This window comes from Rhizobium sp. SVR5-2C, from assembly GCF_056755115.1.
Genome location: NZ_JBNDHT010000004.1, coordinates 1 through 57671, shown reverse-complemented (window position 1 = coordinate 57671; position 57671 = coordinate 1). Strand labels below are relative to the sequence as shown.

48 protein-coding genes, 1 other RNA gene and 1 pseudogene (1 of these 50 running past the window's edge) are annotated in these 57671 nt (G+C 61.0%); 17 read left to right on the top strand and 33 right to left on the bottom strand.

Annotated features, from left to right (window positions below):
- Positions 1 to 204: the 5' end (the start) of a 3'-5' exonuclease gene (locus ACPYOI_RS02130; RefSeq protein WP_481414765.1), read on the bottom strand. It extends 387 nt beyond the left edge of the window; 204 of the gene's 591 nt are visible here — the first part of the coding sequence; its start codon is at positions 202 to 204; its stop codon lies off the left edge, out of view.
- Between the two features lie 94 nt (positions 205 to 298).
- On the opposite strand from ACPYOI_RS02130, the pseudogene ACPYOI_RS02125 reads away from it, so the two are divergent.
- Together ACPYOI_RS02125 and ACPYOI_RS02120 are read left to right on the top strand one after the other, a co-directional pair.
- Positions 299 to 457 (top strand): annotated as a pseudogene (locus ACPYOI_RS02125) (GNAT family N-acetyltransferase); the annotation flags it as partial.
- A 318-nt stretch (positions 458 to 775) separates the two neighbouring features.
- Entirely contained in the window at positions 776 to 2692 is a 1917-nt protein-coding gene (locus ACPYOI_RS02120) for a methyl-accepting chemotaxis protein (protein ID WP_481414766.1), read from the top strand.
- 127 nt (positions 2693 to 2819) lie between these two features.
- Here ACPYOI_RS02120 and ligA read toward each other — a convergent pair whose 3' ends face one another.
- Entirely contained in the window at positions 2820 to 4985 is a 2166-nt protein-coding gene (gene ligA / locus ACPYOI_RS02115; protein WP_481414767.1) for an NAD-dependent DNA ligase LigA, read from the bottom strand.
- A gap of 169 nt (positions 4986 to 5154) precedes the next feature.
- On the opposite strand from ligA, the gene ACPYOI_RS02110 reads away from it, so the two are divergent.
- Positions 5155 to 6042 (top strand): MBL fold metallo-hydrolase, encoded by an 888-nt coding sequence (locus tag ACPYOI_RS02110; protein WP_481414768.1) that lies wholly within the window; start codon positions 5155 to 5157, stop codon positions 6040 to 6042.
- Positions 6043 to 6045: 3 nt separating this feature from the next.
- On the opposite strand, the gene recN is transcribed toward ACPYOI_RS02110, so the two are convergent.
- The 7 genes from recN to ACPYOI_RS02075 all read right to left on the bottom strand — a co-directional run bounded on the left by recN (position 6046) and on the right by ACPYOI_RS02075 (position 15042).
- Positions 6046 to 7719, bottom strand: coding sequence for a DNA repair protein RecN (recN, locus tag ACPYOI_RS02105; RefSeq protein ID WP_481414769.1), 1674 nt, complete (start codon positions 7717 to 7719; stop codon positions 6046 to 6048).
- A gap of 13 nt (positions 7720 to 7732) precedes the next feature.
- Positions 7733 to 8602, bottom strand: coding sequence for an outer membrane protein assembly factor BamD (locus tag ACPYOI_RS02100; RefSeq protein ID WP_205927172.1), 870 nt, complete (start codon positions 8600 to 8602; stop codon positions 7733 to 7735).
- Between the two features lie 261 nt (positions 8603 to 8863).
- Positions 8864 to 9820, bottom strand: a complete 957-nt coding sequence (gene lpxC, locus ACPYOI_RS02095; RefSeq protein WP_481414770.1) for a UDP-3-O-acyl-N-acetylglucosamine deacetylase — start codon at positions 9818 to 9820, stop codon at positions 8864 to 8866.
- Positions 9821 to 10107: 287 nt separating this feature from the next.
- Entirely contained in the window at positions 10108 to 11811 is a 1704-nt protein-coding gene (gene ftsZ / locus ACPYOI_RS02090; RefSeq protein ID WP_481414771.1) for a cell division protein FtsZ, read from the bottom strand.
- 56 nt (positions 11812 to 11867) lie between these two features.
- Complete coding sequence (ftsA, locus tag ACPYOI_RS02085) at positions 11868 to 13199, bottom strand: cell division protein FtsA (protein WP_168830691.1); 1332 nt, start codon at positions 13197 to 13199, stop codon at positions 11868 to 11870.
- A complete protein-coding gene (locus ACPYOI_RS02080) occupies positions 13196 to 14128 on the bottom strand; it encodes a cell division protein FtsQ/DivIB (protein ID WP_481414772.1) in 933 nt (310 codons plus the stop codon). The genes ftsA and ACPYOI_RS02080 overlap by 4 nt, the downstream gene beginning before the upstream one ends.
- A complete protein-coding gene (locus tag ACPYOI_RS02075) occupies positions 14116 to 15042 on the bottom strand; it encodes a D-alanine--D-alanine ligase (RefSeq protein ID WP_481414773.1) in 927 nt (308 codons plus the stop codon). Before ACPYOI_RS02075 ends, ACPYOI_RS02080 begins: the two co-directional genes overlap by 13 nt.
- Positions 15043 to 15538: 496 nt before the next feature.
- Between ACPYOI_RS02075 and ACPYOI_RS02070 the strand changes: the two genes are divergently transcribed.
- Together ACPYOI_RS02070 and ACPYOI_RS02065 are read left to right on the top strand one after the other, a co-directional pair.
- Positions 15539 to 16843, top strand: a complete 1305-nt coding sequence (locus ACPYOI_RS02070) for an MFS transporter (protein ID WP_481414774.1) — start codon at positions 15539 to 15541, stop codon at positions 16841 to 16843.
- A 111-nt stretch (positions 16844 to 16954) separates the two neighbouring features.
- Positions 16955 to 18052, top strand: coding sequence for a metallophosphoesterase (locus ACPYOI_RS02065; protein ID WP_481414775.1), 1098 nt, complete (start codon positions 16955 to 16957; stop codon positions 18050 to 18052).
- A 7-nt stretch (positions 18053 to 18059) separates the two neighbouring features.
- Here the strand turns inward: ACPYOI_RS02065 and murB are convergent, their stop codons facing one another.
- From murB to ACPYOI_RS01975, 18 genes are all read right to left on the bottom strand, one after another.
- The gene (gene murB, locus ACPYOI_RS02060; protein ID WP_481414776.1) at positions 18060 to 19034 is read right to left on the bottom strand and encodes a UDP-N-acetylmuramate dehydrogenase; all 975 of its coding nucleotides are present in this window, start codon (positions 19032 to 19034) and stop codon (positions 18060 to 18062) included.
- Positions 19031 to 20446, bottom strand: a complete 1416-nt coding sequence (gene murC / locus ACPYOI_RS02055) for a UDP-N-acetylmuramate--L-alanine ligase (protein WP_481414777.1) — start codon at positions 20444 to 20446, stop codon at positions 19031 to 19033. The genes murB and murC overlap by 4 nt, the downstream gene beginning before the upstream one ends.
- Entirely contained in the window at positions 20443 to 21567 is a 1125-nt protein-coding gene (gene murG / locus ACPYOI_RS02050; protein WP_481414778.1) for an undecaprenyldiphospho-muramoylpentapeptide beta-N-acetylglucosaminyltransferase, read from the bottom strand. The genes murC and murG overlap by 4 nt, the downstream gene beginning before the upstream one ends.
- A gap of 153 nt (positions 21568 to 21720) precedes the next feature.
- Positions 21721 to 22875 (bottom strand): putative lipid II flippase FtsW, encoded by a 1155-nt coding sequence (gene ftsW / locus ACPYOI_RS02045; protein WP_168830683.1) that lies wholly within the window; start codon positions 22873 to 22875, stop codon positions 21721 to 21723.
- Between the two features lies 1 nt (position 22876).
- Positions 22877 to 24289 carry a UDP-N-acetylmuramoyl-L-alanine--D-glutamate ligase gene (gene murD / locus ACPYOI_RS02040; RefSeq protein ID WP_481414779.1) on the bottom strand — a complete coding sequence of 471 codons (1413 nt, stop codon included), beginning with the start codon at positions 24287 to 24289 and terminating at the stop codon, positions 22877 to 22879.
- 7 nt (positions 24290 to 24296) lie between these two features.
- The gene (gene mraY / locus ACPYOI_RS02035) at positions 24297 to 25397 is read right to left on the bottom strand and encodes a phospho-N-acetylmuramoyl-pentapeptide-transferase (protein WP_481414780.1); all 1101 of its coding nucleotides are present in this window, start codon (positions 25395 to 25397) and stop codon (positions 24297 to 24299) included.
- Between the two features lie 22 nt (positions 25398 to 25419).
- Entirely contained in the window at positions 25420 to 26853 is a 1434-nt protein-coding gene (locus tag ACPYOI_RS02030) for a UDP-N-acetylmuramoylalanyl-D-glutamyl-2,6-diaminopimelate--D-alanyl-D-alanine ligase (protein WP_481414781.1), read from the bottom strand.
- Positions 26850 to 28310 (bottom strand): UDP-N-acetylmuramoyl-L-alanyl-D-glutamate--2,6-diaminopimelate ligase, encoded by a 1461-nt coding sequence (locus ACPYOI_RS02025; protein WP_481414782.1) that lies wholly within the window; start codon positions 28308 to 28310, stop codon positions 26850 to 26852. The genes ACPYOI_RS02030 and ACPYOI_RS02025 overlap by 4 nt, the downstream gene beginning before the upstream one ends.
- A gap of 64 nt (positions 28311 to 28374) precedes the next feature.
- Entirely contained in the window at positions 28375 to 30126 is a 1752-nt protein-coding gene (locus tag ACPYOI_RS02020; protein WP_481414783.1) for a peptidoglycan D,D-transpeptidase FtsI family protein, read from the bottom strand.
- 2 nt (positions 30127 to 30128) lie between these two features.
- Complete coding sequence (ftsL, locus tag ACPYOI_RS02015; protein WP_481414784.1) at positions 30129 to 30563, bottom strand: cell division protein FtsL; 435 nt, start codon at positions 30561 to 30563, stop codon at positions 30129 to 30131.
- A 1-nt stretch (position 30564) separates the two neighbouring features.
- The gene (gene rsmH, locus ACPYOI_RS02010) at positions 30565 to 31590 is read right to left on the bottom strand and encodes a 16S rRNA (cytosine(1402)-N(4))-methyltransferase RsmH (RefSeq protein ID WP_481414785.1); all 1026 of its coding nucleotides are present in this window, start codon (positions 31588 to 31590) and stop codon (positions 30565 to 30567) included.
- Between the two features lie 14 nt (positions 31591 to 31604).
- Positions 31605 to 32045 (bottom strand): division/cell wall cluster transcriptional repressor MraZ, encoded by a 441-nt coding sequence (gene mraZ / locus ACPYOI_RS02005; protein WP_168830675.1) that lies wholly within the window; start codon positions 32043 to 32045, stop codon positions 31605 to 31607.
- Positions 32046 to 32441: 396 nt separating this feature from the next.
- An RNA gene (gene rnpB, locus ACPYOI_RS02000) (RNase P RNA component class A) lies at positions 32442 to 32837 on the bottom strand.
- Positions 32838 to 32890: 53 nt separating this feature from the next.
- Positions 32891 to 34066 (bottom strand): NAD(P)/FAD-dependent oxidoreductase, encoded by a 1176-nt coding sequence (locus ACPYOI_RS01995; protein WP_481414786.1) that lies wholly within the window; start codon positions 34064 to 34066, stop codon positions 32891 to 32893.
- Positions 34067 to 34081: 15 nt separating this feature from the next.
- Positions 34082 to 35269, bottom strand: a complete 1188-nt coding sequence (locus tag ACPYOI_RS01990; protein WP_481414787.1) for an NAD(P)/FAD-dependent oxidoreductase — start codon at positions 35267 to 35269, stop codon at positions 34082 to 34084.
- A gap of 54 nt (positions 35270 to 35323) precedes the next feature.
- The gene (locus ACPYOI_RS01985) at positions 35324 to 35902 is read right to left on the bottom strand and encodes a lytic transglycosylase domain-containing protein (RefSeq protein ID WP_481414788.1); all 579 of its coding nucleotides are present in this window, start codon (positions 35900 to 35902) and stop codon (positions 35324 to 35326) included.
- Between the two features lie 262 nt (positions 35903 to 36164).
- On the bottom strand, positions 36165 to 36926 hold the full coding sequence (locus ACPYOI_RS01980) for an N-acetylmuramoyl-L-alanine amidase (protein WP_481422501.1): 762 nt from the start codon (positions 36924 to 36926) through the stop codon (positions 36165 to 36167).
- Positions 36923 to 37630 (bottom strand): TerB family tellurite resistance protein, encoded by a 708-nt coding sequence (locus tag ACPYOI_RS01975; RefSeq protein ID WP_481414790.1) that lies wholly within the window; start codon positions 37628 to 37630, stop codon positions 36923 to 36925. The genes ACPYOI_RS01980 and ACPYOI_RS01975 overlap by 4 nt, the downstream gene beginning before the upstream one ends.
- A gap of 203 nt (positions 37631 to 37833) precedes the next feature.
- Between ACPYOI_RS01975 and ACPYOI_RS01970 the strand changes: the two genes are divergently transcribed.
- The 4 genes from ACPYOI_RS01970 (at position 37834) to ACPYOI_RS01955 (ending at position 41524) form a co-directional block, all read left to right on the top strand.
- Positions 37834 to 38271 (top strand): VOC family protein, encoded by a 438-nt coding sequence (locus ACPYOI_RS01970; protein WP_481414791.1) that lies wholly within the window; start codon positions 37834 to 37836, stop codon positions 38269 to 38271.
- A 299-nt stretch (positions 38272 to 38570) separates the two neighbouring features.
- Positions 38571 to 39782 carry a pyrophosphate--fructose-6-phosphate 1-phosphotransferase gene (locus tag ACPYOI_RS01965; RefSeq protein ID WP_481414792.1) on the top strand — a complete coding sequence of 404 codons (1212 nt, stop codon included), beginning with the start codon at positions 38571 to 38573 and terminating at the stop codon, positions 39780 to 39782.
- A gap of 58 nt (positions 39783 to 39840) precedes the next feature.
- Positions 39841 to 40476, top strand: a complete 636-nt coding sequence (locus ACPYOI_RS01960; protein ID WP_481414793.1) for a LysE family translocator — start codon at positions 39841 to 39843, stop codon at positions 40474 to 40476.
- A gap of 109 nt (positions 40477 to 40585) precedes the next feature.
- Entirely contained in the window at positions 40586 to 41524 is a 939-nt protein-coding gene (locus ACPYOI_RS01955) for a transglycosylase SLT domain-containing protein (RefSeq protein WP_481414794.1), read from the top strand.
- A 25-nt stretch (positions 41525 to 41549) separates the two neighbouring features.
- Here the strand turns inward: ACPYOI_RS01955 and ACPYOI_RS01950 are convergent, their stop codons facing one another.
- Positions 41550 to 42929 carry a serine hydrolase domain-containing protein gene (locus ACPYOI_RS01950; protein WP_481414795.1) on the bottom strand — a complete coding sequence of 460 codons (1380 nt, stop codon included), beginning with the start codon at positions 42927 to 42929 and terminating at the stop codon, positions 41550 to 41552.
- Between the two features lie 177 nt (positions 42930 to 43106).
- Between ACPYOI_RS01950 and ACPYOI_RS01945 the strand changes: the two genes are divergently transcribed.
- The 4 genes from ACPYOI_RS01945 (at position 43107) to ACPYOI_RS01930 (ending at position 47282) form a co-directional block, all read left to right on the top strand.
- Complete coding sequence (locus tag ACPYOI_RS01945) at positions 43107 to 44351, top strand: BtaA family protein (protein ID WP_481414796.1); 1245 nt, start codon at positions 43107 to 43109, stop codon at positions 44349 to 44351.
- A 50-nt stretch (positions 44352 to 44401) separates the two neighbouring features.
- The gene (locus ACPYOI_RS01940) at positions 44402 to 45022 is read left to right on the top strand and encodes a class I SAM-dependent methyltransferase (protein WP_481414840.1); all 621 of its coding nucleotides are present in this window, start codon (positions 44402 to 44404) and stop codon (positions 45020 to 45022) included.
- 126 nt (positions 45023 to 45148) lie between these two features.
- On the top strand, positions 45149 to 45946 hold the full coding sequence (locus ACPYOI_RS01935; RefSeq protein ID WP_168830664.1) for a glycoside hydrolase family 25 protein: 798 nt from the start codon (positions 45149 to 45151) through the stop codon (positions 45944 to 45946).
- A gap of 82 nt (positions 45947 to 46028) precedes the next feature.
- Entirely contained in the window at positions 46029 to 47282 is a 1254-nt protein-coding gene (locus ACPYOI_RS01930; protein ID WP_481414797.1) for a lytic murein transglycosylase, read from the top strand.
- A 515-nt stretch (positions 47283 to 47797) separates the two neighbouring features.
- Here the strand turns inward: ACPYOI_RS01930 and metF are convergent.
- From metF to ACPYOI_RS01910, 4 genes are all read right to left on the bottom strand, one after another.
- A complete protein-coding gene (metF, locus tag ACPYOI_RS01925; protein WP_481414798.1) occupies positions 47798 to 48697 on the bottom strand; it encodes a methylenetetrahydrofolate reductase [NAD(P)H] in 900 nt (299 codons plus the stop codon).
- 1 nt (position 48698) lies between these two features.
- Positions 48699 to 49715 carry an ArsR/SmtB family transcription factor gene (locus ACPYOI_RS01920; RefSeq protein WP_481414799.1) on the bottom strand — a complete coding sequence of 339 codons (1017 nt, stop codon included), beginning with the start codon at positions 49713 to 49715 and terminating at the stop codon, positions 48699 to 48701.
- A gap of 163 nt (positions 49716 to 49878) precedes the next feature.
- Entirely contained in the window at positions 49879 to 51528 is a 1650-nt protein-coding gene (gene ettA / locus ACPYOI_RS01915) for an energy-dependent translational throttle protein EttA (RefSeq protein WP_481414800.1), read from the bottom strand.
- A 112-nt stretch (positions 51529 to 51640) separates the two neighbouring features.
- Positions 51641 to 52381, bottom strand: a complete 741-nt coding sequence (locus ACPYOI_RS01910; RefSeq protein WP_481414801.1) for a ribonuclease T2 family protein — start codon at positions 52379 to 52381, stop codon at positions 51641 to 51643.
- Positions 52382 to 52531: 150 nt separating this feature from the next.
- On the opposite strand from ACPYOI_RS01910, the gene ACPYOI_RS01905 reads away from it, so the two are divergent.
- Genes ACPYOI_RS01905 through ACPYOI_RS01890 form a run of 4 tightly spaced genes read left to right on the top strand, consistent with a single transcriptional unit; the run spans position 52532 to position 57318 of the window.
- The gene (locus tag ACPYOI_RS01905; RefSeq protein WP_481414802.1) at positions 52532 to 53461 is read left to right on the top strand and encodes an alpha/beta fold hydrolase; all 930 of its coding nucleotides are present in this window, start codon (positions 52532 to 52534) and stop codon (positions 53459 to 53461) included.
- Positions 53462 to 53476: 15 nt separating this feature from the next.
- Positions 53477 to 54430: a DMT family transporter gene (locus ACPYOI_RS01900; protein WP_481414803.1), complete on the top strand. Its 954-nt coding sequence runs from the start codon at positions 53477 to 53479 to the stop codon at positions 54428 to 54430.
- Positions 54431 to 54448: 18 nt separating this feature from the next.
- The gene (gene caiB / locus ACPYOI_RS01895; protein WP_481414804.1) at positions 54449 to 55663 is read left to right on the top strand and encodes a succinate--glutarate CoA-transferase; all 1215 of its coding nucleotides are present in this window, start codon (positions 54449 to 54451) and stop codon (positions 55661 to 55663) included.
- Positions 55660 to 57318: a thiamine pyrophosphate-binding protein gene (locus ACPYOI_RS01890; RefSeq protein ID WP_481414805.1), complete on the top strand. Its 1659-nt coding sequence runs from the start codon at positions 55660 to 55662 to the stop codon at positions 57316 to 57318. The genes caiB and ACPYOI_RS01890 overlap by 4 nt, the downstream gene beginning before the upstream one ends.
- Before the next feature lie 40 nt (positions 57319 to 57358).
- Here ACPYOI_RS01890 and ACPYOI_RS01885 read toward each other — a convergent pair whose 3' ends face one another.
- A complete protein-coding gene (locus ACPYOI_RS01885) occupies positions 57359 to 57670 on the bottom strand; it encodes a RidA family protein (protein WP_481422500.1) in 312 nt (103 codons plus the stop codon).
- Position 57671 lies beyond the last annotated feature (1 nt).

Sequence of the window (57671 nt, the reverse complement as noted above, 5' to 3'; positions counted from 1 at the left end):
GGGAAATTCCGGCGCATCCTCGACATGCTCGGGGCGAATGCCGTGGATCGCGATGTTCATTCCCGAAAAGCGCATCTCCTTCGGGCGGATCAGGCGCTCCTCGACCCGCGTCACCCTGCCCTCCTCGATCCAGGCGAGTCCCACCGAGCAGGCGCTTGCGCGCTGCTCATTGGCCGTTTCGAAATCGATGGCGATGGTCTTCAAGAATGCGTCCGTGATTCGGTCTCTGCCAATAGGCTTAGCCTGCGGCTGCGGACAGGCAAACGCCGCACGTTGATTTTCGGAGCAGTATCAACAGGACATCAAGCGGCTGGAGCTGACCGTCTACACCGATAATGCAGCGGCCATCCGCCTCTGCGAGAAATTCGGCTTCGAGAAGGAAGGCCTGCTCAAGTCATTCGCCTATCGCGCCGGGGAATATGTCGACGCCTATACGATGGCGCGGATCAGGGCCTAGTCTCATGGTCTAACAGGCTTGAGAAGTAACCCACGGTTTCCGAAAGGAAGCCGTGGTAACGATCCGCCTTTGCTAATAAACGCAAAATGACGCGGATCGTACTTCTTTCTTCGGCGCACGGCACCGCAGGCTTCCGGCGCTATTTCTTGCCTACAACAGATAACAATTAATCTTAACTTTGATTTAAATGCTGAAATCTACGTTCGCCCTGCAGCCAGTCTTACCGATTGATGAAACGTCGGTTCCTCTCGCTAAAAACAACTTTTGCAACGTAGGATGACGGCGCCTTCGGCGTTTCGTTTTTCTTTGGGGGCTTGAATGAAACGTCCGAATATTAAGACCGCCATGACCGGTATCTTTGCCGTCTTTGCGGTCCTTTTTGCAATCACTGCGGTTGTATCGCTCAACGGTTTGAACACCTTGAATGAAAATACGCAGGACCAGGTAACTTCCATTCAGCCCAGCATCTCGCGCGCCAAGGACATCCAGATCGCCCGCTATTCGCTGCGCGGCTCCTACGGCGACTACGCGATGGGACGTTCGTCCGGCGACCCGGCCCTCTACCCCGACAAGATCGCCAAGAAGGAAGTCGAACTCACGGATGCGATCAAGGGCTACAAGGACCTGGTCAACAACGACGCCGAACGGGCCGCCTTCGACGAGGTCGAGGCTTCGGCCAACCAATATACGCAGACCGGTCAGGCGATGGTGGCTCTCATTAAGGCGGGCAAGGCCAAGGAAGGCCTAGCCTCTTTCGACAACGATCTCGGCCCGATCGCCGATGCGCTGTCTGCGAGCGTCGACAAGCTGGTCAAGCTGAACCAGCAGCAGTCCGACGAGGGCATCGTCGCCGCCCGCGATCAATACGTCCGGACGATGACCATGATCTACACGGTCCTCGCCATCGGCGCACTGATGGTTTGCGGCGGGACCTATTTCGGCATCTCGGGCATCGCAACCCCGATCACCCGCATCACCATGGCCATGCGCAATCTCGCCGACGGCGATACCGCCGCCGAAATTGCCAGCAAGGACCGCACCGACGAGATCGGCGAGATGGCAAACGCGGTCGAGATCTTCCGCCAGGCCGCCATTGCGAACAGACAGCTCCAGGCAGAGGCCGAGGTCAACCGGAACAAGGCGGAAGCGGAACGGAACCGCCTGATGTCGGACGCCGAAGAGGCCGCCCAGGTCAAGCTGCAGACGGCGACTGCCGGTCTCGCGGCGGGCTTGCGCCGCCTGGCCTCCGGCGATCTCGCCTTCCAGCTGAGCGAGCCTTTCGCTCCGGATTTCGAATCGCTTCGTCACGATCTCAACACGGCGGCCTCGCAGCTTGGCGATGCCCTGAGCGCAGTCTCCAATTCAGCGAACGCGATCGATGCCGGGACACAGGAGATCAGCCGCGGAGCGGACGATCTTTCCAAGCGCACGGAGCAGCAGGCCGCATCGCTCGAAGAAACTGCCGCCGCGCTGGACGAGATCACGGTCAACGTGTCGAATTCATCCAAGCGCACCGACGAGGCGCGTCAGGTCGCCGTTCAAGCCAACGAGAGTGCTGCCCAGTCGGGCAAGGTCGTCGCCAACGCCGTGGAGGCGATGGAGAAGATCGAGGACTCCTCCAACCAGATTTCCAGCATCATCGGCGTAATCGACGAGATCGCGTTCCAGACCAACCTTCTGGCGCTCAATGCCGGTGTCGAGGCTGCCCGCGCGGGCGAGGCCGGCAAGGGTTTTGCGGTCGTGGCCCAGGAAGTCCGCGAACTGGCGCAGCGTTCGGCGCAGGCCGCAAAGCAGATCAAGGACCTCATCCGCAATTCGAGCGCCGAGGTCGAAGTCGGCGTGAGGCTGGTTCGCGAAACAGGCGAAGCCCTTCAGAATATCGAAGGCCTGATCGTCACCATCAACCACCACATGAATGCGATCGCCACATCCTCCAAGGAACAGTCGACGGGCCTTTCGGAAGTCAATGCCGCCGTCAACCAGATGGACCAGGTGACCCAGCAAAACGCTGCCATGGTCGAAGAGACCAACGCGGCAAGCGCGACACTCGCCGCCGAAGCAGCCCGGATGCGCGAATTGATCGGCGGGTTTCAGCTGAGCGGCGGCATGGCCGCCGGCAGCCAGGTGAGCCGTCTGCGCCAGGCCTCAGCCGCAATGGCCAAACCTCAGGCCCGTTACGCCGCACCCGTCACCCACGGGAATGCTGCGGTCAAGCAGGAATGGTCCGAGTTCTAACGGCCGCTGGCCGAAAGCTCCAGGAAACGATGTTGGGGATGGCAGGAATGCCGTCCCCAATTCTTTTCGTCCTCCGCCGCGCCGAGTCGTCCCGCAGCACCCGGATGGAGATGCAGCGCTCCCGCGATCAGCCGCCGATCAGCGCCAGCCACTCGTCCTCGTCCATGGTCTGGACACCCAACTCGCGCGCCTTGTCGAGCTTGGAACCGGCGCCCGGTCCGGCCACGACATAGTCGGTCTTCTTCGAGACCGAGCCAGCCACCTTGGCGCCGAGGCTTTCCGCTCTTGCCTTCGCCTCGTCACGGGTGAATTTCTCCAGCGATCCGGTGAAGACAACGGTCTTGCCGGCGACAGGGCTGCCGGAGGCTGCGACTTGCTCGGCCGGTAGCGGCGTCCCGTCATTGAGTTCCGCAAGCAGAGCGGTAATCACTTCGACGTTGCGCGGTTCCTTGTAGAATTCGACGATGGCCCGAGCGACGATTTCGCCAATGCCTTCGATGGCGTTCAAGCCGTCCCAGGCATCGCCGGAAAGCGATGCGGCGTCCTTCATTGCCGTCGCAAAGGCTTGGTATGTGCCATAGGAGCGCGCGAGCAGCTTGGCCGTCGTCTCGCCGACATGGCGGATGCCGAGCGCGTAGATGAAGCGGTGAAGCGCGATCTCGCGCCGCTCATTGATGGCCGCGAAAAGCTTGCCGACGCTGACCTTGCCGAAGCCTTCAATATTCTCGAGTTTCGTCAGCGAATCCCGCTGGCGTCTTTCCAGGGTAAAGATCTCGGGCGCCGTGCGGATCTTCAGCGCCGGGTCCTCGCTCTCGAAGAAGAAGTCGATCTGCTTCGAACCGAGCCCTTCGATGTCGAAGGCGTTGCGCGAGACGAAATGCTTGAGATGCTCAGTCGCCTGCGCGCGGCATACGAAGCCGCCGGTGCAGCGGGTGACGGAATCGAGCTTTCCCGTTTTCTCGTTTCTTTCACGCACCGCATGGCTGCCGCAGACCGGGCATTTCTTCGGGAACTCGTAGGGCACTGCGTCGGCAGGCCGCTTTTCCATCACGACGTCGAGCACTTGCGGGATCACGTCGCCCGCCCGCTGCACGATCACCGTATCGCCGACCCGGATATCGTGCTCCATCTCGCGGATGGGCTCGCCGGAATTGCCCAGGCCCTTGATATAATCCTCGTTGTGCAAGGTCGCGTTGGTCACAACGACACCGCCGACGGTGATCGGCGTAAGCCGCGCGACCGGCGTCAATGCGCCCGTGCGTCCCACCTGGATCTCAATCTTCTCGACGGTGGTGAAAGCCTGCTCGGCCGGGAATTTATGCGCCGTCGCCCAGCGCGGGCTGCGCGAACGGAAGCCGAGGCGCCGCTGCAGTTCGAGGCTGTCGACCTTGTAAACGACACCGTCGATGTCGTAGTCGAGGTCGGGACGCAGCAGACCGATCTCGTCGTAGTGCGCAAGAATATCGGCGACCGAGTTCAGCCGCTTCATCAGCGGATTGATTGGAAAGCCCCATTCCTTGAACTTCTGCACCATGCCGAACTGCGTGTCGGATGGCATCTCCGACATCTCACCCCAGGCATAGGCGAAGAACTTCAGCTTACGGCTCGCCGTCACCTTGGCGTCGAGCTGGCGAAGCGACCCGGCAGCGGTGTTGCGCGGGTTGACGTAGGTCTGCTTGCCTTCCGCCTCCATCTGCTTGTTGAGCGCCAGGAAATCGCTCTTGGCCATATAGACCTCGCCGCGCACTTCGACGACGGCAGGCGCGCCCTTCGGCAGTTCGTTCGGGATTTCCTTGATGGTGCGGATATTGGCCGTGACGTTTTCACCGGTCGTGCCGTCCCCGCGCGTGGCCGCCGTCACCAGCTTGCCGTTCTCATAGCGGATCGACATGGAAAGGCCGTCGATCTTCGGCTCGGCGGTGAAGGCGATCGACTGGTCCGGCAGACGCCCGAGGAACCGGTAGACGCTGGCGACGAAATCCTGCACGTCCTCTTGCGAAAAGGTGTTGTCGAGCGACAGCATCGGACGCGCGTGGACAACCGGTGCGAAGGTGACCGACGGCGCAGCACCCACATGGCGAGAAGGACTGTCTTCGCGGATCAGCTCCGGAAACCGCGCCTCGATCGCGTCGTTGCGCCGCTTCAGCGCGTCATACTCGGCGTCCGAGATTTCCGGCTGGTCCTTGCCATGATAAAGCGCGTCGTGATGGGCGATCTCCCTTGCCAATCGCGCCAGTTCTGCGGCGGCCCCTTCGATCGTCAGATTTTCTATGGTTATCGGCTCGACTGACATTCAGATCACTCCGGAGAATCTTCAGAGGTTTTAGACGAATTGGCGAAAACGCAAAACCGGAAAGCGCAGAGCAGAAAAGTCGTCAGGTGCAACTGTTGCATTCACATCATGATAAACGGAAAAGCCAGACGGCTGCTCTGCAAATTCAGTCGTAACGAAGGATCGCCAAATGGCTGACATAACCTCCACACTCAGAATCTTCGAGCCATATCCGGGCCTGTTCGCCTACTACGACGGCCGCATCGAAGGCAGGCGCCTGCATTCCGACACGCCCAACTGGCTCGACGACGGGGCGTACTCGCTTGGCATTGCTTCCTATGCGATCGTCGACGGCAGCAGCGCGCTGGTCTATGACACCCACATGTCGCTACCGCATGCGCGGGCGATCCGGTCGCATCTCGAAGGGCTCGGCGTAACCTCGATCAGCGTCGTTCTCAGTCACTGGCATACGGACCATATCGCCGGAAACGAGGTCTTTGCCGATTGCGAGATCATCGCCCTGAGGCTGACTGCAGATGCGCTTGAACGAAACCGGGAGAAGCTTGAAACCGGTAATCCGCAAATCCGTCCCGTAGTGATGCCGAACCGGCTTTTCGAAGGGAGCCTCGCCCTTGATGTCGGGAAGCGTCGCGTCGAACTCCACCACTTCGATATTCACAGCGCGGACGGCAACATCATCTGGCTGCCGGAAGAGAACGTGGTTCTGGCCGGTGATACGCTGGAAGACACCATCACCTACATTTCCGAGCCGCAGCATATCGCCACGCATATCCGCGAACTCGCCCGCATGCGGGAGTGGCCGATCCATCGAATCCTGCCGAATCACGGTGACCCGGCGCGCATCGCCAGCGGCGGCTACCCACCTGCCCTCATCGACGCAAATCGGCGCTATCTGGAGCGGTTGAGCAATCCCTCCGAGCGAGAGAAGGCGGAGGCGACATCCCTGAAGGAGTTCCTTGCAGACGATCTGGCATCAGGGATCGTTCTCTATTTCGAACCCTACGAGGCGATTCATCGCAAGAACATCGCTGACATCAAATCCGCCGGACAGTCCTGAAGCTTAGTCCGCAGCCGCGAGCAGACGCGCGGCTGCCGCCCGCGCCTCCTCGGTGACAGAAGCGCCTGCAAGCATGCGTGCGATTTCTTCGGTCCTGTCTTTTTGCGCCATGGTGGCAACGCGGGTCGCGATCTTTTCCGACTCGCCCGGAATGGGACCCTTCGAGATGAGAAGATGGGTGGCAGCCCGCGCGGCAACCTGCGGCGCATGGGTGACCGAAAGCACCTGTACACGCTTGGAGAGCCGCTTCAGGCGCTGGCCGATAGCATCGGCAACGGCGCCGCCGACTCCGGTGTCGATTTCGTCAAAGACAAGCGTCGGCGCCGAACCGCGATCGGCGAGCGCCACCTTCAGCGCCAGCAGGAAGCGCGAGAGCTCACCGCCCGATGCCACCTTCATGATCGAGCCCGGACGCGTGCCCGGATTCGTCTGAACGTGAAACTCGACGACATCGATGCCCTCGGCGGTCGGTTCCGCGGCATCGGTCGTAATCTCGACCATGAAGCGGGCGCGCTCCAGCTTCAGCGCCGGAAGCTCGGCCATGACGGCGGCAGCAAGCGCCTCGCCTGCATGGTGACGCTTGTCCGAGAGCGAGCGGGCGGCGGCATCGTAATTGGCCTTGGCGATGCCCACTTCGGCGTCAAGTTTGACGAGCTTTTCCTCGCCGGCATCAAGATCGGCCAACTCGGTAATCATACGCACGGCGAGCGCCGGAAGCTCGGTCACAGGCACCGAATACTTGCGGGACGCAGCGCGCAGCGCGAAGAGGCGCTCCTCGACGCGCTCAAGTTCCTTCGGGTCGTATTCCGTCTTGCGCAGAGCCGCCTCTACTTCCATCTGCGCGTTGGAAAGCTGATCCAGCGCCGCGTCGAGCAGCGCCACGGTGTCTTCCAGCAGTCCGGGCGCCTCATGGCTCTTCCGCTCCAGCCGGCGCACCAATGAAGCGATATGCGGCACGGGAGAAGCGTTGCCATTCAGAAATTCGGAGGCTTCGGCAATGTCGCCGGCAATCCGCTCCGCCTTCATCATCTTCTGGCGGCGGTCGGCAAGCTCATCCTCTTCGCCATCCTGCGGCGAAAGCTTTTCCAGCTCATCGACGGAGGAGCGGAGATAATCGGCTTCGCGCGCCGCGTTCTCCACCTTCTCGCGATGCTTTTTCAGCGTTTTCTCGGCATCGCGCCAGATGCGGTAAAGCTCGGACACAGAAGCCGCATCCTCGTTGATACCGGCGAAGGCATCGAGCAGAAGGCGGTGGGCATGGGTGTCGACGAGCGCGCGGTCATCGTGCTGCCCGTGGATTTCAACGAGCATCTGGCCGGCCTGGCGCATCAACTGCACGCTGACCGGCTGATCGTTGACATAGGCCTTGGTGCGGCCGTCGGCGGATTGCTGACGACGGAAGATCAGATCGCCTTCGTCGTCGATGCCGTTCTCGCGCAGAAGCTTGCGGGCGCCGTGATCCATGCCGACATCGAAGACGGCCGTCACCTGCCCCTTGTCCTCCCCATGGCGCACAAGGCCGCCATCGCCGCGCCCGCCGAGTGCAAGCGAAAGACTGTCGAGCAGGATGGACTTGCCAGCGCCGGTCTCACCCGTCAGAACCGAAAGACCGGTTTCGAAGGCGAGATCCAGCCGCTCGATCAGGACGATATCGCGGATCGAAAGCTGGATCAGCATTGCGTTTCAGGCCTCACGTGCCGAGCAGGAGTTTCTTGCCTGCAGCAGCGATCCAGGAACCCGGGTTTTCGCGCGGCTCGGTACCACCGTTCTTCAAAAGCTTGAAGGAGTCTGCGTACCACTGGCTATCCGGATAGTTGTGACCGAGAACAGCGGCCGCCGTCTGCGCCTCTTCCACGATACCCATCGCGTAGTAGGCCTCGACCAGACGCGCCAGCGCTTCTTCGATCTGATTCGTGTTCGGATACTTCTCGACCACGATACGGAAGCGGGAGATAGCCGCAAGATATTCCTTGCGCTCAAGGTAATACCGGCCGATCTGCATCTCCTTGCCGGCGAGTTGGTCTCGAGCGAAGCGGATCTTCGCCTGCGCATCGTCGACGTATTCGGAGTCCGGATAATTGTCGACGACGGCCTGCATGGCTTCGATGGTCTTGCTGGATGCCCGTTGATCTTGCGTCACGTCGGAAATCTGCTTCGAATAGCTGAGGCCGATCAGGTACTGAACATAGGCTGCATCTTCGGACTTCGGGTACTGCGCCATATAGCGGTTGCCCGAAGCCAGCGCATCGTCGATCTTGCCCTGGCGGTATTTGACGAAGGTGCTCATGACGAGAGCCTTGCGCGCCCATTCGGAGAACGGGTTCTCGCGGTCGATCGCGTCGAATTTCCGTGACGCCTCGACCATGTTGCCCGCCTTCATGTTGGCAAGCGCCTGGTTGTAGAGGACATCCGGCGGATCGTTGTTGACGCCGAGCTTGGTGATGTCGATATCGGGGTCCGATGTGCAACCGGAAATCAGGGCGCCTGCACTCAGAACCACGAGCGATGCGAGCAAAGCGCGCGCTGTCTTCATCATACCTTCAGACCTTGCATAACCCATAAAAGAATCCCAAGTGCCGCTATCCACCCCGCGGCAGCCACGCCCTCGCGGCGTTTCTAGCCACAAATATGCGGCAAGAGCAACGCAATGATGAGGCATTAACGCATTTTTGTGGCAGTAGGCGGCAGAATACCTCGGTTTTTGTCTTTAATTGCGCGTTTTGCACTTAAACATATGCTGGAGAACATTTATTCGCTGTCGAATGCCCATAGAAAAACCGCCCCTCGAAGGGGCGGCCTGGCCTAAATTTCGGTTTGGAGGTCATGCCGACCAGGGAGCGAATCCGGGTGCGTTGACCGCGATGAAATCGCGGGGCGCCGTGCGTGGGCGTGTAGCGGATGTCTCGACAACTTCATAGGCCGTCGGATCACTGAGCAGGGCTTTCAAAGCATTGGCATTCATCTTGTGGCCGCCGCGATAGGAGCGGTAGCAGCCGATGAACGGAGCCCCAGCAAGCGCCAGGTCGCCGACGGCATCGAGCGTCTTGTGACGCACGAACTCGTCCTTTGCGTAGCGCAGGCCTTCGACGTTGACGACGGTATTGTCGTCGGAAATGACGACGGAATTCTCCAGCGACGAACCGAGCGCATGACCGGAGGCCCAGAGACGTTCCACGTCACGCATGAAGCCGAAGGTGCGCGCGCGCGCAAGCTCGGACTTGAATCTCGCGGCAGTCAGGTCGCCTTCCCATTTCTGGCGGCCGATCAGCGGGCAGTCGAAATCGATCTCTACTTCGAAACGGGTACCGTCATACGGGCGGAATTCGCTCCAGGAGCCGCCGTGCTCGATGCGGACCGGTTTGGTGATGCGGATATAGCGGCGCTTCACACCCTGCGAGACGAGGCTGACCTGCTCGATCGCTTCGATGAAGGGCATCGAGCTGCCGTCCATGATCGGCATTTCGGCGCCATCGACTTCGATCAGGACGTTGTCGAGGCCAAGCGCATAGACTGCTGCCATGACATGTTCGATCGTCGCAACCGAATGCGCCGGCGAAAAGCCGAGGACAGTGCAGAGATCAGTGTTACCGACCTGAGAGGAGACTGCACGCAGTTCGGTAGCGCTACCGTCTTTATGAACACGCTGGAAAACGACGCCGGTATCGACTTCAGCCGGGTTGAAAGTAATGGAGACTTCCGCGCCGGAATGGACGCCGATGCCCGAAAGCGTCACCGGGCGCGAAACCGTCGTCTGGAAGCCAAGCATGCCAATAACCATAAATATCTGCCTTTATTGCCCTTGCGGTCCCTAGCGCCAAAAGCACGGAAAGCAAACCGCCAAGTAATCTTGCCCACCGCCGAATTGTCGCCATGAAGCAGCGAGGCACGGTGGCCGGGCTCCATACATACGTGTGACAGGGCTGCAATCCAAATCACTGTTCGTTTCGCTTTGTTACGAAACATCCGCTTGAATTGCTTCGGAAAATATGCGGTTTCGTGCCGCTTTGAAACGCCTGTGCCCGGGACTGTTATCCCGGGCACATCCGTGGCGATTCGGTGGCGCGCTTAGTTCGACTGGCGGCGCAGGAATGCAGGAATTTCGAGCTGGTCGTCTTCCTGCACCATGCGGGCTTGCGGAACGGCGCGGCCCTGATCGTCGAGATTCCCGCGGCGCGGTGCATAAAGGCTCGCCTCCGGCGAAAGCGGGCGGCGCTGCTGCGAAGCGGCGGCTGGCGCTGCCGTCATCTCCGTGGCGACCTCTTCCTCGCGGCGGCCAAGCGAATTGGTGATTCGCTTCAGCAGGCCCATCGGGCCACGCTCCTCATGTGCCTGGGGAGCGGCCGGTTGGGTGCGGCGGTCAATCTCGGCCTGAACGACCGGCGGGAAGTCCTCGACCTTCGGCATGCGGACCGGCTGCATGACAGCAGACTCCTGGCGAATCGGCTGCTGCATGACCGGCTGCGGAGCCGGCTGGCTCATGACCGGTGCCGGAGCGTGCTGCACGGGAGCCGGGCGAGCGGCCGGGACTTCCGGAGCGGCTGCGAAGATGCGGCTCTGCGGGCGGAAGGCTTCTTGAGCAGCAGGCTGCTGTACCGGCGCTGCCTGACGCGGAGCTGGCATCTCGAGCTCGCGCTCCATATCGGCTTCCGCCATGCGGATGGCCTGCGCGATCGTGTCGACCGGCTTCGGTGCCTGCATAACTGGCGCAGGCTGAACTGCGGCCGGTGCCGGAGCAGCGGCCGCGGAGGGACGGATAGCCGGCTTGGCGGCAGGCTGGAAGGTCTTGGCCGCCTGCTGGTTGAGCGCACGGTCGATACCGGTTGCGACAACGGAGACGCGGATGATGCCTTCCAGCGATTCGTCGAAGGTCGCGCCGAGGATGATGTTGGCATCCGGATCGACTTCTTCGCGGATGCGCGTCGCAGCTTCGTCGACTTCGAAGAGCGTCAGGTCGCGGCCACCGGTGATGGAGATCAGGAGACCCTGAGCACCCTTCATCGAGGTTTCGTCCAGCAGCGGGTTGGCGATCGCGGCTTCCGCAGCCTGCATCGCACGACCCTGGCCGGAAGCTTCGCCGGTGCCCATCATCGCACGGCCCATTTCGCGCATGACCGAGCGGACGTCTGCGAAGTCGAGGTTGATGAGACCTTCCTTGACCATCAGATCCGTGATGCAGGCAACGCCCGAATAGAGAACCTGGTCGGCCATCGCGAACGCGTCGGCGAAGGTCGTCTTGTCGTTTGCGATGCGGAAGAGGTTCTGATTCGGAATGACGATCAGCGTATCGACCGACTTCTGCAGTTCCTCGATGCCCGCTTCGGCGAGCCGCATGCGGCGGCCGCCTTCGAAGTGGAACGGCTTGGTGACGACGCCGACGGTCAGGATGCCCTTGTTGCGGGCCGCCTGAGCAACGACCGGAGCCGCGCCCGTGCCCGTGCCGCCGCCCATGCCGGCAGTGACAAAGCACATGTGCGTGCCGTTGAGGTGGTCGATGATTTCATCGATGCACTCTTCCGCGGCTGCGCGGCCGACCTCCGGCTGCGATCCGGCACCCAGGCCTTCGGTAACACTAGCACCGAGCTGGATGATGCGTTCGGCCTTCGTCATCATCAGCGCCTGGGCATCGGTATTGGCGACAACAAAGTCGACGCCCTGGAGCCCGGCGGAGATCATGTTGTTGACAGCGTTGCCGCCGCCGCCACCGACACCGAATACGGTGATGCGCGGCTTCAGCTCTGTGATGTCAGGCTTTTGCAGCTTGATAGTCATGTTACCAGTTCCTTCTCTCTATGGCCGCATCGCCACGCCGGCCAATTCACTCAATTTCAGAAGCTTTCCTTCAGCCACTGGCCCATCCGGGCGATGCGGCTGTTATTACCCCCAAGCGACATGAGCAGACCGCTCTGTGACGCATGTGTTTCCATGTCCGCGACCTGCGGATAGATCATCAGGCCGACCGCCGTCGAAAAGGCCGGGCCCTTGGCTGCCGTCGGCAGGCCAGAGACGCCCATCGGGCGGCCGATGCGAACGTTGCGGGCGAGAATGCGCCGCGCCACTTCCGCAAGACCGGTGAGCTGGCTGGCACCGCCCGTCAGCACGACGCGCTTTCCGACGATGGGGCTGAAGCCCGAGCGCTGGATACGGTCGCGAATCAATTCCATCGTTTCCTCGATGCGCGCAGCCACGATGCGCGAGACGAGCGCGCGCGGCACCTGAGTCGGCTGATCGCGCTCATCCTCGCCGATCGGCGGGATGGAGATCAGCTCGCGCTCGTCGGAAGAATTCGAGAACGCCGAAGCATGAACGACCTTCAGACGCTCCGCATCTTCGATACGGGTCGAAAGACCGCGCGCCAGATCGGTGGTGACGTGGTGACCGCCAAGGCCGACCGCATCGGTATGAACAAGCTTGCCTTCCGCAAAGACCGAGAGCGTCGTCGTGCCGCCACCCATGTCGATCGCGCAGCAGCCGAGCTCGACCTCGTCGTCCACGAGAGCGGCAAGACCCGACGCGTAGGGCGTTGCCACGATACCTTCGACGGAGAGATGTGCGCGATTGACGCTAAGCTCGAGGTTCTTCAAAGCGGCACGTTCGGCAGTCACGACATGCATGTCGACGCCGAGAACATCGCCGAACATCGCAAGCGGATCGCGGATACCGCGTTCGCCATCGAGCGAAAAGCCGGTGGCAAGCGAGTGGAGCACAGCGCGATCCTGGCGCAGCGACTGCTGGCAAGCGGCTGCAAGCACTTTCTTGAGATCGTTCAGCTCGACTTCCTGCCCGCCGAGATCGATCGTCGCCGTGTAAACGTCGCTTCCGAGACGGCCGGCAGTCAAGTTGACGATCAGGCTTTCGACGGTAAGACCCGCCATGCGCTCGGCCGCGTCGACGGCGAGACGGATCACACTCTCGAGCGCATCGAGATCGGCGATGACACCGGTCTTGATACCGCGCGAGCGCTGATGACCAATGCCGATGATTTCGATGTTGTGCGTACGGCCCGGAAGGATTTCACTCTCTTCCCGTGGCGTCAGACGGCCGATCATGCAGACGACCTTGGTCGAGCCGATGTCGAGCACCGAAACGATGTGAGACCGCTTCGACGAAAGCGGCTTCAGGCGCGGCAATCCAAAATGGGATGAACCGAACAAGCTCATATATTCTGCCCCGCCTTTTTCAAATCCTTGGTCCGCTGATCGAGAACGACCTGCCGGCGCGCCATGGCCTCCGGGGTCAGTTGGATTGCGGTCCTGTCCGCCAACCTGAGATCGACGGCTGCGATGTCACGCGCCAGAAGATCTTGTTCCTTGTCGAATTTCGAGAGTCTGGCGAGCGCCTGATCGACGTCCTCCGAGGGCAGCTTCACGACGATGCCGTTGTCCATGTGCAAATCCCAGCGGCGGCTGGAGACCCAAACATAAGCCTTCACGCGCGACTTGATGTCGGGCCACTTCGCAAACTCGCCTTCGAGCGAAACCGCAGCTGTTTCCGCATCGCGGCCGACGACGAGAGGCAGCGACGAGAACCTGTTGTCGCGAAGCGGCGCGATCACGCTGCCGTTCTTCTCGATCAGCGAAAGTTCCTGCCCGTGCTGCCAGATCGCATAGGCCTGGCGCTCCTTCAGCTTCACCTCGATCGTCTTCGGATAGACTTTCCTGACCTCGACGCTTTCGACCCAGGGAAGCTTGGCAATCTTCTGGCGCGCAGCATCGACATCGAGCGCCACCAGCGACGTCGTGCCATCAAGCCCGAGAAGCTGGAGAATCTCGATTTCCGAGGTCGCCGAATTGCCGGAGACCTTCACATCTTCGATCGCGAATCCGGCCGCCGTCGTCGTCGCCTGCGCGACCGCTTCCGTATGGCCGCCGAGCGACATTCCGTAGAGACCGGTCGCCGCGAAGAACACCAGAGCGGAGACCGTACCCGCATGGGCCGGAATATGGATACGGCCACTTCCCAGGCTGACGAGGAAGCGCACGATACGGCGCAGCGGGCGCGGCAGAACCATCCGGCCATCGCCCTCAGGCAGAGCGATGACCGATTGACGACTCGGGCGACCTATCCTTTTGACCGTCAACGAGAACAAGAAGCGTCCTCCACCATCCAGCGCAGAAACTCACCAAAGGAATAACCGGCATGGCCGGCCATTTCGGGCACAAGGGAGGTTGGCGTCATGCCGGGCTGGGTATTCACTTCCAGCCAGATAACTTCACCGTCTTCGGAGAACCGATCGTCATAGCGGAAGTCGGACCGACTAACGCCGCGACAACCAATTGCTTGATGCGCCCTTAACGCCAATGTTTGTATTTTTTGGTAAATATTCGGTGAAATTTTCGCCGGAATGACGTGTTTTGAGCCGCCGGCCGCGTACTTGGCGTCATAGTCATAGAAGTTGTGACCCTGCGGCACCACCTCGGTCACGCCAAGAGCCTTGTCGCCCATGACGCCGCAGGTAAGCTCACGGCCATAAACGTACCGCTCGACAATGACTTCTTCGCCGTAGCGCCACTCAGGCGAGCTGATGATCTGCGGCGGATGCGACTGATCCTCTTGAACGATCAGGACCCCGAAGCTCGACCCCTCGCGAACGGGCTTCACCACATAGGGAGGCGCCATCGGGTGCTCGGGCGGGAAGGCAAAGCGATTGATGACCTCTGATTGCGCAACCGGAATGCCTGCCGCAGCGGCAACCCCCTTCGCCTTGCCCTTGTCCATCGCAAGCGCAGAGGCCAGGACGCCCGAATGCGTGTAGGGAATTTCGAGATATTCCAGGATGCCCTGAATCGTGCCGTCCTCACCGAAAGGACCATGCAGCGCGTTGAAGACGACATCGGGACGAAGCGCCTCAAGCTTCGCGGAAACGTCGCGATCGACGTCAATGCGGGTAACCTGAAAGCCTTCGGCTTCGAGAGCATCCGCGCAAGCCGTTCCCGAAGACAGACTTACCGGTCTCTCCGAAGAAAATCCGCCCATCAGGACAGCGACATGCTTGCGACTCATACTTACCCCCAAAATAACTTTCAGCCTGCGTTTCGTGGTTTGCGCCACACTTGCCGGCGAATCCGGCTCACTTCAGACAGCGTAGGGATAAGACAACATTATGGTTAATGAAGTGTTTACTTTTATTAACCGATCGTCCGCGGCCACGATTTCGAACGCCTCTGAGCTGGCGGGTGCCTCTAAGTTTTCGACTCCAAATCAGCGCCTTGCGGCCGCCTGCTGAAGTTCGCTCAGAGCATGAAAAATCGGCACATGGTAACCTGCGAGACATCTGGAGAAGGCCCCAGTCCCTGTGCCTTGTCGAGCAATTTCCAGGCAGGCCAACCAGAAGCACACCGGTCAACGGGCGCCACGCAGGAAATGATCCTCATGCCTGGGCGTCCAATTTCATCACTTTCTTGCTTACTTAACGTTTGCGTGCACTAAAAATTGCGTTAAGACGCCGGCGACCCCGTCGAGGGCCGCCCTCAATATGAAATCCTAAAATGGAATGAAAATGTCTGAAGCGATATCTACCGTATCGCCGACACCTGCTTCATCGAACAGTGCGCAAGTCAATTCGCCGGCGCGTGTTCTGATCGCGAGCCTTGTCGGCACCACGATCGAATTCTTCGATTTCTATGTTTATGCGACAGCAGCCGTCCTGGTCTTCCCGACGCTGTTCTTCCCGAACAATGATCCGACCACCGCTCTCCTCGCCTCCTTCGCCACCTTCTCGATCGCCTTCTTCGCGCGCCCTCTCGGCGCCGTGGTCTTCGGCCACTTCGGCGACAGGATTGGCCGCAAGACGACGCTGGTCGCCGCTCTCCTCACCATGGGAATTTCCACGGTTGTTATCGGCCTCCTGCCCTCCTACGACTCCATCGGCGTCGTCGCACCGCTTCTGCTGGCATTGTGCCGCTTCGGCCAAGGCTTCGGTCTCGGCGGCGAATGGGGCGGCGCGGTCCTGCTGGCAACCGAGAACGCACCGGAGGGCAAGCGCGACTGGTACGGCATGTTCCCGCAGCTCGGCGCCCCGGTCGGCCTGTTCCTGTCCTCCGCGGTCTTCTGGCTGCTTCTTCAGGTCATCTCGCAGGATGCACTGCTGAGCTGGGGCTGGCGCGTGCCGTTCATCGCCTCGATCATCCTGATCGCCATCGGCCTGTGGGTTCGTCTTTCGATCACCGAAACGCCCGATTTCCAAAGGGCGATCGACAAGCATGAGCGTGTTGCCGTGCCGGTCGGCGAACTCTTCCGCAGGCACAAACGCAGCCTCTTCCTCGGCACCTTCGTGGCACTCGCCACCTTCGTGCTGTTCTATATCGGTTCGGCCTATCTTCTCTCCTACAACGTTAAGGTCCTGAAGATACCGTTCCTGGACGCGCTGGAAATCCAGATCATCGGCTCGGTCGTTTTCGGCATCTTCATCCCGATCGTCGGCAAGCTCGCCGAGAGATTCGGACGCCGTGAGATGCTGATCCTGACGACGGTCCTGATCGGTATCTTCTCCTTCTTCCTGCCCGGCCTGATGACCAGCGGCGAAGCAAGCATCGTCGTCTTCGCCATCGTCGCGATGGCTCTCATGGGCATGACCTACGGCCTGATCGGCACCGCGCTGGCGGCACCCTTCCCGACCGCAGTGCGCTACACCGGCTCGTCGATCACCTTCAACCTTGCCGGCATCTTCGGCGCCTCGCTGGCGCCCTATATCGCGACCTGGCTGCAGGCAACCTACGGCATGACCTATGTCGGCTACTATCTCGGCCTCGCCGCCGTGATCACGCTGATCTGCATCCTGGCGTCCGGTCGCGACGAAGTCTGATCGAGACTGTCTGCGTAAGTTCGAAGGCCGCGACGGAAAACCGCCGCGGCCTTTTTGTTGCTGCCTGTTGGCGTTGAGCATACTGTTCCTTCAGAACGGACGAGAACAGGGATGCTGACAAGGCGATCACTGCTGACACAGGGCCTGACTGCTGGCGTTGCCTTATCCATGCCATCGATCGCGCGGCCGGCAACCATCCCACCTGTCAACGTTACCTTCCTCGTCATCAACGACGTCCATGCCTGCCGTTTCGGAGACGGGCTCAGCCCGAACTGCCAGCAGGAAGGCAAAACCGACGCGAATCTGCTGCGGCATATTCTGGCGCTCAATAACATTCATCACCAGACGTGGCCGGACGCGATCGGCGGCAAGCCGAGTGGCTTGAGCGCCGCAGGGCAGCGTATCGCCCGCCCGCAAGGCATCATCGTCTGCGGCGACGTCACCGACGATGGCGGCGGACAGACTGCGGAGTTCGCCGAAGGCTCTCAGCTCCTGCAGTTCTCGCATCGCTACCAGCAGGGCCGCGGCCCGGACCAGGTGCACTTCCCGGTCTATGTCGGGCTTGGCAACCACGATCTCGATCAGGATGGGCGCCCGCCGCAGACCGACTGGTATCGCGACGAGCTTCGCGACTACGTGCAAATGAATCACAAGCCGAGCGTCTTCTTCAAGCCGCTGGTGCCCGTCGACAACTATGACGAAGCCTCGGACAATTACTCCTGGAATTGGGGCGGCCTGCATCTCATACAGGCGCAGCGATACGGCGGTGACACCAACAAAGGCACAGCCAGCGGTCTCGGCTGGATGAAAGAGGATCTCGCGACCTACGCTGCCGACGGCCGGCCAGTCGTCATCTTTCAGCATTATGGCTGGGACCATTTTTCAGTCGAGCGTTGGGATCCGAAAAAGAAGACCTTCGACGACGCTGGAACCGGCACGCCGCATTGGTGGGATGAATCAGAACGTCAGGATCTGCTCGCAACCCTCAGCGGCTACAATATAATCGGCATCTTCCACGGCCATGAGCACGACACGCCGATGGCCTACAAGGTCAACGGCATCGACGTCTTCAAGGCCAAGGCAGCCTTCATGGGCGGCTTCTGTCTTGTCCGGGTGACAAGCAACACGATGGATGTGGCGATCGGCGAAGCCGCAGATGACAAAGGCGGCGTCAGGTTCGACACCGCCTTCAGCAAAGCCCTGCGCTGAAGCGCTCTTATTCGCTGGTCACGCCCTGGAACGGCCGCACCTCGCGGCCCGGCATGAAGGCGCCGAGACGCTTGATCTCCCATTCGAGCTTGATGCCGGAGTTCTCGAACACTTCGCGGCGGACTTGCTCGCCGAGATACTCGAGATCGTAGCCGGTCGCCTGCCCCATGTTGATCATGAAGTTGCAGTGAAGCGACGACATCTGCGCACCGCCGATGACAAGACCGCGGCAACCAGCTTCATCGATCAGCTTCCAGGCCGAATGGCCTTCCGGGTTCTTGAAGGTCGAGCCGCCGGTCTTCTCGCGGATCGGCTGGACCGTCTCGCGGTGATTCCGCACAGCGTCCATCTCGATACGGATTTTCGCGCGATCCTCCGGGTAGCCTTCGAACAGCACGGACGTAAATATCAGGTCGGGCGAGGCAGCGGAATGGCGGTAGGAATACCCCATCTCCTTGTTCGACAGCACGATCTTCTTGCCTTTGCGGTCGATGGCATTGACCTCGACGACACGTTCGCGGGTCTCGCTGCCGTTGGCGCCTGCGTTCATGCGTGCCGCTCCGCCGATGCTGCCGGGGATGCCATAATAGAAATGCAAACCGCCGATGCCGTTGTCCATCGCCATTGCGGCTACGTGCTTGTCCGGGCAGATAGCGCCCGCGAGAATGCGATTGTCACCCGCAAGCTCCAGCCCACCGAAGCCCTTGGCGGAGAGACGCAGCACGACACCGGGAATGCCGCCATCGCGCACGAGAATGTTCGAACCAACGCCGACGACGGTCAGCGGCACCCCTTCCGGAAGGATCTTCAGGAAGGCGATCAGGTCCGCCTCGTCATGCGGCTGGAACATCAGCTCGGCAAGGCCGCCAGCGTGGAACCACGTGACGCGGTCCATCGGGGCATCCGGCGTGATGCGGCCGCGGATGTCTTTCACACCTGCGCCTAGAGACTTGAGAAGCTTTTCCCCATTCACCTGTTTCATGCGGATTTTCCCGAAAGGCCTTCCAGTTGCCCGGGCAGCGCGGCTGCCCAGTAAGTAATACTCCCTGCCCCTAACAGAACCACAAAATCGCCTGGCTTTGCAATCTCAGCGATCATTTCCGGTAGAAGCTCCGGCGTGGCAAGTAAACGCGCGTTTCGATGGCCGCCCGCCTTGATGCGTGAAACCAGCGCTTCGGAATTCGCGCCTTCGATCGGGTCTTCGCCCGCGGCATAGACCGGAGCGAGGAGGATGTTGTCCGCGTCATTGAAGCAGCCGGCAAACTCCTCGAACAGACTCGATAGGCGGGTGTAGCGATGCGGCTGGTGAACGGCAATGACGCGGCCCTTGCAGGCCTCCCGCGCCGCCTTCAGGACGGCCTTGATCTCGACGGGGTGATGTCCGTAGTCGTCGAAGATCTGAACGCCATTCCACTCGCCGGTGAGGGTGAAGCGCCGCTTGACACCACCGAAGGAGGCAAGTCCTTTCGCGATGTCTGCGTTCGAAATGCCGAGACGGTGGGCAACCGCGATAGCGGCCGTTGCATTTGAAATGTTGTGCCGGCCGGGCATCGGCATCACGAGATCATCGAGCCGGATCACCTGCCCCGTGCGGCGGCGGCGGATTTCGACATCGAAGATCGACCGCGCGCCGTCGATACGCACATTCATGAAGCGGACATCGGCCTGCGGATTTTCGCCGTAGGTGACAACCTTGCGATCCTCGATGCGGCTGACAAGAGCCTGCACTTCAGGATGGTCAAGGCACATGACGCCGAAGCCGTAAAACGGAACGTTTTCGACAAACTGCCGGAACGCGGCGCGGACGGCGTCGAAATTGCCATAGTGATCGAGATGTTCGGGATCGATGTTGGTGACGACCGCAACATCGGCTGGAAGCTTTAGGAAGGTGCCGTCGGACTCATCGGCCTCAACGACCATCCACTCGCCCTCGCCCATGCGGGCGTTCGTACCATAGGCGTTGATGATGCCGCCATTGATGACAGTCGGATCAAGCCCGCCCGCCTCAAGCAGCGCCGCGACCAACGATGTTGTCGTCGTCTTGCCGTGCGTGCCGCCGATGGCGATCGCATTGCGGAAGCGCATCAGCTCGGCAAGCATCTCCGCGCGGCGCACGACCGGCAACAGCTTTTCGCGCGCGGCGATGAGCTCCGGGTTTTCGTTCTTGATGGCGGTCGAGACGACCACGACCTCGGCGTCGCCCAGGTTTTCGGCCTTGTGGCCGACGGAGACTTTGATGCCCTTGTCGCGCAGGCGCTGCACGTTGGCGCCGTCGGACTGGTCAGATCCCTGAACCCTGTGGCCGAGATTGTGCAGCACCTCGGCGATGCCGCTCATGCCGATGCCACCGATACCGATGAAATGGACGAGACCTATGGCCTTCGGCAGTTTCATGTGTGCGCCCCCTTGAAGTCTGCAATCGTACGTACGGCGGCAATAGCCTCAACCATGCCGGCAAGCAAGTTCGCAGCGTCCGGTTTCCCAGCCTGCTTTGCCACCGCTGCCATGCGGGCAAGCTTCTCCGGGTCGTTCATCGCTTGGGTCAGGATCGACGCGATCTTCTCCGAGGACAGCTCGGACTGCGCGATGACCTTGGCACCGCCTGTCGCGGCAAGAGCAGCGGCATTTGCTGCCTGATCGTGATCAAGCGCATGCGGATAAGGCACCAGCACGGCAGGGCGGCCGATCACGGAAATTTCCGAAACAGTCGAGGCACCCGAACGGCAAATCACCAGATGCGCATTCGCAAGACGCTCCGCCATGTCAGTGAAGAACGGCGCAATATCCGCACCCATGCGGAGCTGTGCGACACAGCCGCTGACCATCTCCATGTCTTCGGGACGCACCTGCTGGGTGATGCGCAACCGCGCACGCAGTTCGTCGTCGAGCAGGCTGATGGCCGTCGGCATTGCCTTCGAGAAATATTGGGCACCCTGGCTGCCGCCGAAGACGACGAGGTTGAAGGGCTCACCGGCATGGGAAGGCTTGTATGGCACCTTCGCAGCTTCGATAATCACCGGACGGACAGGGTTGCCGGTCGTTACGGTCTTCTCGGGGTAAGCGCCGCCGTTCTCCGGCAGAAAGCCGCCCGCAATGGCCTGCACACGCTGCGCCAGTGCCTTGTTGGCCCGGCCCATCACCGCATTCTGCTCGTGGATCATCGACGGTACGCCGAGACGTGTGGCCGCAAGCAGCGGCGGCACGGTCGGATATCCGCCGAAGCCGACGACGACCGAGGGCTTGACGCGCTGGATCAACCTCTTCGCCGCCCGCATTCCAGTCCAGAGCGTCCAGAGCGAGCGGGCGACGGCAACCGGGTTCTTCGAACCGATCGTCGCCGACGGCACGACATGGATTTCGTCTGCGGGGAACTTACCGGCAAAGCGCTCGGCCCGGCTGTCGGTTACGAGGTGAACGGAATAACCGCGCGCCTTCAGCTCGTAGGCCAAAGCCTCCGCGGGAAAGACGTGGCCGCCGGTTCCTCCGGCGGCAAGCAGGACAATGCCTTTATTCATGGGATTCGCCTTTCAACGGCATATACCCCCTCATCCGCCTGCCGGCCCCTTCTCTCCGAGGGGAGAAGGGCAAATGCCGGGCCGCAGGCGTCCCCTCTCCCCGTCGGGGAGAGGGCTAGGGTGAGGGGGTTAACGCCGCACATAGCCATTATCTTACTCCGCCGGCATTCCGTGCGGCACGCGGAAGAGGCTCCGCTCCTGGGCACGTTTTTCCGGGCGATGGCGCGTCAGCGCGAGAATGAAACCGGCGGTGACACAGATCGCGACCATGGACGAGCCGCCATAGGAAATCAGCGGCAGCGTCATGCCCTTTGCCGGAAGCAGTTCGAGATTGACGCCGATATTGATGATCGACTGGATGCCCATCTGCAGCACGAGGCCAGCAACGGCAAACCGGTTGAAATCGTTCTTCTCCTTATATGCGTGCGACAACCCTCTCAAAACAAGGACCGTGAACAGCAAAACGAGTGCGATACAGAAAACGATGCCGAACTCCTCGGCAGCGACAGAGAAGATGAAGTCGGTATGGGCGTCCGGGATGATGCGCTTGACGATGCCTTCGCCCGGGCCCTGGCCAAACCAGTCGCCACGGATGATGGCCTCACGGGCGGTGTCGATCTGAAACGTATCGCCCTCGCCGGTCATGAACTTGTCTATTCGTCCCGCCACGTGCGGGAAGACATAATAGGCCGTGACCAGACCGCCCACGCCGCCGACGCCGAGCAGAATGATCCATATCCAGGGCATGCCGGCCATGAAGAACATGCCGCCCCAGACAGCGGTCGTCAGGATCGTCTGGCCAAGGTCGGGCTGAGCGACCAGAAGCGAAGCAACCATGCCGAAGAGGATGATCGCAAAGAGATTGCCGGGGATTTCGGGCTGGCGCGCATGCTCGGCGAAAAGCCAGGCACAGACGACGACGAAGGCCGGCTTCATGAATTCCGACGGCTGGATCGAGAGGCCGGCGAGCGTTACCCAGCGGCGGGAACCCTTGACCTCGACCCCGAAGAAAAGCGCCAGAAGCATCATCGCCAGCGAGACGACGAGCAGCACGATCGCTGTCCGCCGCACCTGGCGCGGCGTCAGGAAGGAAAGCCCGATCATGACGGCTATCGACGGGATCATGAAGGCCGCGTGGCGCTTTACGAAATGGAAGGGCTCAAGCCCGATACGCTCGGCAACCGCCGGCGAGGCCGCGAAGGAGAGCATGAAGCCGATGCCCATGAGGAAGATGAACATCGCAAGGAAAAAGCGGTCGATGGTCCAAAACCAATCGGCCAAAGGCCCACGTTCCGCGCGGCTTACCATGTCATTTATCTCCTGTTGCCGAACCGATCAGCATGGTCACTCCATCGAGCGCTGCCACATGGCTGACAAATGCATCGCCCCTGACTTCGAAGTTCTTGTACTGGTCGAAGCTTGCGCAAGCCGGGGATAACATCACCGCGACAGGGCCAGTCTCATCTTTTTCCGCGTCGGCAGCCGCATGCGCGACAGCCCGCTCCAGCGTCCCGGAAATCTCGTATGGCACGGCTTCACCCAACGTCGCAGCAAACTCCGCCGCCGCCTCGCCGATCAGGTAGGCCTTGGCGACGCGCGGGAAGAACGGCGCCAGCGTCGTGATGCCGCCCGTCTTCGGCAGGCCGCCGGCGATCCAATAGATGCGATCGTAGCTCGACAGCGCCGGCGCCGCAGCGTCGGCATTCGTCGCCTTCGAATCATTGACAAAGACGACATTGCCGCGCCTGCCCACCGGCTGCATGCGATGCTTGAGGCCGGGGAAGGAGGCAAGCCCGGCGCGAATCTCCTCGGGCGATACCCCGACGGCGAGGCAGGCCGCAACCGCAGCAGCGGCATTCTGCGCATTGTGGCTGCCGCGAAGCGTCTGGATACCGGTAAGATCGGCGATCGGCAGAGCGGTACCGGAAGACGCCTGCATGATCTTGGCGCCTTCGGCATAGATACCGTCAGCCAGCGCGTGCCGGCGCGAAATGCGGACCACCTTCGTCCCTGCCCGCTCGATACGGTCAGCGATCATTTCGCAATAGCTGTCGTCGACGCCAACGACGGCCGTCCTGCTGCCCGCGACCAGCCGTTCCTTGACGTCGGCATAATGCTGCATCGTGCCGTGGCGATCGAGATGGTCAGGCGTGAGGTTAAGCAGAATGCCAGCAGACGGGTTTAGCGTCGGCGCAAGGTCGATCTGATAGGATGAGCACTCGACGACATAATAGCGCGCGGGCTTCGGCGGATCGAGCGTCAGCACCGCGGTGCCGATGTTGCCGCCAAGCTGCGTATCCCGGCCGGTGGATTTCAGGATATGCGCGATCAGTGCGGTGGTGGTCGACTTGCCGTTCGTGCCGGTAATCGCAATGAACGGGGAATCCGGCGCGTGCGCCCGGCGTTCGCGGACGAAGAGTTCCACGTCGCCGACGATATCAACACCGGCGGCCCGCGCGAGATCGACCGTCCAGTGCGGCTTCGGATGCGTCAGCGGTACGCCCGGGGAGAGCACAAATAGCGACTGCGAAGACCAGTCGATGTTGTGGAGATCGCCCGTCCGGATGCCCTCCGCGCTCGCGGCCGCAACGCTATCGGGATTGTCATCCCATGCGGTCACGTCGGCGCCGCCTGCAACCAGCGCCCGGGCCGTGGCGAGCCCCGAGCCGCCGAGCCCGAAGAGCGCAACCTTTTTTCCAGCGAGCGTGGTGACCGGAATCATGGTCCGCTCACCGCAGCTTGAGGGTGGAAAGGCCAAGCAGCGCAAGGCCGACGGCGACGATCCAGAAACGAATGACCACCTGGCTTTCAGTCCAGCCCTTCTTTTCGAAGTGGTGATGGATCGGCGCCATCAGGAAGACCCGGCGTCCGGTCATCTTGAAGAACCCGACCTGGATGATGACGGAGAGCGTTTCCGCGACGAAGAGACCGCCGATGATCGCCATGACGATCTCGTGTTTGGTGGCGACAGCAACGGTTCCGATCGTGCCACCGAGCGCGAGAGAACCAGTATCGCCCATGAAGATTGCGGCGGGCGGCGCGTTAAACCAGAGGAAGCCGAGGCCCGCACCGATGACGGCGCCCAGGACGACGGCAAGCTCGCCGGTGCCGGGCACGAAATTGATCTGCAGATAGTTCGCAAAGACCGCGTTACCGGCAAGATAGGCGATGACGCCGAAGGAGGCGGCAGCAATCATCACCGGAACGATCGCCAGCCCGTCCAGGCCATCCGTCAAGTTGACTGCGTTGCCCGCCGAGACGATGACGAAACCGCCGAAGACCACGAACATGATGCCGAGATCGACCATGAAATCTTTGAAGAAGGGAAAGGCGACCGAGGAGCCGAAGGTCGAGCCTGCCGTACCGGAGGCAAGCGCCGTGCGCATCATGAAATAGACCGCGATGCCTGCGATGATGAATTCGATGCCGAGGCGCGCCTTGCCCGAAAAGCCCTTGTCGCTCTGCTTGGTGACCTTGAGATAATCGTCATAGAAGCCGATCGCGCCGAAGCCGAGGGTGACGAGCAGCGTCGCGACGACGTAGACATTCGAAAGGTCGGCCCATAGCAGCGAGGCGCCGACGATGCCGGCAAGGATCATCAGCCCGCCCATCGTCGGAGTGCCGGCCTTCTTGAAATGCGTCTGAGGCCCGTCCGCGCGGATCGGCTGGCCCTTGCCCTGCCGAATGCGGAGCGACTTGATGATCGCCGGCCCGAAGAGAAAGACGATGAGAGCGGAAGTGAAGAGGGAGGCACCCGTGCGGAAGGTAATGTATCTGAACAAGTTCAGAAATTTCAGATGGTCCGACAGTTCGACTAGCCAAATCAGCATTCAGGGCCCCTTGTTTACCCGGTCAAAGTTCGCGTTGCGTGTCGGCAAATGGCGTAAACTTGTCAAGGAGCGCGGCGACAATCTTGCCAAACCCAATCCCCAGTGACGACTTCACCATCAACACGTCGCCTGGCGCGACCGAGTTCAATGCATATTTTGCGAGTTCTTCCGCCGTCTCCCGGTATTCGACGTGCACGCTATCCGGAAGAGCATCCTTCAGCGCCGTCATCTCCTTGCCTGCGAGCCAGGCATGTTCGATGCCGGCCGCAAGCAGCGGCTCGGAAAGCTCCGAATGGAGTTCTTGCGCATAGTCGCCCATCTCCAGCATGTCGCCGAGCACCGCGATGCGCCGCCCGTGGCCAGCCGGATCAGCCGCCGCAAGCAGCGCGATTGCAGCGCGCATGGAAGCGGGATTGGCATTGTAGCTTTCGTCGATCAGCTTAAAGCTGCCATTCCCGATCGAAAGCTTGTGGCGGCGGCCCCTGCCTTTTTCAGGCTGCAGAGTGGCCAGCGCCGCGATTGCCTTGTCCAGATCGGCGTTGACGAGGGTGACGACGCCGAGGGCGGCCAGTGCGTTTTCAGCAATGTGCCGTCCGGGCGCGCCGATCGCCACTTCGAGCGTCTCGCCGTCGATCGTCAGCCAGAGCGCTGAGCTTTCATCCGAACCGTTGAATTCGGCAAGACGGAACTCCGCCTTGGCATGCTGGCCGAAGGAATGGATGTTCTGGACACCGAGCGATTGCGCCCTCTGCTCCAGGAAATCGTACTGCTCATTGTCCCGGTTGAGCACAACATGCCCGCCGGGCGCAAGGCCTTCGAGTATCTCGGCCTTTGCCGCGGCGATTTCCGTGATGCTGTTGAAATTGCCGAGATGTGCCGGAGCGATTGTCGTGATGACGGCAACATGCGGCCGGATCATCTGCACGAGCGGACGGATCTCGCCCGGATGGTTCATGCCGACTTCGAAGACGCCGTAATGCGTGTCGAGCGGCATGCGCGCGAGCGTCAGCGGCACGCCCCAATGATTGTTGAAGGACGCGACCGAGGCATGCACCTTACCCGACGGCGAAAGCACGTGGCGGAGCATCTCCTTGGTCGTCGTCTTGCCGACCGAGCCCGTGACGGCGATGATCTGCGCCCGCGAACGCCGCCGCGATGCGACGGCCAACCGCCCGAGGGCGGCAAGGACGTCATCGACGACGATCATCGGAACCGTCAGCCGGCCGAGCCCCGAAAGACGGGCTTCGCTGACGACGAGGAGCGTTGCGCCGTTCGCCATGGCCATCGAGGCGTAGTCGTGGCCGTCGACCCGGTCGCCTTTGATGGCAAAGAAGGCTTCGCCTGGGCTTATCGTGCGGCTGTCGATCGAAATGCCGGTAATGCCTTCAGGAAGCGTGCCGAACGGGCGGCCCGCCATGGCGTTGATCATGTCTTCCGTCGTCCAAAGCCAGCTCACGATTTCAGCTCCTCCAAAGCCTCACGCACCTCGGCATGATCGGAGAAGGGCAGCGTCACACTCCCGATGGTCTGTCCCTCTTCATGCCCCTTGCCCGCGACGATCAAGGTATCGCCGGATTTCAGCATTTCGACGGCCTGATAGATCGCTTTCGAACGATCAGGGATTTCAGTGGCACATGGCGCCGCCGCCATAATCTCGGCGCGGATCGCCGAAGGCTCCTCCGAACGAGGATTGTCATCGGTGACGATCACAACATCCGCAAGGCGGCAGGCGATCTCGCCCATGATCGGGCGCTTGCCCCGGTCCCGATCGCCGCCGCAGCCGAAGACGACGATCACACGGCCCGTGGTGAACGGGCGGACAGATTCCAGAACATTGGCGAGCGCATCCGGCTTGTGCGCGTAATCGACATAGGCAAGCGCGCCATCCTTCGTATGGCCGACGAGTTCGAGACGGCCGGAGGCGCCCTGCAGCTTCTCCAGCGCCGCCATGGCCGTCTTGGCCGGAACGCCGGTGGACATGGCGAGCGCAGCCGCAACCAGTGCGTTGGCGATCTGGAAATCGCCGGCCAATGGAATATCGACCTCGAAAATCTCGTCCCCGGCATGCACCTCGGCGATCTGCTTGTGGCGGAAGTGCTCGACCCGCTTGAGCGTCAGATAATCACCCTTGCGGCCGACGGTGCGGACATCATGGCCCGCTTCTCTGGCCGCCTTGATCGCCTGCTCGGACCAGGCATCATCAGCGAAGATGATGGCGGGCGAGCCCTTCGGCAGCAGCGTATCGAACAGCCGCATCTTGGCAGCCATGTAGCTTTCCACCGTGGGGTGATAGTCCATGTGATCGCGGCCGAGATTGGTGAAGGCGGCAGCCGAAAGCCGCACGCCGTCGAGGCGGCATTGATCGAGCCCATGACTCGATGCCTCCATCGAAGCGTGCGTGACGCCCTCGTCAGCGAGATCGGCGAGCAGTTTGTGGAGCGAAACCGGATCGGGCGTGGTCAGCGAGCCATATTGGTTGCGGGTCGGAGAAACGACGCCGGTCGTACCGATCATGGCTGCCGGGTGTCCGGCATAGGTCCAGATCTGGCGCGTGAAGGACGCCACCGAGGTCTTGCCCGCCGTGCCGGTTACGGCAACCATCGTCTCCGGCTGCCTGCGATAGAAATTCGCCGCGGCGACTGAAAGAAAGCGGCGCGGTTCCTTGACCGGAAGGACCGGAATGGAAGCCTCGACGGATTGCGAGGAAACGATCAGCGCCGCACCGTGTTTGGCGGCATCGGCGATAAAGCTGGCGCCGTCGGCCTTCGAACCGGCGACGGCAACGAATGCCATTCCAGCCTCGATCTTGCGGCTATCGGCTGAAAGGCCGGAGATCTCCAACCCGCCCAGCGGCCCTTCGAGTTGTTCCTTGATTTCCGGAAACGCACTTCCGGCGATGTCCCGCAGTTTCATTGAATGTCTTTTCTCTTCTCACGCCGACCACCCCACGCGAATCGGCGCTAATATTCATTCACACTCAATAAGACACCAGCAAGGCCGACCCGTCTTCGCCGAATTGCGGTTCGACCCCAAGGATCGGCGCGGCGCGCCTGATGATGTTCTTGACCATCGGTGCAGCCGTATAAGCGGCGATGTTCTGGCCCTTTTCGCCGTTATGCGGCTCGTCGCAGAAGGTCAGCACAACATATTGTGGATTATCGATCGGGAACGCTGCGAGGAATGCGTTGAAGTTCAGGTTACTCGCATAGCGACCGTTGACGACCTTGTCGGCCGTGCCCGTCTTGCCGCCGACATTGAAGCCCGGAACGTCGGCATTGCGCCCGGAGCCCTTGAGGCCGTTCAATTTGAAAAGGTAGCGAATGTTGTCGCTGGTGCTCTTCTTGACGATGACCTCTGCGGCCTCATCTGCCTGCTCTCGCGTCCGCGGCAGGAAAGTCGGCTCGATGAGCTTGCCTCCGTTGACGAGTGCGGCGCCGGCGACCGCTGTCTGCAACGGTGTCGTGGACACGCCGTGACCGAAGGAAATCGTGATCGAGTTGATCTTCTTCCAGACCTTCGGCTGGCTCGGCATCTTCACTTCCGGCAGCTCGGTCTTCATCTTCGTCAGCAGACCGAAGCGTGTCAGGTATTCCTTCTGCAAATCCATGCCGACGAGATCGATCATCTTCGCCGTACCGATATTGGACGAATATTCGAAGATTTCCGGCACGGTCAGCCATCGGCCCTGACCATGGAAATCATGGATGGTGAAGCCGCCGATGCGGATCGGCCGGGTGGCGTCGAAGCTGGAGTTGAGGGTAACCTTGCCGCTGTCGAGCGCCATGGCCGTGCTGAACGTCTTGAAGGTCGAGCCCATTTCGAACGTTCCGTTCGACATGCGGTTCAGCCAGCCTTCCTTGGCGCCCCCTTCCGGATTGTTCGGGTCGAAGTCGGGCGCCGAAGCCAACGCCAGGACCTCGCCCGTGTGAACGTCGAGAACGACGGCGCCGGCCCCCTTCGCTTCATAATTGATCACCGCGCTGGACACGACATCGCGCACGATGTTCTGGACACGCAGGTCGATCGAGAGTTTGACCGGCTCAAGCGGCTGATCGCTGGTCATGCCCACCGATGCCAGATCGGCGAGCCCCTGGTCGTCGATGTACTTCTCCATGCCGCTGACGCCGCGGTTGTCGATGTTCACGTAACCGAGGATGTGCGAGGCCGTCGGGCCACCCGGATAGAAGCGGCGCTTTTCCGGACGAAAACCGATGCCGGGAATGCCAAGCGCCAGAATCTGGCTCTGCTGCTTCGGCGTCAGTTGCCGGCGAAGCCATGCGAAATGCGAGCTCTTGACGGACAGTTTCTTGTAAGTGCCCTTCGCGTCGAGATCCGGCAAAACGGTCGAGAGCTTCTCGATCGCCTCATCCACATCGACGATCTTGTTCGGTTCGGCGAAGAGCGAAACCGTGCGGATGTCGGTTGCCAGCACCTCGCCGTTGCGGTCGAGAATATCCGGACGCGATGCCATCAGACGATCGGGCGGCAGGATGCTGGAGACAACCTCCGGATCCTTCAGCGCATATTCTACCAAGCGCCCGCCGATGATGCCGTAAATTGCGGTGAACCCCAGGATGAGGAGACCGACGCGGCTTTTTGCCTGACTGGCTCGCTTCTTGCGCGATCCCTCGAGCGGCAAGCTCGCCGATGGGCCGCCGAAACGGTTATAGACGCCGGAGGAAAAGTGCGCCTGGCTCTTCAGCACCATAATGCGAGAGAGGAACGACATGGCTACTCCACCGATCCGGTTGACATGAGGTCCTCTTCTTCTGGACGCGCGGCAGGAGCCGGCGGCGCCTTGGCGGCAACGGCCATTCCCGCGCCTGCGCCCGGCTTCGCGCGGTTCTTGGCCTCGGTAGTTGCCGGAACCGGAACCTGCGACTTCAGCATCGGCAACTCACGCAGATGAACAAGCGCCGTCGAGTCCGTCGGCTGCAGCTTGAGTTCGTCGTTGTATGCGTTCACCAGCCGCTCCAGCCGGTTAGGCTGCGACTGCAGCGCCCAGTCTGCCTTGAGCAGATCAATGGTGTCCTTTTCGAGCTTGATCTCGGCCTCGAGGCGATGAACCTCTTCGAGCTTCAGCTCTGCGCGGTGCTTGATCGTGTAGGTGACCGCAGCTGCCGCCGTCATGATGCCGATCAGTACGACGTCGAACGTTCTCAGCATTTCAACCCCCAAGCTTTCCGAGGCTGGCAAGATTGGGCAACCCGAAGATCGACATATCCGCGGCTTCAGCCGTCGCATGCGTACGAATGCCGGCCCGCAGCTTGGCCGAACGCGCCCGCGGATTTGCCTCGGCTTCCGCCTTGCCTGCAGCAATCATTGATTTCCCGAGCGGTTCGAAAGTCGCGGCGCGCTCATGCGCCACCGGCAGATGACGAGAGCCCGAAGCCTTGCCGGCGCGATCGGAGAAGAATTTCTTGACGATACGGTCTTCGAGCGAATGGAAGGTAACGACGACGAGGCGACCGCCCGGTTTCAAGACGCGTTCGGCAGCAAAGAGCGCCTGCCCCAATTCCCCAAGCTCGTCATTGACGAAGATGCGGAGCGCTTGGAAAACGCGAGTCGCCGGATGAATCTTGTCCTTCATCTTGCGCGGCGTCACCAGCTCGATGAGCCCTGCAAGATCGCGCGTCGTCTCGAACGGCTTTTCCGCCCGGCGTTTCTCGATGGCGTGGGCGATGCGGGGCGCCTGATCCTCTTCGCCCAGAAAATGAAAGATGCGGATGAGCTCCGCCACCTTGGCGCGATTGACGACGTCGGCGGCAGAGACACCGGAACCCGACATGCGCATATCGAGTGGGCCGTCCTTCTGGAAGGAGAAGCCGCGCTCGGCTTCATCGAGCTGCATCGACGAAACGCCGATATCGAGCACGACACCGTCGAGCCCGTCAGTCGGCGCGTGATCAGCAAGATTGGAGAACTGCGATTGAATGAGTTCGAGGTGACCGGCGTGGGCGGCGACCATTTCCTGACCGGCGGCAATTGCCGTCGGGTCGCGATCCAGCGCAATCACGTCCGCCCCAGCCGCAAGAATGGCTGACGTATAGCCGCCTGCACCGAAGGTCCCGTCGAGAATGACTTTTCCGGAAGCGGGCTGAAGCGCCGAAAGCACCTCGGCAAGAAGAACCGGAATGTGGCGAACCGGTCCGCCACCGGCATCAGTTGAACCTCCGCCAGGATTCGCCGCCATTCCATGCCCTCGTTTTATCCGGGGTGCCTGCCCGCCGGCCTGCGCCCCCCTCGTGCCTGTGTCTGGGCGGCCTGAAATGCACGCGGCTGCCACAGCTGAAAATGATCCGCCCGACCGACAAAGGCCACCTCGTCCGAGATGCCCGTAAAGTCGCGGATGAAATCCGTGACCATCAGCCGCCCTTCGGCGTCGAGCTTCATGAAGACCCCGCCACCATGAATGAGAAGCGACATCTCGTTCGCATCCGGCGAAAACGGATCCTCCGCAGCAATCTGCCGCTCGAACCTTTCGAGAAGGTCCGGGCCGCCGACGCTGATCGCCGGAAAGACAAAGTCCTGAAAGCAATACAGCTCCTGGACGTTGCGCTGGGCCAAAACGGACCGAAAAGCCGCAGGCACGGAAACCCTGCCCTTGGAATCGATCCTGTTGGTCGCATTTGAAAGGAAGCGGCTCATGACACGAAACATCCGTTTCCGAAAGGGCCCGAACGGAACTCAGCTGCCCGGGACCCTCAAATTCAGGCACAGCTTCGCCAGCCGGATGAACAATACTCCATCCGACGCCTCTGGAGAAAAAGACGCCTTGGCTTTGCGATTGATGGGCGCTTAATGGCCCTCTTGCAGTGCACTTCTGGGATATCATGGGACCATGTGGGCGTCAATGGGAAACGCCCGTCTCGCGATGAGCGCCGTATCTTAAATTCATAAGCCGTTAAGTTTAACAAAGGGTTAGGATTCCGGCCCAAGGAAGCCTCGAAAACGCCGCAGGAAGCCGAGCAGAATACGGCCATCAGCCCCTGAAAACCAAGGGCATAGCAAAAGCTGCCGCTGCCGCGGCGCCACAAGAAATTGATTGCCAGTTGGCCTGTAAGCCGGGTTCTGTATGGCTCCGGCCGAAACCGGAACGTGGCAGCCATTCCTCTGGGACAGCGTTTGCACGCTGCCTCACGCAACCCACCCGGATGACTGGCCTGGAAACCGGCCGGCGGGCTTTCGCCCGCCACGTCATCCCTATTCGGTCTTGCTCCCGGTGGGGTTTACCGTGCCATCTCCGTTGCCGGAGACGCGGTGGGCTCTTACCCCACCCTTTCACCCTTACCTGTCACGACAGGCGGTTTGCTTTCTGTGGCACTTTCCCTAAGGTCACCCTCGCCGGACGTTATCCGGCACCGTATTTCCGTGGAGCCCGGACTTTCCTCACCCTACCGCCTTTCGGCATTGGTAAAGCGCGGCTGCCCGGCCAACTGGCATGGCTCAAATAGTCGAGAGCGCTGCCAATTACCACCGGAAATATCGGTGTCTTACCGGAAAGCGGGTTTGAAATCCGTGCGGTAGCCCTGATCTCCGATTCCGCCTTGAAGCAGCAGCTCGGCCCCGAGACGGCCGATCTCATCCGAACTCTTCGCCGACGTCCCGGCGCAGCCGGTCAGAACGGCTATGTTCGGCGAGGACGTGTAGCCGATCATCGGATAGGCGCTCTTCGTGTGCGACACTGCGCAGGCCGCCGTCGAGACGGACAGCGGTCTCATATCCGGAACAAGTCGACGCGCAATGGCCATGAGATGATCGCGCGCCGACGGGCGGCCGTCGGTCCTGAACCAGGCGCGCAATTCCTTCTCCGTCTCAAGCCGGTAGTCATCGGGGTCGCCGCCGACCTTCAGATAGTACTTCCCATCAGAATAACGGATCGGCGGAAGCAGGTAGATGTCAATATCGGGAGCCTCGAGGATCAGCGACGGCATGGCGCCAAATTCTGCGGCCTGCGCATCGCTGACCTCAAACAGCGTAACCGTGCGACCATGAACCGATATGCCAACAGATTGCGGCAACAGATTCTGACCAATGGAAAAACCGCCCGCGGCCAGCAGCACCTTTTCGGCCGTATAGGTCCGTCCGCCGGAAGTCTCGACTGCGGCAACGCGGCCCTCGTCGCGGATCGCCGTCACGTAATCACGAACGACCGTGGCGCCCGCCTTCTCGGCGATAACTGACTGCGCTTTCACCAGCCGGCGCGGACTGATGTGACCGGCGCCTTTCGCCTGAAAGACGCCCTCGCTCCCTTCTGGCAAGGCGAAGAAGGGAAACGCTGATTTGAGGCCGGGGTCGTCCAGCCGTCTCGTTTCCACCCCGAGTGAGGCAGCGGCGTTCGCCGTCTTGGCGATGTAATCGCTCTTTGTCGGCGCCACGACGACGCAGCCCGCTTCGGTGTAGAACGCAATGCCGCTCTCCGCTTCGATCTCCGGATATCGGGCAATCGAGCGATTGGCGAGGAGCGCCCAATCCCGATCCGGATCGACGGTCCGGGTGATGCGGCCCTCGTCATAATGGCTGGCGAAAACGCCTTCATGCGCCTTGCGGTTTTCCGGCTCGTCGGGACCGATGACGGCCACGCCGTCCGTCTGCTTCGCGAGATGCTTCGCGGCCGCCGCCCCCATCATGCCCCGTCCGACGACGATATATTTGAAATCCGCTGCCATGAATGCCTCTTTGCCTTACCGGAAGACCGGCGTCAGTTCCTCGCCGAAGTCGCTTTCACCGAGACCGCCCTCGCAGATCAGCACGGCACCAAGACGCCCGAGCTCGTCCGACGATTTTGCGGCGACGAAATTGCCCCCGGTCAGGACTGCGATCCGCGGTGAATCCGTAAAGCCGGCATAGGGATAGCCATCCCTCGTGTAGGTCGCAACGCAGGGCGCCGAGGTAACCGGGGAGGACTTAAGCCCCGGCATGATGGTCGAGGCAATCGCCGCCAGATGCTCCCGCTCGGCCTTGTCGCCGTCGGCGCGGAACCATTCGCTTGCCGCCGCCAGCGTGTCGAACACACGGCTTTCCGTATCGCCGCCGAGTTTGAGGTAGGCCTTGCCATCGGGATAGCGTACCGGCGGCAGGATATAGACATGATCCTCCTCACGGTCGCCGAAAACGATCGTCGACGGCATGGCGCCGAAGATCTCCATCTCGCTTGCACCGAGTTCATAAAAGGCGACCGTCCGCGCCGAGACTCGGATGTCGACCGTGCGCGGCAGGAGATTATTGAAATTGCTGAAACCGCCGGCGGCGACGAGCACCTTCTCCGCCGTGTAGCGCACGCTGCCAGCGGTCACCTCCACATGCGAGCCTGCATCGCGAACCGCAGTTGCCGTTGCATCGATCAACCTGACGCCGCCTCTCTCTGCAAGAAGAGCCTGGGCGCGGACGAGCGCGCGCGGGTTGATATGCCCTGCCCTGCGGCTCTCCAGGTAGCCGTGAAAGGTGAGGTTGAACGCAAATTGCGGGAAGCGCCGCGAAAGCTCGTCCGGCGGCAGCGATTTGACGGGGAGTTGCATCTCATCCGCCACATCGAGCGCGCGACCGAGATAGCTCTCACCGCGGACCGCAGGCGGTCCGGCAAAGAGGCATCCCGCCTCCGTGTAGAAACGTATGCCGCTTTCGACCTCGATCTCCGCGTAGCGGTCGAGCGAACGGGCCGCCAGCGTCGCCCAAACGACATCATCGTCGAAGGTTCGGGTGATGCGCGCTTCGTCGTAATGGCTGGCGAAGACGCCATGATGGCTTTTCCGATCCGCCGGCTCACCCGGCCCGATCAGCGCAATACCATCCGACATGCCGGCGAGATGGCGGGCCGCCGCCGCACCCATCATGCCACGCCCAAGAATGATCGTCTTGAAATCAGCCGCCATGTCTCACCTCGCTTTCGAGGTCAGATAACACGGCGGTTAGCTTGATTCATACTCTTAAGTCGGGTTCGAAATCGATGCCGTTTCAGCCACTTCTGCCGCGCCTTGCATGAGCGCCAGCACCTTGCCGCAATAGGCCTTGGAAACCGGGTTCATGCGCTTCGCCGCATGGCCCGCGTTGTATTTAAGGATCGTCCCGCAGGTTTCCCCGCCGCCGAGCTCATGAGCCCCCGCTAGGTATTTCATGCCGTATTTGATGTTCGTCTCCGGATCGAAAAGGTCCTTCTTGGTACCTGTGTAACCCATCATGCGCGCCGTCGCAGGCTTGATCTGCATCAGCCCGACCTCACCCGCGCTGCCGAGTGCATCCGGATCGAAATTGCTTTCGACGCGAACGACGGCCCGAGCAAGCTCGACGGGGACGTCATATTCCTTTGCGTATTTGACGATCAAAATGGAATATTTGAGGGTCTCGAAATCCGGGATTGCATAACCGCTCTGGCGATCGACGGTCTTGAAGTTCACCGTCAGGGTTTCATCCTTAGTCTTGTTTCCCGTATCGTCAGCAAAAGCGCAGCCATACCCTATCAGCAACGCGCTCGCGCACGCCGCCGCACCAATAAGCATATCTCTCATCTAGTCTAATTACTCCGGCCCAAAGAATAGCTGGATCGCGCGCGGCGCAGTCGTCCGGTTACACGTCCCAAGAACTGGAAACATGCCGCAGCAATTCTCATCGTTTCATTTGACGCCCGCGGTTACACACAAAAAACCGGACGAGCCCCGCTCAGTGACTGAGGTTAGACCATCGTAATGAGGAGATAATTGGGAAAGGATGTGGCAGCGCGCCTGTCAATGCATTTTTGGAAAAAAAGTTGCTCGGAACGTCACACGGATGTCACGAATACCGCGACAGCGTCGCAAGCAGACGATGCAGCGTGTCGATCGTCGAAAAATCGGCAATTCCATCGACCCGTTCCTGCCGGAAATGCCGCTGGAAAGCTTCTACGTCACCGGCGGTCTTGTCGCTGAATTCGCCCGTGATTTCCGTAGCATAACCGTAGAGGGACAGCATGGACTGCAGCGCCTCGATCGGCTGGCCGCGGTCACCGCGCTGGAAGAAGCGGCCTCCGGTGATCGGTGCCGGCTCGACCCAGTGCCCTACGCCTGATCTATGCAATTCGCCCCAAGGAAATTTTTCGCCCGGATCAACCTTGCGAACCGGCGCAATATCTGAGTGTCCGAGCACCAATTCCGGCTTAATCGACCAACGTTCAACACAATCGCGACACAATTCTATGACTGCCGCAATCTGTTTTTCGGGAAAATCCGGCAGCCCGCCGGGATGTCCGGCATTGGCGATTTCAATGCCGATGGACCGGGAGTTGATATCGCCCTCACCGCGCCAGCTGCTCTTGCCCGCATGCCACGCCCGCCGTTCCTCCGGCACGAGCTGAACGACATCGCCGCTCTCATGCACGAAATAGTGGCTGGAGACCTGGCTCTCGTCGCGACAGAGCCAGGCAAGCGCCTCTTGGTGAGAGGACATGCCTGTGTAATGAAGGATGATCATATCCGGCTTGCGACCGCCGGCGCGCTCGCCATGGTTCGGCGACGGCTGCACGGAAGCCTTGCGGTAATCGGCCGCGAATGTGGTCATGCGGCGCGACGTTCCTTCTCGATCGTCGCATAGGCGTCATTGAGGGCAGCCATGCGCTCGTTGGCGATCGCATGGAACTCTTTGGGTACGCCCCGCGAAATCAGCCGGTCGGGATGGTTCTCGCTGACCAGGACGTGATAGCGGCGGCGGATCGTCGGAAAGTCGTCGGAAGGCAGAACACCGAGAACCTTGTAGGGGTCGCGGCCAATCGAAACATGGCGCGCAGCGATCTGCTCGAAACGCTCGTCGCTCATCTCGAAGATCTGGCCGATGTGGCGAAGGAAATTCATCTCCTTTTCATGCACCAGTCCATCCGCCTTGGCGATGTGGAAGAGGCCGTCGAGCACATCTTCCAGTACCGAGCAATTGGCAGCGCAGCTGATGCAGAGCGAAGACAGCTTGGCGGCATAGGCTTCGTAACCAGCGATATCCTGACGCGCAAGATTGTAGAGTCGCGCGACGTTCTTCGCCTGGTCCTGCGGAAATTCAAAGATATCCTGGAAAGCCTGGACTTCCTTCTCGCTGACGATGCCGTCCGCCTTGGCCATCTTCGCGGAAAGCGCGATGATGGCAACAGAGATCGCCACCTTGCGGCGGGTCTCCGGATCACCCTCAAAAACGGTGCGGACAGCCTCGACCACCGCCGAGAGCACGTTGCCCGCAGCACTACCGATGGCATTCAGCAATCTTTCCCAGAAGGACATCAAAGTCTCTCGCATCGCAACATGTAAGAGACAGGTTGATCAAATAATCGAAGCCTTTGCAAGGCAGCCATTGGTCGCACTATCGAAAACACTTTTCACAATCCGGTAACAGTCGTGGTTCTTAGATGCGGCGCACCTCAAGCGTTCGTTGTTAGACTCGGCGACACCTTGTAGATTGCGACGACATCTCGGAGATTAGAAACATGGCGCTCAAGCGGATGGACAACGTAGGAATCGTCGTCGAAGACCTCGAGGGGACGATTGATTTCTTTCGCGAACTCGGCCTCGATCTCGAAGGACGGGCCACGATCGAAGGAGAATGGGCCGGACGTGTCACGGGACTGGGCGATCAGCGTGTCGAGATTGCCATGATGCGCACACCGGACGGCCACAACCGGCTCGAGCTTTCCCGCTTCCTCACGCCTGATGTCGTCGCAGATCACCGGAACGCCCCGGTCAACGCCCTGGGCTACCTCCGCGCCATGTTCACCGTGGACGACATCGACGACACGCTTGAAAGGCTCCGCGCGCGCGGCGCGCAGCTCGTAGGCGAAGTAGTCCAGTATAAAGACGCGTATCGGCTCTGCTACATCCGTGTGCCTGAAGGGCTTCTCATCGGACTCGCCCAAGAACTCAGCTGAGGACAAATGGTCGCCATGGACGGTCTTCTGCTCCGACGTATCAGCCACTGACGTTCTCAAACGGACTCTTAGACGTGATCGGCGATCGGGTGCCCCGATCGGGCCTCTCACCCCACGCTACGCTCTGCCCGCATACGATTTCCACAGCGGCTCTCCGGCCCGCATCCAAGCTTGAAACGATTAGATGAGCGCCCGAGGCGAAGCCCGCCTCTTTTTCGTAAATTCTTTACTTTACAGCGTTCTTTTCGTGCCGCATCCATGCGAGAGGTAAGCACATCCGAACGCTCAAGGAGGGAAAAATGGCCAAACAGAAAGTAGCAATGCTGACCGCCGGAGGCCTGGCGCCCTGTCTTTCTTCTGCCGTCGGCGGCCTGATCGAACGCTACACTGATGTCGCCCCCGATCTCGAAATCATTGCCTATAAATCGGGCTATCAGGGCGTGCTTCTTGGCGATAGCGTCGTGATCAGCAAGGAGATGCGCGAAAAGGCTCCGCTTCTCCATCGCTTTGGCGGCTCACCGATCGGCAACAGCCGGGTTAAGCTCACGAACGCCGCCGACTGCGTCAAGCGCGGTTTGGTCAAGGAGGGCGAAAATCCGCTGCGTGTGGCGGCAGAGCGCCTTGCCAATGACGGCGTGACCATCCTTCACACCATCGGCGGCGACGACACCAACACGACAGCCGCCGATCTGGCCGCCTATCTCGCCGCCAACAACTATAACCTCACCGTCGTCGGCTTGCCGAAGACGGTCGACAACGATGTCGTGCCGATCCGCCAGTCTCTGGGCGCCTGGACGGCTGCCGAAGTCGGCGCGCATTTCTTCGACAATGTCAGCAATGAGCAGAGTGCAGCACCGCGCACACTTGTCATCCATGAGGTCATGGGCCGTCACTGCGGCTGGCTGACGGCGGCAACCGCCCGCGCCTATTTGAGCCGCACGAAGAACTATGAATATGTCGACGGGCTGATGATGAATGCCGGTCTGAAGAGCATTGATGCCGTCTACCTGCCTGAGATGGCCTTTGACCTGCAGGCCGAGGCCGAACGCCTCAAGGAGATCATGGACAGGACCGGTCACGCGACCGTCTTCGTCTCGGAAGGTGCCTGCCTCGATGCCATTGTCGCCGAGCGGGAAGCCGCCGGCGACACCATCAAGCGTGATGCCTTCGGACATGTGAAGATCGACACGATCAACGTCGGCGGCTGGTTCCAGAAGCAGTTCGCCAACCTGCTCAATGCCGAGCGCTCGCTGGTTCAGAAATCCGGCTATTTTGCCCGCTCGGCGGCCGCCAATGCCGACGACCTTCGTCTCATCCAGAGCATGGTCGACCTGGCCGTCGAAAGCGCGCTCAACAAGGTCTCCGGCGTCACGGGTCACGACGAAGCGCAAAACGGCAAACTCCGGACCATCGAATTTCCGCGTATCAAGGGCGGCAAGCCCTTCGACCTCTCGACCAAATGGTTCGCCGAAGTGATGGAAACGGTGGGGCAAAAATACCAGGAAGTATGATTGACGCAGGGCGACTATGGTGTCTTTGCTTAGTTCCTAAGGAACAGGAGGAGATTCCATGTCGCTCGAAGCCTGGCTCGCTTTCGCCGCTGCATCCGCCATCATGCTGGCCATTCCGGGACCGACGATCCTGCTCGTCGTGTCCTACGCGCTTGGCCATGGGCGCAAGACGGCGCTGGCGACTGTCAGCGGCGTGGCGCTCGGCGACTTCACCGCGATGACGGCTTCCCTCTTCGGACTGGGCGCGCTCCTGGCTGCATCGGCAACGCTTTTCACGGTGCTGAAGTGGATCGGCGGTGCGTACCTCATCTACCTCGGTATCAAGCTCTGGCGCTCGCCGATCATCACCGAACCGGTCGCTGACAACGACAACCTGCCGGATCAAAAGTCACTGAAGATCTTCCTGCACGCCTATATCGTGACGGCGCTCAATCCGAAGAGCATCGTTTTCTTCGTCGCCTTCGTTCCGCAGTTCCTCAATCCTGCGAATCCCTTCTTCGAACAGATGCTCGTCATGGAGCTGACCTTCCTCATTCTCGCGACGATCAATGCTTCCTGCTATGCGCTTCTTGCGAATGCCGCGCGCGGCCTGATCCGCAAGGCAAGCGTGCAGCGCACGGTCAACCGTACCGGTGGAACGCTGCTCATCGCCGCCGGCGCCGTGACCGCGGGCTATCGCCGCATCGCCGCCTGAGGCTGGGTGGGTTGCGACACAACCACGAATAAGTTAATGGAAAAATCAGGGCTTAGGTTTTCAGTAACTTAATCGCTGCCAGGGCGGCGCGAATCGCGAAAGTGACAGAATGGTAGCGAAGGGGTTATCCGTCCTGATAGGCGGCCTTGTCTTGACGATGCTGGGCGGCGTTGCGGGATGCTCGACCGTCGAATACACGTCCCTGGCGGAATTGACCGCCGTGCAGACCGTTGTTCCGACCCCCAAGCCCGGCGAAGATGCAATGATGATGGCAGCGGTACCGGCCGCTGACGGCACCAGCCAGCCCGCAGACGCATTCGCCGCGGCCAGCCCGCAGGCAACACCGGCCCTCACCGCCGACGCGATGACTATGCCTGGGACGGAAGCTCTTGCCGATCCCGCCATGCAACAGATGGCGGCCGCGGCAACCCAGATCCCGCTGACGCCGGAAATGACGGCGATCCAGTCGGTCGTGCCCACGCCGCGCCCGGGCACTCCGCCCTCGCCATCGACCCAGCTTGCCTTCGCGGCGACGACGCCGCAGAGTGGCGCTCTGGCCGCCATTGCTTCCATTGGCGCGACGCAGCGCTCGATGTCGGACTTCACGTTCGACGAGTCCGCCCCGATGGATCCGCCGGCCGCGCCGCCGATGTTCAGCGACAGCGACGTCGACACCGCTCCCACCGTTGAAAAAAGCTTTATCAGCAAGCTGATCAGCAAGTACTCGAAGCTCTACGAAGTCCCTGAATCGCTGATCCATCGCGTCGTGCATCGGGAAAGCCGTTACAATCCCAACGCCTACAACAAGCGCGGTTATTTCGGCCTGATGCAGATCAAGTACAACACGGCGAAATCGATGGGCTATGACGGCCAGCCCAACGGCCTGCTCGATGCCGAAACCAACATCAAATATGCCGCGAAATATCTGCGCGGCGCATGGCTCGTTTCGAACAGCAATGAAGAAGACGCCGTCAAGCTCTATGCCCGCGGCTACTACTACGATGCAAAACGCAAGGGCATGACGGACATCGCCCAGGGCACCTACTAAAAACCACCCCGCCTGTAATGCCTAGTCAACTGGCCGGCAGCGCGGCCAGCACCTGTTTCAGCAGCACCTGCGGCTTGTAGCCTAGCGAGCTTGGCGTCAGCCCCATCCGGACAAACACGAGATTGGCGGAAGGCACGATTGCCATGCTCTGCCCGTCGTGCCCTTCCAGCCAGAATGTATCTTCCGGCAGCCCGGCCTCGGTGCTCGTATCGCCGCCCGGGGCAGCGAGCCATGCCTGGCCCTGAGTATATGTGCCGCCCGACGACCGGGTCGGCGTGCGCATGAAGCCGACGAATCCTTCCGGCAACAGCCGCTGGCCGTTCCAGACGCCGTCCTGCAGCAGAAACTGTCCAAAACGCGCCCAGTCATGCGCCGTCGCGTAGAGATACGAACTGCCGACAAAGGTGCCCCGAGCATCAGCTTCGAGAACCGCGCTCGACATACCGAGCGGTCTGAAAAGCGCGTCAGTCGGATAGGCAAGCGCCTTCTGCTGGCCGCCGATCCAATCCATCCATATCCGCGACAACAGGACCGATGTGCCGCTCGAATAGCGGAAACGCTCTTCCGGCTCCGCCTCCAATGGCGCATTGGCGGGAAGCGTAACCATGTCGGGGTCGAGATAGAGCATACGCGTTACATCCGCGACGCTGCCGTAATTCTCATTGAAGGCAAGACCGCTCTCCATCCCCAGCAGGTCACGGAGCTTGATGCGTGACCGCTCATCGTCCTTCCACTCCGGCAACAGGCTGGTCGTTTCGAAATTGCCCTTTCCTTCGTACATCGCGCGACCGACGAGCGCCGCGTTGACGGTCTTGGTCATCGACCAGCCGAGCAGCGGCGTCTTTGCGCTGAACCCTTCGCCATAGCGTTCCGCGACGATCCGGCCATTGTGAACGACGACGATCGCGCGCATCTGCGGACCGGCGAGCGCCTCGTTCGCCAACAAAGACGCCAGTTCTCCATCATTGGCGGCGGCAACGCCCTCGCCTTCCGGCCACAGGGCGGTGTTCTCCTCGGCAGGCGGAACTGGATCCAAGGGCGTGGCTTTGGCGGCAGCCTCGAAATCGCCGTCAGGCACGCTCGTGCAGCCGAAAACCCCGCGATAGAGAGCATAGCTGGGTGCAAAGAGACCAAGGATGCGCGCCGTCACACGCCCCTGCTCGCGATCGACCGAAACGCGTATCAGGCGCAACAGCGGATTGCCGGGCGCTTGCACATCGTTATTGAGGACTGCCTGCGGATCCCGTCCTGCCATGAACACGTTCGAGCAGACGATCTTTGCTGCATAGCCGTCACCGACGCGCAGGAGCTCCGGTGGCCGAACATAAAGCCAGATCGCCCCACCAGCCACGATGGCGACGATGGTTGCAGTGAGCGCCTTCAGGGTACGCCGAATAGGTCGCATATCATTCCCTCCACGAACGGAGAGAAGCAGGAAACGCTTTCACAAAAAAGAGCATGACGACGTAAACGGCGTTTCGTGACAGTCAATTCCTGTAGAAAGCCTACCCACAGTCTGCGTCATCAAACTGTAGCAGGGACGCGCTACACGCCCTGAACGCTAAAAGGGTGACAGACTCATATGACGGAATTTGCACCGGATACCGGCTTCCGCAAGAACCGGAAACTCAAGGACGCTCTTCTCCGCCACAAGGCATTTTCCAAGGACGGCTTTTCGGAACGGCTTTTCGGCCTGCTCTTTTCCGGCCTCGTCTATCCGCAGATCTGGGAAGATCCGGACCTCGACATGCAGGCCATGGAACTGCAGCCGCACCATCGCATCGTCACGATCGGCTCGGGCGGCTGCAACATGCTTGCCTATCTTTCCAAGGCACCCGCCTCCATCGACGTGGTCGATCTCAACCCGCATCACATCGCGCTGAACCGCCTGAAGCTTGCCGCCTTCCGGCATCTTCCGAGCCATGCCGATCTCGTCCGCTTCCTCGCCATGCCCAACGAGCGCTCGAACAGCCATGCGTTCGACCGCTTTCTCTCGCCTAGCCTCGACGAAGCGACGCGCTCTTATTGGAACGGCCGCAAGTTCGGTCGCCGCCGCATCACCGTCTTCGACCGCAACATCTATGAAACCGGCCTGCTCGGCCGCTTCATCGGCGCGGCCCATCTGCTCGCCCGCCTGCACGGCGTCGATCTCCGGCAAATGACGAAAACCGGTTCGATCCGCGAACAGCGGCAATTCTTCGACGAGCAGGTTGCGCCGCTCTTCGAAAAACCCGTCGTGCGCTGGATCACTGGACGTAAGAGCTCCCTTTTCGGGCTCGGTATCCCGCCGCAGCAATATGACGAACTTGCGAGCCTCGCCGCCGATCAGTCGATCGCGCCGGTGCTGAAGCATCGCCTCGAAAAGCTCGCCTGCCATTTCCCGATGCGCGAGAACTATTTCGCCTGGCAAGCCTTCGGCCGCCGTTACGCGGCTGCAGACGAAGGCCCGCTTCCGACTTACCTGAAGCCGGAGCACTACGAAGTGATCCGCGCCAACGTCGATCGCGTCAATGTCCACCATGCAAGCTTCACCGAGCTTCTCGCCGGCGAGCCGGCCGCCTCCCGCGACCGCTATGTCCTGCTCGACGCGCAGGACTGGATGACCGATCAGCAGTTGAACGATCTGTGGGCGGAGATCAGCCGCACAGCCCGCCCCGGCGCCCGCGTCATTTTCCGGACGGCTGCCGAAAAGAGCGTCATCGAAGGCCGCCTTTCTGCGGCGATCCGCGACCAGTGGGAATATTTCGAGGAGAAGTCCCGCGATATGACCGTGCTCGACCGCTCGGCGATCTATGGCGGCTTCCACATCTACGGGAAGAAGGCGTGACCGAGATCCGCACCATCGTGGAGAGCAAAGCAGAAAGACATGCCAATCTGATGGATGGCATGTATCGCTACCAGCGCCACGTGTATGATCTGACCCGCAAATACTACCTGCTCGGCCGCGACCGGACGATCCGTCATCTGGATGTTCCGGAAGGCGGTACGCTGCTGGAAGTCGGCTGCGGGACCGGCCGCAATCTGGCGCTCGCACATCGTCACTTTCCCCGCGCCAAGCTCTATGGCCTCGACATTTCGCAGGAAATGTTGATCTCGGCGCGCAAGACCTTCGCCACGAAAGCCACGATTCCTGACTTTCGGGTATCCGATGCCACGGCGTTCACGCCGCGAGAATTCGGGCTCGGCGGTTTCGACCGCATCCTGATTTCCTATGCGCTTTCGATGATTCCCGATTGGCAACGCGCGGTCGATGCCGCAATCGCCGCATTGAACCCGGGAGGACAGTTGCACATCGTCGATTTCGGCCAGCAGGAGGATTTGCCGCGCTGGTTCCGGACGATGCTGAAGGCATGGCTTGGAAAATTTCATGTCACGCCACGAGCCGATTTGCGCGAAGTTCTGGAAGCGCAAGCTCATGAAAATAAGGCGAGATTGTCGTTCGAGCAGATCGGCCGGGGCTACGCCTGGCGGGCGTCTATTGTCTCCGAGCGTTCATAATTAGCTTGAAACTAACCGATTTTTTACGTTGATATGCTGGAATGAGGGGGATTCCTCTACTGAAACTCGTCATTCGAAGGTCAGACTGTGGGGCAAGCAGATCACTCGGCTCACGACGGGACATCCATGCGCCGGCTTTTGTTATGCGTCCTGCCTTTGGCGTTGATGCTCGCCGGTTGTACGTCAGCGGGATATGATTATCTCGATACAGCATCCGTAAAGCCGCAGACCCGTTTCAAGGATTCCGACCCGCAGGATTTCGGGGCCAACCACCCGAACCGGAACGAAATCCACGGCATCGACATCTCCAAGTGGCAGGGCGATATCGACTGGCAGACCGTGAAGAATTCCGGCGTCGCGTTTGCCTTCATCAAGGCAACCGAAGGCAAGGATAGGTTCGACCCGCGCTTCAACGAATACTGGCAGCGTGCCCGCGCTGTCGGAATCCCGCATGCCCCCTATCACTTCTACTATTTCTGCTCGTCCGCCGACGAGCAGGCCGACTGGTTCATCCAGAACGTCCCGCGGGAATCGATGCGGCTGCCGCCGGTCCTGGACGTCGAGTGGAACGGCGAATCGCCGACCTGCCGTTTCCGGCCCGATCCCGCAACGGTTCGGGCTCAGATGCAGCGCTTCATGGACCGCCTGGAAGCCTATTACGGCAAGCGGCCGATCATCTATACGTCAGTCGATTTTCACCGCGACAATCTCGCGGGCTATTTTCAAGACTATCACTTCTGGGTGCGGTCCACCGCCAAGCATCCGGAAGTCACCTATGCCGGACGCCGCTGGGCTTTCTGGCAATACACTTCGACCGGCGTGATCCCCGGCATCAAGGGGCCTGCGGACATCAACGTGTTTGCCGGTTCTGCCAAGAACTGGACCAATTGGGTCGCAACCGTCTCCAAGGACCGAAATTCGTAGCAACGTCCGCTGATCTTTCTTGCTTCCGTCACATTCATCTGTGAAAGAGCGAGACATTTCTTTCGGATATAAGGACGACCCAATGCACCGCTCGCTCGCAAGCCGCTCTGCACTTGCTCTTTTGTTTGCAGTCACCTCAGCCGCCACAGCGTTTGCTCAGGAGCAGGCAATGGCTCCGGCGGCGTCCGCTGCCCCGTCCGCGGCGCCTCAGGCTCCTGCCGTGGCTTGTGGCGGTGATCTCTCCGAGTTTCTGGCTGGCGTGAAGGCAGATGCCGTTGCCGCCGGCGCCTCTGCCGAAGCAGCCGACAAGGCGCTCGCCGGCGCACAGATCGATCCGAAGGTCCTCAGCCGCGATCGTGCGCAGGGCGTCTTCAAGCAGACATTCCTTGAATTCTCGCAGCGTACCGTCAGCCAGGCCCGCCTCGATATCGGCCGCCAGAAGATCAAGCAGTTCGCCGATGTCTTCGCCAAGGCCGAGCAGGATTATGGCGTTCCGGCAGGCGTCATTACCGCTTTCTGGGCAATGGAAACGGACTTCGGCGCCGTGCAGGGCGATTTCAACACGCGCAACGCCCTTGTCACGCTGGCACATGACTGCCGCCGCCCCGAACTTTTCCGCCCGCAGCTGATCGCGCTGGTCGAAATGGTCCAGCACGGCGACCTCGACCCGGCGACCAATACCGGCGCATGGGCAGGCGAGATCGGCCAGGTGCAGATGCTACCGCGCGATATCGTCGCTTACGGCATGGATGGAGACGGCGACGGCCACGTACGCCTGAAGCAGAGCGGCCCGGACGCGATCCTGACCGCTGCGAAGTTCATCCAGCATCTGGGTTTCGAACGCGGCCAGCCGTGGCTGCAGGAAGTCACCCTGCCCGACGATCTTCCTTGGGAAAAGTCGGGTCTCGGAGGCAGCATGACGGCGGGCGAATGGTTCGCCCTCGACGTCAAGCCGCGCGACGGCAACACCAGCTTCGGCAATCTGGAGGGCGCCCTCGTTCTCCCGCAGGGCCGCCACGGGCCGGCCTTCATCGCCTATCCCAATTTCAAGATTTATCTCGAGTGGAACAAGTCCTTCATCTACACGACGTCGGCCGCCTACTTCGCCACCCGCTTTGAGGGCGCGCAGCCTTACCTCAAGGGGACCCCGGAACAAGGCCTGGCGAATGACCAGATGAAAGAGTTGCAGACCAAGCTGCAGTCCAAGGGCTATGACGTCGGCGAGATCGACGGCATCCTGGGCTCCGGCACGCGTGTGGCGATCCAGAAGGAGCAACAGCGTCTCGGAATGCCGGCCGACGGCTGGGCGACACTCGGGCTGCTGGACGCCCTCTAAGCAGCCCGCAATTTCGCGAAGCAGCCAATTTCGACCGCGTCCCGGCAAAGCCGGGGCGCGATTTCATTTTTTGCCGTAATGTCAATAGTTTCCGGCCATGCCTTGATGTTGCCGCTAGCGTTAACGGCCGGTCGCCAATTTTAACGCGCGGTTAAATTGCGTGAAAAAAATTTCATCGTGATTTAGCAGCTAATTCCAAATGGTTAGCTCATGGCTAGCCGCTTTATTCACAAGCTGCCGCTGCGTTGCAGCATGGAAATCGCTTCCCAGCCGACACAATTCAGACATATTATGCCGCCGTTAACGCGAGGAGGCAGACATGGGTATCACACGATCCTTGAATGTCCTGTTGGTTAGTGCAGCGTTCGCGTTCGTCTTGTCCATGCTCTTTATTTGAGACGTAGACGAACCCCATGACTGAAATACCAGGCTCCTAAGAGGCTAACAGTTCAACCAATTGAAAGCGCATGCCGGCCGCCCGGCATGCGCTTTCTTATTGGGTACGAGGTTAGCCCTCAGGCAGCCGCACCGGCCCTCTTCGCGCCTTCCCGCTCGAGGCCGAGGTTACCAAGCACAGCGGAGACAAGCGGCGAGCGGTTCATGGTATAAAGATGAAATTCGTGCAGGCCACGGCGAACGAGATCCTCGATCTGTTCGACGGCGACATCTGCCGCAACCTTCAGCCGTTCTTCCACCTTGTCGTCGAGACCGGCAAAGCGCTCATCGAGAACAGCCGGGATGACCGTGCCGCAAGCGCTGGCAAAACGCTTCAGTTGCGTCAGGTTCTGGATCGGCATAATACCCGGCACGATCGGGATCTTGATACCCGCGGCCCGCACCTTCTCCAGATAACGCTCGAAACTATCGTTGTCGAAGAAGAACTGCGTCAGCGCGCGATCGGCGCCATTGTCAGCCTTGCGCTTCAGCATGTCGATATCGGCCGCCACATCCTTGCTCTCCGGATGCTTTTCCGGATAGGCGGCAACCGAAATCTCGAAATCGCCCATCTCGCGAAGACCGGCGACAAGGGCGGCCGCGTTGGCGTAGCCGCCCGGATGCGGCTGATAGGGAGCTCCCGCCCCGCCCGGCGCATCGCCGCGCAGCGCCACGAAGTGCTTCACGCCGGCCTTGCGGAAATTGTCGATCACCTGATGCGTCTCGTCCTTCGTGGCACCGACGCATGTGAGGTGCGATGCCGTCGCAAGGGGCGTCTCGTTGAGGAACCGTGTGACCGCAGTCAGTGTCGGCGCCTTCGTCGTGCCGCCAGCACCATAGGTTACCGAGACGAAGTCCGGGTTCCAGTCCTGCAGCTCGGCCACGGCATTCCAGAGCTGACCTTCCATTTCCTCCGATTTCGGCGGGAAGAACTCGAAGGAAATGCCGATATTGCGGCGGTTACCGGTTTTCAAAGCCATTTTATATCTCTCCGGCCAATACTGTTTCTGCGCCCTCGGATGCAATGAGGCGCCTCGGATCGCGCGCAAGCCAGATGGTGACAGTAAGCCCCTTCTCGCCCTGCAGACCCGGATGAAGATCGACGGTCTGCTCCACGTCGAGCCCCGCCTTGTGCAACCAGTCGGACATGGCCTGGTGCGAGAAACCGAGGCGAACATGCGCGTGCTCGTCGCGAAGATACTCGAGCCCGTGCGGCGCGAGGTCGATGACCATCAGACGTCCGCCGGGCGCGAGCATTCGGGCTGCCTCGGCGATCGCGACTTCCGGCTGATCGAGGAAGTGCAAAACCTGATGGATGGTGACAAGATCGAAGTCCTGTCCCTCGAAGGGCAGGTTCAGAATGTCGGCATGCCGCACCGACGCCTTGGTGATCCGGGCCTTGTCGAGATTGGCGCGGGCAACGCTCAGCATGTCGCGGCTGGCATCGACCCCGATCGCGCGGCGATAGACCCCGGACAGCAGTTCCAGCATGCGGCCGGTCCCCGTGCCGAGATCGAGCAGCGAGTAGACAGGCTGATTGCCAAGCAATTTGATGACGGCGGCATCTACCTCCTCGTCGGCGGCATGCAGTCGGCGAAGCTCGTCCCACTCGGCGGCGTTACGGCTGAAATAGGCTTGCGCCCGCTCGGCCCGCTGACGCTTCACCGTAGCAAAGCGCTCGCCGTCGCGCAGAATGACCGGATCGTTCTCGGATGCATGCGCCAGGAGCACGCGCACCAGCGCCGCCGCCCTGCCGTCCTGCCTCAGCCGGAAATAGGCCCAGGCGCCCTCCTGATAGCGGTCGATCAGTTCCGCCTCGCCAAGCAGCTTGAGATGCCGCGAAATGCGGGGCTGCGACTGGCCGAGAATTTCGGTAAGATCGGTCACCGTCAGGTCGCCTCCGGCGAGAAGCGCCAGAAGGCGAAGACGAGTGGGTTCGCCGGCCGCCTTCAAGACGTCCACCAGCGCATCCAATCCCAGTCTGACAAACTCAGCCATAGTCGACCCAATCAACATATAAAGATATCTTTATGTGATTTGCGAAGGGCTGGCAAGCAAGAATCCGCTCTGTTCACGAAATTCGCTAATCCAAAAACGACCGGCTGAAACAGCAAAAGCCCCGGCGTCTGCCGGGGCTTTCGATGTAAAAGGGATAGAGAGATCAGCGCGTCAGGCGCTTGTAGGTCACCCGATGCGGGTTGATCGAGTCGACGCCGAGGCGGCGCATCTTGTCCTTTTCGTAATCCTCGAAGTTGCCCTCGAACCATTCCACATGGCTGTCGCCTTCGAAGGCGAGGATATGGGTCGCCAGGCGATCGAGGAACATACGGTCGTGGCTGATGATGACGGCGCAACCGGCGAAGTTTTCGAGCGCGTCTTCGAGAGCCGCCAGCGTTTCCGTATCGAGGTCGTTCGTGGGCTCGTCGAGCAGAAGCACGTTGCCGCCGGCCTTCAGCATCTTGGCGAGATGCACGCGGTTGCGCTGGCCACCCGACAAGTTGCCGACCTTCTGCTGCTGGTCGCCGCCCTTGAAATTGAAGGCGCCGCAATAGGCGCGCGAATTCATCTCGTACTTGCCGAGCTTGATGATGTCGTTGCCGCCGGAAATCTCTTCCCAGACGGTCTTGCCGCCGTCGAGCGAATCGCGGCTCTGGTCGACGTAGCCGAGATGCACGGTATCGCCAATGCGGACGTTGCCGGAATCTGGCGTTTCCTGGCCGGTGATCAATCGGAACAGCGTCGTCTTGCCGGCGCCGTTCGGGCCGATGACGCCAACAATGCCACCCGGCGGCAGCTTGAAGGTGAGGTCTTCGAAGAGGACGCGGTCGCCATAGGTCTTGGAAATGTTCTCCACCTCGATGACCACCTGCCCCAGGCGTTCGCCGATCGGGATGATGATCTGCGCGTCGCCGGGACGGCGATCCTCGGCCGCCGCGACAAGTTCGTCATAGGCGCGTATCCGCGCCTTCGACTTGGCCTGGCGCGCCTTCGGGCTGGCGGAAATCCATTCCTGTTCGCGGGAGATCGCCTTCTGGCGGGAGGCTTCTTCGCGGCCTTCCTGCGCCATGCGCTTCGCCTTCGCCTGGAGGTAGGCCGTATAGTTGCCTTCGTAGGGAATGCCGCGGCCGCGGTCGAGTTCGAGGATCCAGCCGGTGACATTGTCCAGGAAGTAGCGGTCGTGGGTGACCATCAGGATGGCGCCCGGATATTCGCGCAGGTGCTTTTCGAGCCAGGCGATCGTCTCGGCGTCGAGATGGTTGGTCGGTTCGTCGAGCAGCAGCAAGTCCGGCTGGGCAAGCAGCAGGCGGCAGAGAGCCACGCGGCGCTTTTCACCGCCCGAAAGATTGTCGACCGGCGCATCGCCTGGCGGGCAGCGCAGCGCGTCCATGGCCATTTCGACTTGGCTCTCGAGGTCCCAGAGGTTCTGGCTGTCGATGACATCCTGCAGCTTGGCGCCCTCTTCGGCCGTCTCGTCGGAATAGTTCATCATCAGCTCGTTGTAGCGATCGAGGATCGCCTTCTTGTCGGCGACACCTTCCATCACATTGCCCATCACGTCCTTGGACGGATCGAGCTGCGGCTCCTGCGCCAGATAGCCGAGCGTTGCGCCTTCGGCGATCCAAGCCTCGCCCGTCCATTCCTTGTCGAGGCCCGCCATTATCTTGAGCACGGTGGACTTACCGGCGCCGTTCGGGCCGAGGATGCCGATCTTTGCATCGGGGTAGAAAGAAAGGTGGATGTTTTCCAGCACCTTCTTGTTGCCATAGGCCTTGTTGAGGCCGGCCATGTGATAGATGAACTGACGTGCCATTATGCGCTGCTCCGGGCGGAAACTTGAAAACCGTGGCCGCTATGTAGGCGAAAGCCGGCGCCCGGGCAACGCCGAAACCGGCTTCTCTCGGCATTAACGGCAGTCTTTTCCGTCAGAACCCCGCGGCGTCAACGACGCCTTGATCGCACCCAAAGGAGGTGTGGCCGGCACTTTGAATGAGTTTTGCAAGACCCGCGCCGGCTTTCTCCGCCGAACCCGCATCCTCCGACAAGCCGATCGTCAGTTCGCTGATCACGCGCACGCCGCCCGCGCGGCGGCAGCTCATCTTGGCGCGCTCACCCGCTCCCGCACCAAAGCTCTTGTCGAACGCCGCCTTGATCTGATCCGCCTTGAGCGTCTTGCCGACATTTTCGGCAAAAAGCTCGCGCACAGCCGAACCGTTCAGATCACCGATCAGGCGGGTCGCGACGCCGAAGTAGTCGTCGGCGCTCATCTTCGCGCAGGTACCGTGCTTCGTCCATTCGTGGCGCTCGAGGCGCGACTGCGTTCCGGGCATCACCTTCGCGAGTGTTGCAGTATTCTCAGGCGTCAGCTTGACCTCGGGCAGCTTTTGCCAATCACCGTCCTTGTCTGCCGCCTGCACGTCCTTCGAGACGCCACAATAGTTCTGCCGTAGCGGCCAGAGACCATGCAGCGAGAAATTCGTCGCGTCGAAGCGCTCCTTCGTCTGGCTGCTGCATTCCGGCTTCTGCTGATTTGTCTGGCAGAATGCCGGCTGCCAGCTTGCGGCCAGAATGAAGCGTGTCCTCCCCTGTTCCTCCTGAGCCAGCGCCGCACCGGCAACGACCAACGACACGAGATACGCTGCAAAACACAGAAAAACCCTGCTCATCACGCTCTCCAACAAAGAACATTACAGGAACAACTAAGCATGAAGCCAAACTGTCTGCAACCCTGAATCGCAAGGAAATGCACCGTAAAATCGATGGGCCATGTTGCATTTGCCGGGCGATCTGCTCTGTTGCCGCCAGGAGCATAGAAAATGTATTTGCAGACACAATGGCTTGAGGCGCCTGAAACGGCGCTCGCATTTCATCATGAGCCAGCCAATGGCCAGCCGCGCGGCATTCTGCTGATTTTGCACGGCCTGGCCGAGCATTCCAAGCGTTACGCAGGCTTTGCAGCCGCAATGGCCGCGCGCGGCTATCACGTCTACGCCCATGATCACCGCGGCCATGGCGCAACGGCGGCAAGCGGCGCTCCGATCGGCCAGTTCGCGCGGCGTGACGGTGCAGACCGCGTCACCGCCGACGTCGCAGCAATGCGCGATCATGCGGCCTCGCGGCATCCGGGCCTGCCGGTCATCGTTTTCGGCCACTCCATGGGCGGGCTTGTCGCGCTGAACACGGCAATAACCCATCCCGAAAAATTCAACGCGGTTGCCGTGTGGAATTCGAATTTCGCGGTTGGTCTTGCAGGCCGCGCCGCCCAAGCCATCCTGCTTGCCGAAAAAGCCCTGAAAGGCTCGGACGTTCCAAGCGGGTTTTTACCACGACTTACTTTCGAGACCTGGGGCAAATCCATCCCCGGCCAGCGGACGGCATTCGACTGGCTTTCTCGCGACCCTAACGAGGTCGACAAATACATCGCCGATCCGCTTTGCGGCTTCGATGCCTCCGTTTCGCTCTGGCTCGACATCTTCGCCCTCACCTTCCGCGCGCCGCAGGAGCAGCATCTGGACAAGCTGCCCAAAGACCTGCCGATCCACCTCGTCGGCGGCGGCGAGGATCCGGCGACCGAGCGCGGAAAAGCAGTGATCTGGCTGGCGGACCGATTGAAGCGCCACGGCTTCTCCCGTATTAGCACTCAGATATATCAGGACATGCGGCACGAAACCTTGAATGAGATCGGTGCCGAAGCTGCAATTTCCGCCTTTGCCGATTGGTGCGATAAAGCAACCGCAAGGTCCTGACGAAAGGACCTTGGAATGAGCAGCGCCGCGACGACCACAAATGTCTCCTCCGAAGTAACAATGGGCCTGCTGCTCATGTTCCTTTCGGTGCTCGTGTCGCCGATCATCGATATCTTTGCGAAACTGGCGATCGTGACAATTCCGTCCGCGGAAATCACCTTGGCTCGCTTCGTCGTTCAAGCACTTTGCATGCTTCCGGTCGTACTTTTGCGGCGGAGCTGGGCGGCCTTTACATGGCGGCAAAGCGGCTACCATGCGATCCGCGGAGCGATCATCACCATTTCCATGGTGAGCTTCGTGGCAACGCTGAAATACATGTCGGTTGCCGATGCGATCGCGATCTTCTTCGTCGAACCGATCATCCTGACGATCCTTTCCAGCATCTTCCTGAAGGAGACCATCGGCTGGCGGCGATATACGGCCTGCGGCGTCGGTTTCCTGGGAGCGATGCTGATCATCCAGCCGAGCTTCCAGGAAGTCGGGTTCGTGGCGCTCCTGCCGGTGGTCAGCGCGCTCTGCATCGCCATTTTCGCGCTGATGACCCGCGTGCTGTCGCACCGGGAAGACCCTTGGGCGATGCAGTTTCAGACGGGTCTCTGGGGCATGTTGTTCTGCGCCATCCTGCTCTTCATCGGCCAGGGCACCGGCTCGGACGTCTTCGATCCGGTTGTGCCTTCGGCAATTGCCCTTTTCTACCTTGCAGGTGTCGGCGTGATGGCCGCCATCGCCGGCATACTCGGCGTCTACGCCTATCGCTCCGCACCAGCCTCGACGCTCGCGCCTCTGCAGTACTTCGAGATCGTTTCGGCAACGATCTTCGCCTGGCTGGTCTTCGGCGATTTCCCGGATGCCATCAAATGGCTCGGCATTTTGGTCATCATCGCTTCAGGCCTCTACATTCTCTTGCGCGAGCGGCGCTATGCATCCAGGCCGGTATCCGATACATCTGAATCCACACGGGCGCCGTGAGCCGTTCTCGGGAGGAACATGACGGGCAGTAACAAGAAGCCACCGCTATCAGGCATCAGGGTCATCGAACTCGCCCGCGTCCTGGCCGGTCCCTGGGCAGGCCAGATGCTCGCCGATCTCGGCGCGGACGTCATCAAGGTCGAAAATCCGGAAGGCGGCGACGATACCCGCCAATGGGGCCCGCCCTTCGTCGAGGGGGCGGACGGCGAAAACCTCTCGGCCGCCTACTACCATTCCGCAAACCGCAACAAGCGTTCGATCACCGCTGACCTCAGGACCGAGGAAGGCCAGTCGCTAGTGCGCCGGCTGGTCGCCACCGCCGATGTGCTGATCGAGAATTTCAAGCTCGGCGGGCTGGTGAAATACGGGCTGGATTACGAGAGCCTGCGCAAGGTCAATCCGAAACTCGTCTATTGCTCGATCACCGGCTTCGGCCAGACAGGTCCCTACGCCAATCTCGCGGGCTATGATTACATTGTCCAGGGCATGTCCGGCTTCATGTCGATCACCGGCGAGCCGGATCGCCAGCCGATGAAGGCGGGTGTTGCCACTGCCGACATCTTCACAGGCATATATGCGGTCTCGGCGATCGAGGCGGCCCTCATCCACGCCCTGAAAACCGGAGAGGGCCAACTCGTCGACATGGCGCTGCTCGACGTACAGTCCGCGGTGCTCGCCAACCAGAACATGAATTACCTGATTTCCGGCCGGGCACCGGCCCGGCTCGGCAACGCGCACCCGAATATCTCGCCCTATGAGGTCGTGCCGGCTGCAGACGGCTACCTCATCCTCGCTGTCGGCAATGACGGCCAGTTTCGGCGCCTCTGCACCATTTTGGGTATCGAAGGCGTCGCCGGCGACGAGCGCTTTTCAACCAACAAGGCGCGCGTCGCAAACCGCGACGAGGTACGCCGTCTGGTTTCGACGGAGACGTTGACGTGGCAGAAGGCCGACCTGCTGAAAGCCTGCGAAGCAAATGCGGTGCCTGCCGGCGCAATCAACACGATCGAGGAAATGTTCGCCGATCCGCAAATCAAGGCGCGCGAACTACGTGTGGATCTCCCAGACGCGGCCGGAACTGTGATCCCTGGCGTTAGGACGCCTATCGTGCTTTCCGAAACGCCCTTGCGTTACGAAAGGCCGAGCCCCCGGCTCGGCGAGCATCAGGAAGAAGTTCTGGCGGAGCTCGAGGAATTGGAGCGCGCACAGAGGGAGAGGAAACCCGCATCATGAAGAAGACCGGCGGCGAGTTGATTGTCGAAGCGCTAAAGGCGAACGGCGTGTCACGGCTTTCCTGTGTCCCCGGCGAAAGCTTCCTCGCCGTGCTGGATGCCCTTTACGACAGCGAAATCGAAGTGATCGTCTGCCGCCAGGAAGGTGGGGCCGCCATGATGGCCGATTGCTGGGGCAGACTGACCGGCGAACCCGGCATCTGCATGGTCACCCGCGGCCCCGGCGCCGCCAACGCCACGGCGGGCCTGCATATCGCGCGGCAGGACTCGGTTCCGATGATCCTCTTCATCGGCCAGGTCCAACGCGATGCCCGCGAACGCGAGGCTTTCCAGGAGGTCGAATTTCGCCGCGCGCTCACCGAATATGCCAAATGGGTCGGCGAGATCGATGACGCCGCACGCATCCCGGAATTCGTCACCCGTGCCTTTGCCATGGCCACCTCCGGCCGCCCGGGCCCCGTGGTTCTGACGCTCCCTGAAGATATGCTGCGTGATGAGGTGGAGGCGCCGCGTGCCAGGCCTTATGCGCGTGTCGCAGCTCATCCCGGCCGCCGCCAGGTCGACGATTTCTACATGCGGCTGCTTCGGGCCGAGCGTCCGATGGTCATTCTCGGCGGAACACGCTGGGATGCGGATGCGGTGGCCGACTTTCAGGACTTCGCCGCGCGGTTCAAGCTGCCGGTCGGCTGCTCCTTCCGCCGCCAGATGCTCTTCGATCACCTGCATCCGGGCTATGCCGGTGACGTCGGCATCGGCATCAATCCGGCGCTTGCCAAAGAGATCAAGGAAAGCGACCTGCTGGTTTTGCTCGGTGGCCGCATGTCGGAAATGCCATCATCGGGCTATACGCTGATCGACATCCCCTACCCGGCACAATCGCTGGTCCACATCCATCCCGATCCCTCCGAACTCGGCCGCGTCTATCGCCCGGACCTTGCGATCTCAGCCTCGCCGCAAGACTTCGTCGCCGCACTTGCCGATCTCGAAGCGCCCGCCGAGCCGCGCTGGTCGGAGCGGACGGAACGCATGCACGAGGCCTATCTTTCCTGGTCGAAGCCGCCGCAAACCGGCCCGGGTACCGTGCACATGGGGCCGATCATGGAATGGATCGAGGGCAACACGAAAGCGGATGCGATCTTCACCAACGGCGCAGGAAACTACGCCACCTGGCTGCACCGCTTCCATCGCTTCCGGCAGTTCAATACGCAAGCCGCGCCGACATCAGGCTCGATGGGCTACGGATTGCCGGCTGCCGTTGCCGCCAAGCAGCGCTTTCCCGAGCGCGAGGTCATCTGCTTTGCGGGCGACGGCTGCTTTCTGATGCATGGTCAGGAATTCGCGACCGCCGTCCGGTACAAGCTGCCGATCATCGCCATCGTCATCAACAACGGCATCTACGGCACCATCCGCATGCATCAGGAGCGCGAGTATCCGGGCCGTGTGAGCGGCACCGATCTGACCAATCCGGATTTCGCAGCCCTTGCCCGCGCTTATGGCGGCCACGGCGAGACGGTGGAGACGACGGAGGATTTCGCGCCAGCCTTCGAGCGTGCTCGCGCCAGCGGCAAACCGGCGATCATCGAGGTCAAGCTCGATCCGGAAGCCATCACGCCGACGCGCACGCTGTCGGAGATTGCCCAAACAAAAAGCCGGTGAGCGAACTCACCGGCTTTGGTGTTGGCATATGCTGTGAAGCTTAGTCGATCGCAGCAGTTACGGTGAACTCGACCTTGTACTTCGGAGCTGCAAGCTTGGCTTCGCTCGTCGCGCGGGCCGGCGTGTTCTTCGGGTCGACCCAGGCTTCCCAGGCAGCGTTCATTTCGGCGAAGTAGGACATGTCCGAGAGGTAGATCAGCGTCTGCAGGATCTTCGACTTGTTGGAACCTGCAGCAGCGAGTAGACGGTCGACCTCGGCGAGCGCCGACTTGCACTGTTCGGCAACGCTCTCGCCTTCGCCGACCTGACCGGCGAGATAGACGGTGTTGCCGTGGATGACTGCGCCGCTCATG

Bases quoted from the DNA above. Each gene is read 5' to 3' on its own strand.
- ligA (WP_481414767.1), bottom strand. From the start codon at position 4,985: ATGTCAGTCGAGCCGATAACCATAGAAAATCTGACGATCGAAGGGGCC.
- ACPYOI_RS01930 (WP_481414797.1), top strand. From the start codon at position 46,029: ATGCACCGCTCGCTCGCAAGCCGCTCTGCACTTGCTCTTTTGTTTGCA.
- ACPYOI_RS01920 (WP_481414799.1), bottom strand. From the start codon at position 49,715: ATGGCTGAGTTTGTCAGACTGGGATTGGATGCGCTGGTGGACGTCTTG.
- ACPYOI_RS01945 (WP_481414796.1), top strand. From the start codon at position 43,107: ATGACGGAATTTGCACCGGATACCGGCTTCCGCAAGAACCGGAAACTC.
- ACPYOI_RS01905 (WP_481414802.1), top strand. From the start codon at position 52,532: ATGTATTTGCAGACACAATGGCTTGAGGCGCCTGAAACGGCGCTCGCA.
- ACPYOI_RS01970 (WP_481414791.1), top strand. From the start codon at position 37,834: ATGGCGCTCAAGCGGATGGACAACGTAGGAATCGTCGTCGAAGACCTC.
- ACPYOI_RS02070 (WP_481414774.1), top strand. From the start codon at position 15,539: ATGTCTGAAGCGATATCTACCGTATCGCCGACACCTGCTTCATCGAAC.
- murC (WP_481414777.1), bottom strand. From the start codon at position 20,446: ATGAAACTGCCGAAGGCCATAGGTCTCGTCCATTTCATCGGTATCGGT.
- ACPYOI_RS01995 (WP_481414786.1), bottom strand. From the start codon at position 34,066: ATGGCAGCGGATTTCAAATATATCGTCGTCGGACGGGGCATGATGGGG.
- ftsW (WP_168830683.1), bottom strand. From the start codon at position 22,875: ATGGTAAGCCGCGCGGAACGTGGGCCTTTGGCCGATTGGTTTTGGACC.
- ACPYOI_RS01935 (WP_168830664.1), top strand. From the start codon at position 45,149: ATGCGCCGGCTTTTGTTATGCGTCCTGCCTTTGGCGTTGATGCTCGCC.
- mraZ (WP_168830675.1), bottom strand. From the start codon at position 32,045: ATGAGCCGCTTCCTTTCAAATGCGACCAACAGGATCGATTCCAAGGGC.
- ACPYOI_RS01890 (WP_481414805.1), top strand. From the start codon at position 55,660: ATGAAGAAGACCGGCGGCGAGTTGATTGTCGAAGCGCTAAAGGCGAAC.
- caiB (WP_481414804.1), top strand. From the start codon at position 54,449: ATGACGGGCAGTAACAAGAAGCCACCGCTATCAGGCATCAGGGTCATC.
- ACPYOI_RS02110 (WP_481414768.1), top strand. From the start codon at position 5,155: ATGGCTGACATAACCTCCACACTCAGAATCTTCGAGCCATATCCGGGC.
- ACPYOI_RS01950 (WP_481414795.1), bottom strand. From the start codon at position 42,929: ATGCGACCTATTCGGCGTACCCTGAAGGCGCTCACTGCAACCATCGTC.
- ACPYOI_RS01940 (WP_481414840.1), top strand. From the start codon at position 44,402: ATGGATGGCATGTATCGCTACCAGCGCCACGTGTATGATCTGACCCGC.
- ACPYOI_RS01885 (WP_481422500.1), bottom strand. From the start codon at position 57,670: ATGAGCGGCGCAGTCATCCACGGCAACACCGTCTATCTCGCCGGTCAG.
- ACPYOI_RS01900 (WP_481414803.1), top strand. From the start codon at position 53,477: ATGAGCAGCGCCGCGACGACCACAAATGTCTCCTCCGAAGTAACAATG.
- ACPYOI_RS02065 (WP_481414775.1), top strand. From the start codon at position 16,955: ATGCTGACAAGGCGATCACTGCTGACACAGGGCCTGACTGCTGGCGTT.
- ACPYOI_RS01985 (WP_481414788.1), bottom strand. From the start codon at position 35,902: ATGAGAGATATGCTTATTGGTGCGGCGGCGTGCGCGAGCGCGTTGCTG.
- recN (WP_481414769.1), bottom strand. From the start codon at position 7,719: ATGCTGATCCAGCTTTCGATCCGCGATATCGTCCTGATCGAGCGGCTG.
- rsmH (WP_481414785.1), bottom strand. From the start codon at position 31,590: ATGGCGGCGAATCCTGGCGGAGGTTCAACTGATGCCGGTGGCGGACCG.
- ACPYOI_RS01975 (WP_481414790.1), bottom strand. From the start codon at position 37,630: ATGTCCTTCTGGGAAAGATTGCTGAATGCCATCGGTAGTGCTGCGGGC.
- murD (WP_481414779.1), bottom strand. From the start codon at position 24,289: ATGATTCCGGTCACCACGCTCGCTGGAAAAAAGGTTGCGCTCTTCGGG.
- ACPYOI_RS02020 (WP_481414783.1), bottom strand. From the start codon at position 30,126: ATGTCGTTCCTCTCTCGCATTATGGTGCTGAAGAGCCAGGCGCACTTT.
- ACPYOI_RS01960 (WP_481414793.1), top strand. From the start codon at position 39,841: ATGTCGCTCGAAGCCTGGCTCGCTTTCGCCGCTGCATCCGCCATCATG.
- ACPYOI_RS01990 (WP_481414787.1), bottom strand. From the start codon at position 35,269: ATGGCGGCTGATTTCAAGACGATCATTCTTGGGCGTGGCATGATGGGT.
- mraY (WP_481414780.1), bottom strand. From the start codon at position 25,397: ATGCTGATTTGGCTAGTCGAACTGTCGGACCATCTGAAATTTCTGAAC.
- murB (WP_481414776.1), bottom strand. From the start codon at position 19,034: ATGAAACAGGTGAATGGGGAAAAGCTTCTCAAGTCTCTAGGCGCAGGT.
- ACPYOI_RS02120 (WP_481414766.1), top strand. From the start codon at position 776: ATGAAACGTCCGAATATTAAGACCGCCATGACCGGTATCTTTGCCGTC.
- ACPYOI_RS01910 (WP_481414801.1), bottom strand. From the start codon at position 52,381: ATGAGCAGGGTTTTTCTGTGTTTTGCAGCGTATCTCGTGTCGTTGGTC.
- ettA (WP_481414800.1), bottom strand. From the start codon at position 51,528: ATGGCACGTCAGTTCATCTATCACATGGCCGGCCTCAACAAGGCCTAT.
- ACPYOI_RS01980 (WP_481422501.1), bottom strand. From the start codon at position 36,926: ATGACCACATTCGCGGCCGATTACCGCAAGGCTTCCGTGCAGCCGTCG.
- ACPYOI_RS02075 (WP_481414773.1), bottom strand. From the start codon at position 15,042: ATGAGTCGCAAGCATGTCGCTGTCCTGATGGGCGGATTTTCTTCGGAG.
- ftsL (WP_481414784.1), bottom strand. From the start codon at position 30,563: ATGCTGAGAACGTTCGACGTCGTACTGATCGGCATCATGACGGCGGCA.
- ACPYOI_RS01955 (WP_481414794.1), top strand. From the start codon at position 40,586: ATGGTAGCGAAGGGGTTATCCGTCCTGATAGGCGGCCTTGTCTTGACG.
- ftsA (WP_168830691.1), bottom strand. From the start codon at position 13,199: ATGAGCTTGTTCGGTTCATCCCATTTTGGATTGCCGCGCCTGAAGCCG.
- ftsZ (WP_481414771.1), bottom strand. From the start codon at position 11,811: ATGACTATCAAGCTGCAAAAGCCTGACATCACAGAGCTGAAGCCGCGC.
- ACPYOI_RS01965 (WP_481414792.1), top strand. From the start codon at position 38,571: ATGGCCAAACAGAAAGTAGCAATGCTGACCGCCGGAGGCCTGGCGCCC.
- murG (WP_481414778.1), bottom strand. From the start codon at position 21,567: ATGAATAAAGGCATTGTCCTGCTTGCCGCCGGAGGAACCGGCGGCCAC.
- metF (WP_481414798.1), bottom strand. From the start codon at position 48,697: ATGGCTTTGAAAACCGGTAACCGCCGCAATATCGGCATTTCCTTCGAG.
- lpxC (WP_481414770.1), bottom strand. From the start codon at position 9,820: ATGGTTATTGGCATGCTTGGCTTCCAGACGACGGTTTCGCGCCCGGTG.
- ACPYOI_RS02025 (WP_481414782.1), bottom strand. From the start codon at position 28,310: ATGAAACTGCGGGACATCGCCGGAAGTGCGTTTCCGGAAATCAAGGAA.
- ACPYOI_RS02100 (WP_205927172.1), bottom strand. From the start codon at position 8,602: ATGGGTTATGCAAGGTCTGAAGGTATGATGAAGACAGCGCGCGCTTTG.